General features: G+C 58.7%; 52 protein-coding genes and 1 tRNA gene (2 of these 53 running past the window's edge). 18 read left to right on the forward strand and 35 right to left on the reverse strand.

Annotation, left to right across the window (positions count from 1 at the left end; all coding sequences use genetic code 11):
* The 3 genes in view from gpmA to WC683_00575 are tightly spaced (at most 40 nt apart) and all read right to left on the reverse strand, a layout consistent with a single transcriptional unit that may run on beyond the window.
* Positions 1-131, reverse strand: the 5' portion of a protein-coding gene (gene gpmA / locus WC683_00565; protein MFA4971072.1) for a 2,3-diphosphoglycerate-dependent phosphoglycerate mutase. Its footprint begins 616 nt before the window's first position; the window shows 131 of its 747 coding nt (coding positions 1-131); the start codon lies at positions 129-131; its stop codon lies off the left edge, out of view.
* 1 nt (position 132) lies between these two features.
* A complete protein-coding gene (locus WC683_00570; protein MFA4971073.1) occupies positions 133-561 on the reverse strand; it encodes a hypothetical protein in 429 nt (142 codons plus the stop codon).
* 40 nt (positions 562-601) lie between these two features.
* Complete coding sequence (locus WC683_00575) at positions 602-1,102, reverse strand: hypothetical protein (GenBank protein MFA4971074.1); 501 nt, start codon at positions 1,100-1,102, stop codon at positions 602-604.
* A 124-nt stretch (positions 1,103-1,226) separates the two neighbouring features.
* On the opposite strand from WC683_00575, the gene tatA reads away from it, so the two are divergent.
* The 3 genes from tatA to tatC are packed head-to-tail and all read left to right on the forward strand — an operon-like array spanning position 1,227 to position 2,415.
* Positions 1,227-1,400 carry a twin-arginine translocase TatA/TatE family subunit gene (gene tatA, locus WC683_00580; protein ID MFA4971075.1) on the forward strand — a complete coding sequence of 58 codons (174 nt, stop codon included), beginning with the start codon at positions 1,227-1,229 and terminating at the stop codon, positions 1,398-1,400.
* Entirely contained in the window at positions 1,394-1,585 is a 192-nt protein-coding gene (locus tag WC683_00585; GenBank protein ID MFA4971076.1) for a twin-arginine translocase TatA/TatE family subunit, read from the forward strand. Before tatA ends, WC683_00585 begins: the two co-directional genes overlap by 7 nt.
* A complete protein-coding gene (gene tatC, locus WC683_00590) occupies positions 1,582-2,415 on the forward strand; it encodes a twin-arginine translocase subunit TatC (GenBank protein MFA4971077.1) in 834 nt (277 codons plus the stop codon). The genes WC683_00585 and tatC overlap by 4 nt, the downstream gene beginning before the upstream one ends.
* 433 nt (positions 2,416-2,848) lie before the next feature.
* On the opposite strand, the gene WC683_00595 is transcribed toward tatC, so the two are convergent.
* Together WC683_00595 and WC683_00600 are read right to left on the reverse strand one after the other, a co-directional pair.
* Positions 2,849-3,349, reverse strand: coding sequence for a ferritin-like domain-containing protein (locus WC683_00595; protein ID MFA4971078.1), 501 nt, complete (start codon positions 3,347-3,349; stop codon positions 2,849-2,851).
* Between the two features lie 60 nt (positions 3,350-3,409).
* Entirely contained in the window at positions 3,410-4,165 is a 756-nt protein-coding gene (locus WC683_00600) for a Nif3-like dinuclear metal center hexameric protein (protein MFA4971079.1), read from the reverse strand.
* Positions 4,166-4,322: 157 nt separating this feature from the next.
* Between WC683_00600 and WC683_00605 the strand changes: the two genes are divergently transcribed.
* Positions 4,323-5,273 (forward strand): hypothetical protein, encoded by a 951-nt coding sequence (locus WC683_00605; protein ID MFA4971080.1) that lies wholly within the window; start codon positions 4,323-4,325, stop codon positions 5,271-5,273.
* 8 nt (positions 5,274-5,281) lie between these two features.
* Here the strand turns inward: WC683_00605 and WC683_00610 are convergent, their stop codons facing one another.
* A complete protein-coding gene (locus WC683_00610; GenBank protein ID MFA4971081.1) occupies positions 5,282-6,556 on the reverse strand; it encodes a DEAD/DEAH box helicase in 1,275 nt (424 codons plus the stop codon).
* 392 nt (positions 6,557-6,948) lie between these two features.
* Here WC683_00610 and WC683_00615 point away from each other — a divergent pair, with 392 nt between their 5' ends.
* Positions 6,949-8,181: a DEAD/DEAH box helicase gene (locus WC683_00615; protein MFA4971082.1), complete on the forward strand. Its 1,233-nt coding sequence runs from the start codon at positions 6,949-6,951 to the stop codon at positions 8,179-8,181.
* A 10-nt stretch (positions 8,182-8,191) separates the two neighbouring features.
* A complete protein-coding gene (locus tag WC683_00620) occupies positions 8,192-8,464 on the forward strand; it encodes a GIY-YIG nuclease family protein (GenBank protein ID MFA4971083.1) in 273 nt (90 codons plus the stop codon).
* Here the strand turns inward: WC683_00620 and WC683_00625 are convergent.
* The 5 genes from WC683_00625 to WC683_00645 all read right to left on the reverse strand — a co-directional run bounded on the left by WC683_00625 (position 8,442) and on the right by WC683_00645 (position 13,046).
* Positions 8,442-9,314: a putative manganese transporter gene (locus tag WC683_00625; GenBank protein MFA4971084.1), complete on the reverse strand. Its 873-nt coding sequence runs from the start codon at positions 9,312-9,314 to the stop codon at positions 8,442-8,444. The genes WC683_00620 and WC683_00625 overlap by 23 nt on opposite strands.
* Positions 9,315-9,326: 12 nt before the next feature.
* Positions 9,327-9,752, reverse strand: coding sequence for a hypothetical protein (locus tag WC683_00630; protein MFA4971085.1), 426 nt, complete (start codon positions 9,750-9,752; stop codon positions 9,327-9,329).
* Positions 9,753-9,870: 118 nt separating this feature from the next.
* Entirely contained in the window at positions 9,871-11,004 is a 1,134-nt protein-coding gene (locus WC683_00635) for a type III PLP-dependent enzyme (GenBank protein ID MFA4971086.1), read from the reverse strand.
* A gap of 12 nt (positions 11,005-11,016) precedes the next feature.
* Positions 11,017-12,201, reverse strand: coding sequence for a deoxyhypusine synthase (gene speY, locus WC683_00640; protein ID MFA4971087.1), 1,185 nt, complete (start codon positions 12,199-12,201; stop codon positions 11,017-11,019).
* Positions 12,202-12,353: 152 nt separating this feature from the next.
* The gene (locus WC683_00645; protein MFA4971088.1) at positions 12,354-13,046 is read right to left on the reverse strand and encodes a hypothetical protein; all 693 of its coding nucleotides are present in this window, start codon (positions 13,044-13,046) and stop codon (positions 12,354-12,356) included.
* 243 nt (positions 13,047-13,289) lie between these two features.
* Between WC683_00645 and WC683_00650 the strand changes: the two genes are divergently transcribed.
* Positions 13,290-13,484, forward strand: a complete 195-nt coding sequence (locus tag WC683_00650) for a DUF2934 domain-containing protein (protein MFA4971089.1) — start codon at positions 13,290-13,292, stop codon at positions 13,482-13,484.
* Positions 13,485-13,491: 7 nt separating this feature from the next.
* Here the strand turns inward: WC683_00650 and WC683_00655 are convergent, their stop codons facing one another.
* Genes WC683_00655 through WC683_00680 form a run of 6 tightly spaced genes read right to left on the reverse strand, consistent with a single transcriptional unit; the run spans position 13,492 to position 19,533 of the window.
* Positions 13,492-14,646: an ABC transporter permease gene (locus WC683_00655; protein ID MFA4971090.1), complete on the reverse strand. Its 1,155-nt coding sequence runs from the start codon at positions 14,644-14,646 to the stop codon at positions 13,492-13,494.
* A 1-nt stretch (position 14,647) separates the two neighbouring features.
* Positions 14,648-15,784, reverse strand: a complete 1,137-nt coding sequence (locus WC683_00660; protein MFA4971091.1) for an ABC transporter permease — start codon at positions 15,782-15,784, stop codon at positions 14,648-14,650.
* Positions 15,781-16,704, reverse strand: a complete 924-nt coding sequence (locus WC683_00665) for an ABC transporter ATP-binding protein (protein ID MFA4971092.1) — start codon at positions 16,702-16,704, stop codon at positions 15,781-15,783. Before WC683_00665 ends, WC683_00660 begins: the two co-directional genes overlap by 4 nt.
* Complete coding sequence (locus WC683_00670) at positions 16,701-17,423, reverse strand: ABC transporter ATP-binding protein (GenBank protein ID MFA4971093.1); 723 nt, start codon at positions 17,421-17,423, stop codon at positions 16,701-16,703. Before WC683_00670 ends, WC683_00665 begins: the two co-directional genes overlap by 4 nt.
* 11 nt (positions 17,424-17,434) lie before the next feature.
* Positions 17,435-18,208, reverse strand: a complete 774-nt coding sequence (locus tag WC683_00675) for an efflux RND transporter periplasmic adaptor subunit (GenBank protein ID MFA4971094.1) — start codon at positions 18,206-18,208, stop codon at positions 17,435-17,437.
* Positions 18,205-19,533, reverse strand: coding sequence for a TolC family protein (locus tag WC683_00680; protein ID MFA4971095.1), 1,329 nt, complete (start codon positions 19,531-19,533; stop codon positions 18,205-18,207). The genes WC683_00675 and WC683_00680 overlap by 4 nt, the downstream gene beginning before the upstream one ends.
* A 219-nt stretch (positions 19,534-19,752) precedes the next feature.
* Here WC683_00680 and WC683_00685 point away from each other — a divergent pair, with 219 nt between their 5' ends.
* The 7 genes from WC683_00685 (at position 19,753) to WC683_00715 (ending at position 28,369) form a co-directional block, all read left to right on the forward strand.
* Positions 19,753-21,066, forward strand: coding sequence for a radical SAM protein (locus WC683_00685; protein ID MFA4971096.1), 1,314 nt, complete (start codon positions 19,753-19,755; stop codon positions 21,064-21,066).
* A 95-nt stretch (positions 21,067-21,161) separates the two neighbouring features.
* On the forward strand, positions 21,162-22,970 hold the full coding sequence (typA, locus tag WC683_00690; protein ID MFA4971097.1) for a translational GTPase TypA: 1,809 nt from the start codon (positions 21,162-21,164) through the stop codon (positions 22,968-22,970).
* 267 nt (positions 22,971-23,237) lie between these two features.
* On the forward strand, positions 23,238-23,432 hold the full coding sequence (locus WC683_00695; GenBank protein ID MFA4971098.1) for a cold-shock protein: 195 nt from the start codon (positions 23,238-23,240) through the stop codon (positions 23,430-23,432).
* A gap of 156 nt (positions 23,433-23,588) precedes the next feature.
* Positions 23,589-25,712: a fused MFS/spermidine synthase gene (locus WC683_00700; protein MFA4971099.1), complete on the forward strand. Its 2,124-nt coding sequence runs from the start codon at positions 23,589-23,591 to the stop codon at positions 25,710-25,712.
* 84 nt (positions 25,713-25,796) lie between these two features.
* Positions 25,797-26,777: an alpha/beta hydrolase gene (locus tag WC683_00705; protein MFA4971100.1), complete on the forward strand. Its 981-nt coding sequence runs from the start codon at positions 25,797-25,799 to the stop codon at positions 26,775-26,777.
* Between the two features lie 111 nt (positions 26,778-26,888).
* Complete coding sequence (locus tag WC683_00710; protein MFA4971101.1) at positions 26,889-27,431, forward strand: flavin reductase family protein; 543 nt, start codon at positions 26,889-26,891, stop codon at positions 27,429-27,431.
* Between the two features lie 176 nt (positions 27,432-27,607).
* Positions 27,608-28,369, forward strand: a complete 762-nt coding sequence (locus WC683_00715) for a hypothetical protein (protein ID MFA4971102.1) — start codon at positions 27,608-27,610, stop codon at positions 28,367-28,369.
* 102 nt (positions 28,370-28,471) lie between these two features.
* Here the strand turns inward: WC683_00715 and WC683_00720 are convergent, their stop codons facing one another.
* From WC683_00720 to WC683_00730, 3 genes are all read right to left on the reverse strand, one after another.
* On the reverse strand, positions 28,472-29,956 hold the full coding sequence (locus tag WC683_00720) for a hypothetical protein (protein ID MFA4971103.1): 1,485 nt from the start codon (positions 29,954-29,956) through the stop codon (positions 28,472-28,474).
* Positions 29,957-30,301: 345 nt separating this feature from the next.
* On the reverse strand, positions 30,302-31,456 hold the full coding sequence (locus WC683_00725; GenBank protein MFA4971104.1) for a hypothetical protein: 1,155 nt from the start codon (positions 31,454-31,456) through the stop codon (positions 30,302-30,304).
* A 746-nt stretch (positions 31,457-32,202) separates the two neighbouring features.
* Positions 32,203-32,277 (reverse strand) — tRNA-His (locus tag WC683_00730).
* Positions 32,278-32,637: 360 nt separating this feature from the next.
* Here WC683_00730 and WC683_00735 point away from each other — a divergent pair.
* The gene (locus tag WC683_00735) at positions 32,638-33,327 is read left to right on the forward strand and encodes an outer membrane beta-barrel protein (GenBank protein ID MFA4971105.1); all 690 of its coding nucleotides are present in this window, start codon (positions 32,638-32,640) and stop codon (positions 33,325-33,327) included.
* Positions 33,328-33,389: 62 nt separating this feature from the next.
* On the opposite strand, the gene WC683_00740 is transcribed toward WC683_00735, so the two are convergent.
* The 11 genes from WC683_00740 to rplU all read right to left on the reverse strand — a co-directional run bounded on the left by WC683_00740 (position 33,390) and on the right by rplU (position 43,509).
* Positions 33,390-34,250 carry a hypothetical protein gene (locus WC683_00740; protein MFA4971106.1) on the reverse strand — a complete coding sequence of 287 codons (861 nt, stop codon included), beginning with the start codon at positions 34,248-34,250 and terminating at the stop codon, positions 33,390-33,392.
* A 101-nt stretch (positions 34,251-34,351) separates the two neighbouring features.
* Complete coding sequence (locus tag WC683_00745) at positions 34,352-35,740, reverse strand: TatD family hydrolase (protein MFA4971107.1); 1,389 nt, start codon at positions 35,738-35,740, stop codon at positions 34,352-34,354.
* Positions 35,737-36,450 (reverse strand): hypothetical protein, encoded by a 714-nt coding sequence (locus tag WC683_00750; protein MFA4971108.1) that lies wholly within the window; start codon positions 36,448-36,450, stop codon positions 35,737-35,739. The genes WC683_00745 and WC683_00750 overlap by 4 nt, the downstream gene beginning before the upstream one ends.
* On the reverse strand, positions 36,447-37,235 hold the full coding sequence (locus WC683_00755) for an inositol monophosphatase family protein (protein MFA4971109.1): 789 nt from the start codon (positions 37,233-37,235) through the stop codon (positions 36,447-36,449). The genes WC683_00750 and WC683_00755 overlap by 4 nt, the downstream gene beginning before the upstream one ends.
* Before the next feature lie 75 nt (positions 37,236-37,310).
* Positions 37,311-37,985 carry a phosphoribosyltransferase family protein gene (locus WC683_00760; protein MFA4971110.1) on the reverse strand — a complete coding sequence of 225 codons (675 nt, stop codon included), beginning with the start codon at positions 37,983-37,985 and terminating at the stop codon, positions 37,311-37,313.
* A gap of 121 nt (positions 37,986-38,106) precedes the next feature.
* Positions 38,107-39,180: a hypothetical protein gene (locus tag WC683_00765; protein MFA4971111.1), complete on the reverse strand. Its 1,074-nt coding sequence runs from the start codon at positions 39,178-39,180 to the stop codon at positions 38,107-38,109.
* A 21-nt stretch (positions 39,181-39,201) separates the two neighbouring features.
* Positions 39,202-41,412 carry a hypothetical protein gene (locus WC683_00770; protein ID MFA4971112.1) on the reverse strand — a complete coding sequence of 737 codons (2,211 nt, stop codon included), beginning with the start codon at positions 41,410-41,412 and terminating at the stop codon, positions 39,202-39,204.
* 76 nt (positions 41,413-41,488) lie between these two features.
* Entirely contained in the window at positions 41,489-41,842 is a 354-nt protein-coding gene (gene rsfS, locus WC683_00775) for a ribosome silencing factor (GenBank protein MFA4971113.1), read from the reverse strand.
* Entirely contained in the window at positions 41,843-42,862 is a 1,020-nt protein-coding gene (obgE, locus tag WC683_00780) for a GTPase ObgE (protein MFA4971114.1), read from the reverse strand.
* A gap of 62 nt (positions 42,863-42,924) precedes the next feature.
* Positions 42,925-43,185 (reverse strand): 50S ribosomal protein L27, encoded by a 261-nt coding sequence (gene rpmA / locus WC683_00785; protein ID MFA4971115.1) that lies wholly within the window; start codon positions 43,183-43,185, stop codon positions 42,925-42,927.
* Positions 43,186-43,197: 12 nt separating this feature from the next.
* Positions 43,198-43,509, reverse strand: a complete 312-nt coding sequence (rplU, locus tag WC683_00790; GenBank protein ID MFA4971116.1) for a 50S ribosomal protein L21 — start codon at positions 43,507-43,509, stop codon at positions 43,198-43,200.
* Between the two features lie 139 nt (positions 43,510-43,648).
* On the opposite strand from rplU, the gene WC683_00795 reads away from it, so the two are divergent.
* Positions 43,649-43,858, forward strand: coding sequence for a hypothetical protein (locus tag WC683_00795; protein ID MFA4971117.1), 210 nt, complete (start codon positions 43,649-43,651; stop codon positions 43,856-43,858).
* Positions 43,859-43,878: 20 nt separating this feature from the next.
* On the opposite strand, the gene WC683_00800 is transcribed toward WC683_00795, so the two are convergent.
* Complete coding sequence (locus tag WC683_00800) at positions 43,879-46,221, reverse strand: hypothetical protein (GenBank protein ID MFA4971118.1); 2,343 nt, start codon at positions 46,219-46,221, stop codon at positions 43,879-43,881.
* A 149-nt stretch (positions 46,222-46,370) separates the two neighbouring features.
* Positions 46,371-46,706, reverse strand: a complete 336-nt coding sequence (locus WC683_00805) for a four helix bundle protein (protein ID MFA4971119.1) — start codon at positions 46,704-46,706, stop codon at positions 46,371-46,373.
* An 85-nt stretch (positions 46,707-46,791) separates the two neighbouring features.
* On the opposite strand from WC683_00805, the gene WC683_00810 reads away from it, so the two are divergent.
* Positions 46,792-47,127, forward strand: coding sequence for a four helix bundle protein (locus tag WC683_00810; GenBank protein MFA4971120.1), 336 nt, complete (start codon positions 46,792-46,794; stop codon positions 47,125-47,127).
* 138 nt (positions 47,128-47,265) lie between these two features.
* Here WC683_00810 and WC683_00815 read toward each other — a convergent pair whose 3' ends face one another.
* Complete coding sequence (locus WC683_00815; GenBank protein MFA4971121.1) at positions 47,266-48,780, reverse strand: Rne/Rng family ribonuclease; 1,515 nt, start codon at positions 48,778-48,780, stop codon at positions 47,266-47,268.
* Positions 48,770-51,424 (reverse strand): TIGR03960 family B12-binding radical SAM protein, encoded by a 2,655-nt coding sequence (locus WC683_00820; protein ID MFA4971122.1) that lies wholly within the window; start codon positions 51,422-51,424, stop codon positions 48,770-48,772. The genes WC683_00815 and WC683_00820 overlap by 11 nt, the downstream gene beginning before the upstream one ends.
* A gap of 25 nt (positions 51,425-51,449) precedes the next feature.
* On the opposite strand from WC683_00820, the gene WC683_00825 reads away from it, so the two are divergent.
* On the forward strand, positions 51,450-57,671 hold the 5' portion of the coding sequence (locus WC683_00825; protein ID MFA4971123.1) for a hypothetical protein. It continues 1,722 nt past the right edge of the window; 6,222 of the gene's 7,944 nt are visible here — the first part of the coding sequence; the start codon lies at positions 51,450-51,452; its stop codon lies off the right edge, out of view.

Consider the following 57,671-nt stretch of genomic DNA (forward strand, 5'->3'; position numbering starts at 1 on the left):
TTGAGCTCCTTCCCAGCATCGTGCGCCTCTGAAACGCCCTTCTCGGACAGATCCACGTCCGTCCAGCCTGTGAAGCGGTTTTCCTTGTTCCAGACGCTCTCCCCGTGCCTCAAAAGAACCACCTTGTACATCTCACACCTCCTTGAAAAATTTTTTTACCGCCATGGCCGCTATGAACAGGACCGCCATCGCAATGAAGAGATTTAGCGGCGTGACGTAATCCCTGAGGTAGATGTGACAAAGTCCGAGGGCAACGCCGACCGCAGTGCCCATGACGAAGCCGTTCAGGAGCCCGACGCCTAGCGACTCCCCCACGTTCATGACCACCTCTTCCTTGACCATCATCCCGGCGAGGAAACTGCCGATCACCCCTCCTATTATGCCGCCGATCATGCCAAGCGCCACGGCGAGCGCCATGCCCATCGGAAGGCCGAAGCTCAAGCCCCCTGCATGCGGCAGCGCCTCATTGAAGTGGATGGCCAGCGCGCCTATCGCCCCGCCCGAGCAGGAGCCGTAGACGAGCCAGCGCTTCTCCCTCATGAATCTTATGATTGCTTTCATAGCCGGAGATTATGCATAAAGCGACGAGCCTTGTCATCACCTACCGAAGCCTCACCAGCTCGTCCCACTTCTTCACCGGTTTCGATCTGGAGAGATACCAGATCTCCCTGTAATCCGAGCGCGGAACCTTGAGACCCAGTTTGTACCCGAAGAGCGTCTTGAGGTCGAACGTCTGCGAGTAATCCCTGATGACCAGGAACATGGGTCCCTTGTAATCGTACCCCCTCACCTTCTCCGCCTTCTTCTTGAGGATCTCCACCAGCACGCCCACGTGATCCTCTGCGGTTATAATGCCGTGGACCGAGGAGGGGTCGCGGCCCATGAACATCATCGCTTCCTTTTTGTCGTGGAATATGTGCGATATCTCCACGCCGACCGTCTTTCCGGAGATACGGTCTATGACCTCGAAGTCGGGCCGCTCGCGCTTCCTCAGAAACCTGAATTTGGTGCCCTTCCTGCGGTTGTAGAGCCGAAGAAAAAAGGTGAGCGCCTCACGCTCTATCCTCTCCTTCTCGTCGATGGTTGTCTTGAGCTCGATCATATGGCCGGATCTACATATTAAAAAACCCGCCGGATTTCAATGCCGGGATTTAAATGCAATAACCCTTGAGATGCTCCCTCCAAATGATAGTGTCGCTTTGCCGCATGCGGCAGGGAGGTGTGACATGACAGGAATCTTAGCATTCATCAGGCCGGGGCTCTGGGAGATCATCGTGATCCTCCTCGTAGTGCTCATCGTTTTCGGCGCAGGCAGGCTCCCGGCGATAGGCAAAGCCCTGGGCCAAGCTATCAGGGGATTCAAGAAGTCGATCAAGGACGAGGAAAAACCTTCATGCTAGGCATCGGATTCTGGGAAATCGTCGTCATCCTCGCAGTAGCGGCGATCGTGCTCGGCCCCGAGAGGATGGTCTCTGCCGCCAAAAAGTCGGGCAGCCTCTACGCAAGGGCGAGGAAGGGCATCGACGAGTTCAAGTCAGGGCTCGTCGATGCGGACGAGGGGGGCGACGGCAAGGGAACGCCATGAACTCCGAAAAGCTCAAGGACCCGCCGAGGCCCATCAAGGACCATCTTCGCGAGCTGAGGAGGAGGATCATCATCTCCGTCTCCGCCCTCCTGCTCGCCGGCGCGGCCTCCCTCTTCTTCTCCGACCGGATACTCGAGCTGCTCATGGCCCCGCTGGCGCGCGCGCTGCCCGCGGGATCGAGCTTCATAGCGCTCGGCCCAATGGACGCGTGGTTCGCGCAGATGAAGGCGGCGCTCGCTGCAGGCGCATTCGCCTCGTCGCCCGTCATCTTCTACCAGGCCTGGGCGTTCGCAGCGCCCGCGATAGGGAAGAAAGGCCGAAAGAAGATCGCGTTCGTCGCCGCTCTCTCGGCCGCGCTCTTCGCCGCAGGGGCGCTCGCCTGCTACGGTTTACTGCTTCCCTATGCTTTTGAATACTTCGTCGCCGTGGGCGCGGCAAGCAACGTCGCGATGATGCCCGGGATCAACGGCTACCTCGGCTTCATCCTGACCGCCCTCGTGGCCTTCGGGCTCGTCTTTCAGGTGCCGCTCGTCACTGCGCTGCTGGCGACGTGGGAGATCGTGCCGATCGAAAAACTGCGAAAAATGCGCAAGTACGTGATCGTGGCCGCGTTCATCCTGGCCGCAATCGCCACGCCGCCGGACGCGATCTCCCAGATCGCGGTGGCGATACCGCTCCTGGTGCTGTACGAATTGTCCATCCTGTCGGTGAGGATATTTCGTAGAAGCGCGTCCGATGATCAGGCAAAATCGGTGGGTTCGCCGCCCTCGTCGTCACCGCCGCTCTTGGAATCGTCGGTGCAGATCAAGAGGGAGATCGAGGGGGTATAATTATAGGAACGGACATATAATGATACAATGGCGAGCATCGCTGCGATAAACGCCACGATCAACCAGGGTGATTTATGTACGTTCCTGAACATCTTCCCTCCTTTTTTAAATCCCCCTTTCTGCAACTTTTTATATCTAACTCTCCAGCTTATATTTATAGCAATACTTGTGCCAAAAACCGCCGCCTGAGACACTGTTGTAACATTTCATAAAATATGGATATTTTATGAACGACCAAAGTTAAAAACCCTCCAGATGGGTATATTATTGAATGTGGCGTCAAAGATGCCGACAGATGCCCGTAAACAGAGAGCAAGGCGACGGACCTCTCAGGAAAACCTTTCATCATGCATGTCTGCCGTAAAAGAAGTCGGCAAACCAATAAAAATGGCGCCCAACCAGAGGCGCCATTTTTTGATAATCGTGGATCGAACTATTTGTAATGCTTCTTCATGACCTCGATGTCCTCCATGATCGCCTGCAGGTCCTCTTCGTGCTCCACTTCATCCGAGAGGATCGTGGTGACCATGTTGAAGGTCACGATGTCCTTGTCGCGCGTGAGGTCGAGCAGTTTCTGGTAAACGCCGATGGCGCACTGCTCGCCCTTGATGTTCTGAGCCAAGATCGCCTCCACGTACGGATCGGAAGGCGCATCGTAGCCGCAGTTGGTCCACTTGTACCACTCCTCGGGTTTGAGCAACGGAGTGCCGCCCAGCTGGATGATGCGGTCGGCGACGAGCCCCGCGTGCCGAAGTTCGTCCGCCGCGTGCTGCGTCAGCTCTGCCGCCGTGGCCTCGCGCATCGGACCTTTGACGACCTTGGCCCCGATGAAATACTGGTAGTAGGCAAGCCACTCGTCCGCATACGCTTTGTTGAGCAGATCCACGAGCTTTCCAACGTCCAGCCCCACTATCTCACGTCCCTTTGTCCCCATGGCTCCCTCCCCTTTCAAGTTTGTGTAAAATTACGATCCTGCTTAAGTCCTTGTCCCCAATCAAATAGAGGTAGGCGCGTCAATGAACACGGTCTTCACGCCGAACTTCTCCCTGAGGAGAGGCATGAGGGCGCGCACGCCCACGGTCTCGGTGGAGTAATGGCCGCCGAGGACTACGCTCACGTCAAGATCTCTGGCCTCGACCACGGATTCGTGCGGCATCTCACCGGTCAAAAAACAGTCGATCCGTTCCTTGACCGCATCCGCGAAGAGGCTCGATCCGCGACCGCTGACTATCCCCACGCTTCTGATCGACTTCTTTCCATACGGCAGGACGACACACCCATTGCGGATTCCTCTCTTGAGAACAGAGGCGATCCTGCGAAGCCGCACCGGGCGCTTAAACCTTCCCTTGTATCCTATGGTGATGCCGTGATAGCGACCGAATCTTTCTATACGGGTGAGCCCGAGCATACGCGCGAGCACTATGTTGTTGCCGTATTCAGGATGCATATCCAGCGGAAGGTGACAGGCGTAAAGCCCCATCCCGGCCCTCCTCAGAAACGCGACTCTCTTCGCAGTCACACCCGAGATATCCCTCTTTCCCCTCCAGAACAGGCCGTGATGCACCACGACGAGGTCGCAGCCCTGGCGAGCAGCCTTCTCAAAAACCGCGACGGAGGCATCGACCGCAAAGCCGATTTTTCTAACCTCCTTCGAGGTGCTTATCTGAAGCCCGTTGCGGGAGCTGTCAGGGATTTTTCTGATCCTGAGCTCGCTGCTTAGAAACCTCACTATGGATCCCAGCCTCGCCATCCGCTCACCTCCTCATGCCGCGCATATCAGCACATGAGACGAGCCTCGGTCAACAACCACAAAAGGAGCTCCCGGAGATTGTCCGTTTGACACATCTATTCAAATAAATTACTGACTTCACTGGTAAATTTCGTTCCCAGCTTCCAAGGAGGCAGAGATGAAAAAATCGATGATGTTCAAAGCGATCGTCGCGGCGTTGTCCGTCGCGATTGTATGCACAGCCTGCGGCGGCAGCGGAGGCGGAGGCGGAGGCGACAACACGCAGACCGCGCGGCTGAGGATCACGAACAGCTGCTCCTATGCGATCTGGATACAGCAGCAGAACATGCCCGCATCTACGCCCTCGGTCGTGAAAATCGAGCCCGGCTTATACTATGACTATGAAATACCTGAGGCGGGCCTGGCATCGACCAGGCTCTGGCCCAAGAAGGGCTGCGACGTCAACGGCGGGAATTGCGATATCGGCCAGAGCTCCGACCCCTGTCCTGCCGGGGGCTGTCCGCCGCCGGTCGACTCCAAGATAGAGGCCACGTGGGGATGCACCCTCTCCGATCAGACACAGTGCGGGTTCACGCCGCAGGGCGATCAGATGGTCGACACATACTGGAACGCCAGCGCGGTGGACGGATACACATTCCCGTTCACCATCACCGTAGCCGACAACACTCTCGATGATGAGAACGAGCCATGCAACAATGTCTCATGCAGCGGCCTCACCCTCGGGAGCTGCCCCACGGGCGACAACCTGAGCGCGGGGCAGAGCGGATCCAGCTATCCCGAGTATGCGAGCGAGGACCTCCGCGTGATGAACTCGTCGAGCGAGGTGATCGGCTGCTATTCTCCGTGCAAGAAATTCAACTACCCGACGTTCGACGGACTGGGCCTGAGCGAAACGAGCGACCCGACTGTCATGTACTGCTGCCCCACCCCCCCGATCACCTCGGAGGAGTGCAAGGCAGGCCCTGTGGTGAACACGGATTATGTAGCGGCAGTGCACTCGATGTGCGGGAGCAGCGTCTACGGCTATGCGTACGACGACACCCTGGGGCTGAGGCACTGCTCGGCAGCGACGAAGATCAGCATGACCATCGGTCCAAACTGTCCGTAAAAATGATTTCAGCGGCCGCGACGCCTGGCCTTCCCGCCGGAAAACTTATTCGCGCCATTGCTGCGGTGCGAATAGCGCTGATTTCGCTGCGAGGCGCCCCTCGCAGGACCGGATGAGCTGGTGGAACTGGCGGCGCTGGCAGAATGATACGCGTGATCCTCGCGCACCGGGACGTGTCGTTTCAGCAGACGCTCGATATCGCGAAGATAACCCTTCTCTGAAGCTGCGCAGAACGAGATGGCAAGCCCGGTTGCGCCGGCCCTGGCCGTGCGACCGATGCGGTGCACGTAGCTCTCCGGCTCGTTCGGCAGATCGTAGTTGACCACGTGGGAGATCCCGTCCACATCGATGCCGCGCGCCGCGATGTCCGTGGCCACGAGCACCCTGCAGCGCCCCCTGCGGAAGTCGTCCAGCGCCGCGGTCCGAGCGGTCTGCGACTTGTTGCCGTGGATGGCGCAGGCGTTTACCGAGGCCTGCCCCAGCTGTTTCACGAGCCTGTTCGCGCCGTGTTTGGTGCGCGTGAAGACGAGCGCGCGCTCCATGCCCGGCTCCCGGAGCAGATCCGAGAGCAGCGCACGCTTGTTGCCCTCGTCGACGAAAAGCACCCGTTCCTCGACCTTCTCCACCGTGGTCGCGGACGGGGCCACGGCGACCTTCACCGGGTCCTTGAGTATCCCCTCCGCGAGCTTCATTATATCCGGAGCCATGGTCGCCGAGAACAGGAGCGTCTGGCGCTGGACGGGGAGCTTTGCGATCACCTTCTTCATGTCGGGGAGAAAACCCATGTCGAGCATCCTGTCCGCCTCGTCGAGCACGAAGATCTCGACAGAGGACAGAGACACATGCCCCTGGCTCATGAGGTCCAGGAGCCTCCCGGGCGTGGCGACGAGCACGTCGACCCCGCGCGAGAGCGCCTTCACCTGCGGCGTCTGGCCCACCCCGCCGAACACGAGCGCGTGAGAGACGCTGAGGTGCCGTCCGTACGTCCTGAAGCTCTCACCCACCTGTGCGGCCAACTCGCGCGTGGGCGTGAGCACGAGAACACGCGCGCTGCGCGCGGGCGCCCTCTTCACCTTTTCCGCGAGCAGATGCAGGATCGGCAGCGCAAATGCCGCCGTCTTTCCTGTCCCGGTCTGCGCGCATCCTATCAGATCGCGGCCCATGAGCAGGTGCGGTATCGCCTGCGACTGGATCGGCGTGGGGTGCCGATAACCCTCTGCCTCCACGGCACGGAATATCGGCGCCGCGAGGTTCAACTCTTGAAACGTCTGGTTCTGCATCATCTTACATCCTTTTCTTCTGCGCCAAGGCGAGGCCTCGGCGCTGATTGTTCCGCGACCCTCGCGTCAGCGTATGTTGACGCGGACGCGCGCGTGTCGCAGATGGCCTACGCTAGGCGTCAATATGACGCCGATTTTGCAGGCTGTTTTTTTGGCGTGATTCGCAACAGGAGAAGAGACTTGAAGGGAAAAACTCTCTGCTGACTATTCCAAACCACCTTACAGGTGACGGCTTCTAGACGATCCTTCGACGGAAGGCAAGGACTTCCTTCGATTTATCAAGATTGTCTCGAACGACGACCTCTGACACACACTTATCGGCGTGCCCCTCTGGAAGTTGCTCGATATTTAAAGAGGCTTGTTCTTTATAGGTTATTCGACTAGGAATCGCCCCCATGCAAAAAGAAAAAAACATGCAGGAAGAGCTCACCCTCGTCGGCCAACACCCGGTGGAGACCACGCCTCAATCGTTCAAGACCTTGGGCCTCGACGGAGAGATCCTGAAATCAATCGGCCGCGTGGGATTCGAACATCCCACCCCGATCCAGTCGGCCGTGATCCCGCCTGCACTCCAGGGCAAGGACATCATTGGACTCGCGCAGACAGGCTCCGGCAAGACCGCTGCGTTCGTGATCCCGATCGCCTCCAAACTGCGGCACGGCAAGGGATTGCGCGGGCTCATCGTCTGCCCCACGCGCGAGATCGCGCTGCAGACAAAAGCGTTCCTGGACCTCTTCGGGAAACCGCACGGCCTCTCCACCTGCTGCGTGATCGGCGGGGTGAAGATGGGCCCCCAGATACGCGATCTCAAGGCCGGCGCAGACATAGTGGTCGCAACGCCCGGCAGGCTCGTTGACCACATGCAGCGCAAGAACGTCCGCCTGGATAAGGTCGAAGAGCTGGTGCTCGACGAGGCGGATCACATGCTGGACATGGGGTTCATGCCGCAGATCAGGAAGATACTGGAAAAACTCCCGTCCAGGCGGCACACCATGATGTTCTCCGCGACCATGCCCGAGGCCATCGAGCGCCTCGCGCGGCAGCACCTCTCCGATCCGCTGCGCATCGACATACTTCCCGAGGGACGCGCGGCCGAGGGGATAGAACACCGCCTCTACATGGTGGACGAGGCGGACAAAAAGAGATGTCTGCTCGCGCTGCTCCACCAGGAGCTGGGCGCCACACTGGTCTTCACTCGGCGCAAGCTCGACGCCGACTGGCTCTTCAGGGCGCTCGAGAAAGAGGGGCACCCCGTCACCAACATCCACTCCGACCGCACTCAGCGCGAGCGCACCGAGGCGTTGGACGGCTTCCGCCGCGGGCAGCACCGCATACTGGTCGCGACCGACATCGCCTCGCGGGGCCTGGACATCGCAGGCATCGAGCACATAGTGAACTTCGACATACCCCAGACCGTGGAGGAGTACATCCATCGCGCAGGCCGCACAGCGCGCATGGCGGCCAAGGGCATGGTCTCCACGATCGCAACGTGGCTGGACAAAGAGATGCTCAAGGAGATCGAGAAGACCATTCACCAGGAGCTTCCGCGCTGCTCCGTCGCCGGGGTCGAGCCATACGTTGAAATGAAGGTCAGGCCGTTCGGCAGGCGCGCGAGGCGGAGGAGATAGGCCGATCGAGATGAAGAGATCCTGGCACGTCTACATAATATCGTGCAGCGACGACACTCTGTACACAGGCATCACTAATGATCTCGCGCGCCGCATCAAAGAACACAACGACGGCATCGGATCCAAATACACAAGGCCCAGGCGCCCGGTTCAGCTCGTCTACATGGAGGGAAGGGACAGCCGCTCGGCGGCCGCAAGGCGCGAGGCGGCGATCAAGGGCCTCACGAGGCAGGAGAAGATTAAACTATGTGCGAAAGCCGTCACCACCATATCGTCTGAATGATCATTCCCGCAGCCACGCCCACGGCATAGAGGACGACGAACACGCGCAGGATATCCGCAATGCTCTTGTTTTCCCGGATGAGGACGAGCAGGCCTAAGCCCGCGCCGGTCGACAGCCCGGCCATGGCGGCGCCGAAACCGATCGCGCCCTTGAGAAACGCCTGCGTTATGACCACGGAAGCCGCGCAATTCGGGATCAGGCCGACCAACGCGACCAGCGCCGGCTGCGCCGGAGAGCCCTTGAGAAAGAGCCGGCCTATATTATCCTCGCCGACGTGATGCAGCACGAGGCCCAAAGCGAAAGTGGTGGCGAATACGAAGATGAACACGGTCAAGGTGTGCCTGAGCGGATGCAGTATAAGGTCTCGCCTGCGCCGGCCTCCTGCAACATCGTGGCTGCAGCAGCCCGGCTGCTCCCCGCAGGTGTGGTCGTGGCCGCAGGACTCATGCGCGTAGCGATGCCCGCGGAAAACCAAATCGACTCCGTATCCGCCGGCGAGCGCGATGACGATCTTGCCTAGGACCAGAGGAAGAACGATCGGCATGCTGGCGGGCTGCGACATGATGACCGGAATCGCCTCATCGGAAGTGGCGAGGAATATGGCGATCAGGGTGCCCAAAGTCACAAGCCGTTGCGAATAGAGCGCCGCCCCCACCACTGAGAATCCGCACTGCGGCAGGAGTCCGAAGGCCGTGCCGAAGAGGGGCCCGAATCGATGGGCGGCCACGATCTTTTTGCGGACCGCGCCGCCGTAACGGTACTCCAGAAGCTCTATCGCGAAGTAGATAGCGAACAACAGCGGCAACATCCTGAGGGTTTCCATCAAGGCGTGTTCGAGCACCTCTCCCATATCCTATCCACCTTATTGATTCTGGCGATTGAATACCAGGATCTTCTCAGCCGTCTCGAAGATGATCTTCATCTTGTTGTTGCCGATGAGCGACTGCACGACGCCCCGCCCGAACACGGGATGATCGATCACGTCCCCTTGAGCGAACTCCGCACTCATCTCATACGGCTTCGCTTCGCCCTTCGCCCCGGTGACCGCTTCATTCCACATCACCCCAACGGCGACGCCGGCCTTCTTGGACGCGCGCTTCGCCCCGGGTTTCTTTGCGGGCCCTTCCGGATCCCGATACTTGTGAGTGGAGGAGCAGGTGCTGCACTTGCACTTATCGACCTTCCCCGCCTTGTTCATGGAGACGATGATGTGCCCCATGGCCATCTTGCACTTTCCGCAATAGGAAAGGATCTCCTTGCCCAATCCGATCTCGTTGTCATTGCTCATAGATTATCATCTCCTTATCCGCTTTCGATTCAGGCGTTTGACGTGATTCAATGCTTCAGGAAAAAAGCCAAAAGTGTATAACTTACAACCCTTCGGAAAGCAAGCGCTTTTCAAGCACTCAATTGTTGATGTGTAATATCTTCGCGCCGTCGAAACCGTTGAATTTGGTGGAGGAGGCCACGCTGTACGCGCCTATGTTTTCCGTGTAGAGGAAATCGCCGATCATCAAATCGGCAGGCAGCTGTTCCGACAGAGATATTTTGTCGAAGCTGTCGCACGTCGGACCCACGACCGCGCAGACTTCGGTCTTCCCCCCCTTGAAGGCGTGGAAGTTCGGTATCCAGTGGTCGTAGACCACGCCGGAATAGGTGTGATACACGCCGTCGTTGATGTGGTAGAAGATCTTGCCGTCGCGCCGCGCCTTGCCGATGATCTCAGAGACCAGCGTGGCCGCGGTCGCGACCATGAATCTCCCGGGCTCCGCTATGATCTCTGCGTCCTTGGGGAAAAGCCTGTCGCATTCCGAGTTCAAAATATCCGCGAGCTTTGCGAACTGAGGCACCTGTGCATCGTATGGCGCCGGGAATCCGCCGCCGAGGTCCACGATGTTCACTTTGTGGCCCTTCTTGCGCGCGTCTGTGAAAAGTTCGGCGGCGAGCGACAATGCCGATACGTAGTTGTCGAAATTCGTGCACTGGCTCCCGACGTGGAACGACAACCCCTCCACAGTGAGGCCTAGGTCAAACGCCTCCCCGATCAGGGCAGCCGCCTCTGCCGGGTCCGCGCCGAACTTGGAGCCCATCTCCACCTGCGATCCGGTGTCAGGGACCTTCAGCCGCAGGACCAGCCCCGCGGTGTCGCAGTGCTCCTTTATCTTCTTGAGCTCGTCGCGGTTGTCGTAGGTCATCAGCGGCTTGTACTTCCTTATCTTCCGGAGCGTCTCGCGGTCCTTGATGGTGTTGGAGAAGATGATCTTGTCCCAGATGTAGAAGTCCTTCTCCTTCTCCTCAAAGAGCAGGAGGTACTCGTAGATCTGCATGAATTCGTTGTAGGAGGCCACGTCGAAACTCGCCCCTTCCTTGAAGAGGGTCTTGATTATCTCCTGGTTCGAGTTTGCCTTGACCGCGTAGTAGCACTGAACGCGCGGAAGATGCTTCTTGAAGGCGCGGTAGTTCTCGCGGATCTTCTCATGGTCGACGATAAAGAGGGGGGTGCCGTGGTGTTTCACCAGATCCATAAGTCTGTCCTTCATGTTTCCCTCCTGCTAGGCACCAAGTTTTCTGATGAGCCCCCTGAGGTGCTCGACCTCTTTGTTGTTCTCGAGATACGACTCGATCAGCTTTTTGCGAAGTTCGCCGCCGCGATCATAGAGCCTCTTCTGCTTCTTGGGTTTCGCCGTCTGGATGGCGTAGGCGGCCAGGATGGGCAACGCCACCGTCACGTCGAGATATGCGGTGACCGTTTCCTCGAGTTTGGTGGGGTCTATCTTGCCCCAGCTCGCCGCCTCAGAAGGGGGAGCGCCCGAGAGCCCGCCGGTGTCGGGTCTCGCGTCCGTTATGTTTATGTCGTAGTCCTGACCCACCTCCGGGATCATGAGCACTTCCTGAATCTGCGGCTCGGTCTGGAGCATGAAGTTCTTCGGGCTCCCGCCGCCGATGAGGATCACGCCGGTCTTGCCCTTCTCATATCTCTTGGCGTTGAGGATGATGGCCGTGGAGTCGTTGACGTCGATGCTCGGGTTGATCTTGAGCTTGAACTTGCCCAGGAGACCCGATGCCTCTGCGAGCAGCTCCACACCCGCCACGTTCATGCCGATGGTCGAGTCGCCGGGCGAGGAGGTGAAGACCGGGATGCCGTTGCGGTACGCAGCCGCCACGATGCTCACCTGGCCTGTATTGTTCTTCCTCTCGTACTCATCGAGGAGCTTGCCGAGGTGGTGATAGAACTCGCGCGTGCCCATCTCCTTCTGGAACTCGGGGCGAACGAGCATCTCGCGAAGCCTGCGGTCGGTCTCCATCAGCACGTCCTCGTAATCGAAGAGGATGTCGTAGATGCGCGTGACGCCCTTGTCCCGAAGGTCCGCATCGTTCACGTTGTGGCTGCCGCGAAACATCGGCAGATTGAACGCGAAATGGATGTCGTGGTACATGTTCGCGCCGGTCGCCACGAGCCAGTCCACGAAACCGTGGTTCATGAGCGGGATGACGGCGGACGGCCCGAGCCCGGCCGGTGTAAGCGCGCCTGCGAGGCTCATCCCCACGGTCACGTCCTCCTTGGAGTAACGGTCCTTCAGGAGGTGGCAGGCGGCCCTGAGCCTGCCGCCGTTGTATGCATCCATGTTGTCGACGAGCTTCACGATGTCCGTGGCGCTCGAAATCGGCTCAGGCAGAATCCTTTTCCCGGACAGGTACTTGGCCTTGCCCGGACAACCTTGCTTCTTATGTTCCATTTTTCTCCCCCGCTTTGCCTAAATCGTTGAAATGAGGGACGCGTATAACGTGACAACACATTGAAAACAAGAGAAAATACGAAAAAACAGAGACGAACGAAAAAGGCCCGGCGCAGGGCCGGGCCTTATCGATCATATCATTAATATGCGACCTATTCCGTGCAGGTAGAGCAGTCCGAAGAGACTGCGCAGACCTGCTCGGTGGCATCGATAGTGATGGTCGTGGTGCCACTGCAGGTGGTCTCAGGATCTGCGCCTGAAGTGCCAACTCCTATGAACCCCAGATTATCCAGAAGCGCCGTCCCGGTCACTCCGCCCGTGAGCGCAAGCGAACCAACAAATGCCCCCGTGAACTCCACGCTGGAGAAGCTCGCTCCCACGCCGCTTGCCGAACCCGTCACAGTGGAGGTCGCCGTGCCGTTCATCGTGACAGAGTAAGGCGTGGAGCCCACCGTCACCGTGCGCTGGCAATCGCTGAAGGTAAGCGTCATGGTTCCGACAAACTGACTGCAGGTCCAGCTTGTCAAAGGGTCGCCGGTGCACTCGGCAGTCGTATTGCCGACGACGGCGATCGTGCCCGCATCACAAGCATGGGTGACGTTGATCGCCCCCTCGTAGGAATCCTTTGCCGCAGAATCCTTCACCACCATCGCAGCAGGAGCCATATTCGCAAACCCGTTCTGAGCGCCTTCGCCTGCCGCAGACATCGCCTCGTTTGCTGCTGCGGACGAAGCCGCCTTGGTAGCATCCGACGTGGGTGTGGGCGTAGGACCGCTGCTGCCGCTGCCTCCGCAGCCAGCGAAGACAAATGCCGCCATAAGGCCAAACAATATCGACTTTTTCATAGTTACCCCCCCTTGTTGGGGTTATGGATAACACTTTTCAAAATGAACGGCAACCATTGATAGCACCTTGATAAATAAGAAAAACCCAACCGATCCGTCATAAAAATTCACATAATACGACCCATGCCGACGAACATCGCCATAATGGCAATATTAATTATTCCTTGAAAAACCATATTTTCGTAATAGCATGCCTTTCGCAAATCACAGCCGCCCCTAAAATGAGGTGGGCAGGGAGGACATATGGCGAACAAAGAGAATCGGAACACCGGGAAGACAAACACTTTTATGAACATCTCGGACCAAAAGGTATATGAGGCGATCAGGAAACGCGCCTATGAGTTATATTGCAAGCGAGGTCGGACTCACGGCAACGACACGAAGGACTGGCTCGAGGCCGAGAAACAGGTCAAGAAAGAGCTGGGAGCCGGACGCTAATTTTGCATCATCCCAGATGCAGTTTGAATCGCTTGAAAGCCATCGTGACCGAAACGACCGCTATCAGAAACAACGCCCCCGTGTGAGTGAACAGGACCCAGTAGTCCCCTCCCTTGAGCATGATGTTTCTGAGCAAAGTCGAGTAATACATCAGGGGGTTGAACGCAGCCACGATCTTGAGCGGAATCGGCATGTTCTCGATCGGAAAGACGATCCCGGCGAGCATGATCGCAGGCAAAAGAAAGATGAAGCTCGCCATCATGGCCTGCTGCTGGCTGCGCGCCGCCACTGAGAGCAGCGTCCCTATGCTCACCGTCGTAATCAAAAAAAATGCCGTGGCGACCGCGAGCCACAGGTAAGAACCCCGCATCGGCACGTCGAATCCGGCCACCGCAACAAAGAAGATGAACGGCAGATTGACGCAGCCCAAGATGATATAAGGAATGGTTTTTCCGAGCAGTATCTCGGTGACGGACACGGGCGCCGATATAAGCGTCTCGAAGGTGCCTATCTCCTTCTCCTTTGCTATGGACATGCTCGTCAGCATGATCGTTATGATGCATATGAGCATGCACAACACCCCTGGGACCAGATTGTATGACGTCATCATCTCGGGGTTGTAAAGTATCCTCGTCGCAAATTCTATCGGCTTCGATCTTGTGCTCGAAGGCTTGGTCTGCGCCTGCCGCGCGAAGTCGATCGATTCCGGTTTGCCCACTCGGGCATTGACCTCTTTCCCCAATATCCCGACAAGATAGCTGTTGATCGCCCTGGCGCGCACCAGGTCCGAACCGTCGATAACCGCCTCCAATGATCCCTCGCCGCGCTCGAACGCCTTGGTGAGCCCGCCCTCGGGCGCGTACAGCTCGGCATCCACTCTCCCGCTCTTGAACTTTGCGATGTCCTCGCCGACCATCTCCTCATTGCCCGCAGCCGGTGTGAACCAGCCGCTGGCCAAAGCATCCCGTTTCACGTCCCTGAGAAGGGGATCGTTGGCCATGGGCCTCGCGTAGAGTTTTATGTTCTTCACGTCGCTGTTGAGCGCCAACCCGAATATCGTCAGCTGAATCACAGGCATCACGAACAGGAGAAATTTCATCCGCGGATCACGCAGCGCCTGCCTGAGCTCCTTCTTCACGAATGCGCGCAAAAGTTCGAACATGTCAGCTCTCCAGAGTCCTCTTGAACCTCTTCGTCGCTGCTAAAAACAAGGCCGTCCCCAGCACGATCATGGCTATGAACGGTCCGATGAGATCGGAAAACGACGCGCCCTTCAGATAACAGGCGCGGCAGATCGTCATGGTCCAGCGCGCCGGGAACAAGCCGGTGAACAGCTGCCACCCTCTGTCCATGTTCTGGATGGAGAAAATGAAGCCCGACAGGAGGATCGACGGCATATACCCGGAGATGATGCTCATCTGCATCGCTATCTGCTGATTCTTGGCGACCACCGAAATAAGCAGCCCCATAGAGAGATACGCGCCTATGAAGAGGAGGCATCCCAGGACGTAGGCTGAATAGCTTCCGGTGAATGGAACGCCGAAGACCATGCGAGCCGCAACGTAGATGAAGACCAGGGCCACGAGCCCCAGAGCCACGTAAGGCAGGAGTTTCCCCAGAATGATCTCCGAAGGCTGCGTGGGGGTAGAGAGCAGAAGCTCCATCGAGCCGGTCTCCCATTCGCGCGCGACGGTGAGGGACGTTAGCAATATCGACAATATGGCAAGGATCACGACTGAGAGCCCGGGGACTATGAACCAGGAGCTCTTTTGCTCGGGATTGAACAGAAATCGCGGCATCAGCTCCGCCGTCTTGAGCGGTCTCCGAGGCGTGATCGATTCGGCGAGCTGTTTGTTCAGCGCCGATTCTATCCCGGCCACGTATCCCGAGACGAGGCCCACGGTGGTGACGTCCGCGCCGTCCAACAGGATCTGCGCCTCGGCGCCGCGGCCGTTGAACAAGTTTTCCTCAAACTTGTGCGGTATGATCAGCGCAATCTTGGATTGGTCGCGCGACAACGGACGGTCTGGGAAAGCTATCAGAGGATTGATCTTGTTGATCAGAAAATATTTGGAATCCATGAATTTCTGGTAAACGACCCTCGACGTCTGGCTCATGTCCGCATCAAAGACCGCCATTCGCACGTCGTGCATGTCGAAGTCGATGGCGAATCCGAACATGATCGTGAGGAAGACGGGTATGGCCAACGCCACGATTAGGGTGAACGGGTCGCGGAGGATGTGTCTGACCTCCTTGCGCGCGACCGCCCTCGCCCTCCTGAATTGAAACGATCCCTTCATCTCTCTCTGCTCCCTACGATCCGTATGAAGACGTCCTCCAGCGACGGTTTGATCTCACTGTGGAGGAAACCGGGCAAAAGCCCATTCATGTATGTCTCAAAGGCCTTGGGATCCTTGGTCATCGCGTGATACCGCATGCCGAAGGTCTGGAGCTCATCCATGAATTCCTGCGCCCGCAGGGAGTCCTGCCAGCCGTCCGGCGCATCCGGCGACGGCGTGATCTCGAAGATCGGCGACGTAAAGGTCCGCGCCTTGAGCTCCGCGGGAGATCCCAGTGCAACCAGTTCGCCCGCGCTCATGAGGGCCACGCGGCCGCACTGCTCCGCCTCATCCATGTAATGGGTCGTCACGAAGACAGTTTTGCCGGAGGACTTCATCCTGCCGATCAGATCCCAGAAACGCGACCGGGCGTGCGGCGTCACCCCTGCGGTCGGTTCGTCGAGGAATACTATCTCCGGATCGTGGATGGTCGCTGCGACCAGCGCGACCTGCTGCATGACGCCCGCCGGGAGATCCTTGACCATGGTGTAGAGCGGCCTATCAAGCCCTATGAATCCGATCAGCTCTTTTATCCTGGATTCTATGACGTCGTCGGCAAGCCTGCGTAGTTTGCCTGTGAAGCGCAGGTTCTCTTCGATCGTCATGTCGCGATAAAGCGTGAACTTTTGCGACATGTAGCCCACTCGAGACTTCACGGCCATCGGATCCATGATGGGATCCGCGCCGGCCACCGTGACGGAGCCGGCGGTGGGAGGAAGCAGGCCGCACAGCACCCTGATCGTGGTGGTCTTGCCGGCCCCGTTGGCCCCCAGAAAACCGAAAATCTCTCCGCGCACAACCTCGAACGAGACCCCTTTCACGGCCTTGAAGTCGCCGAACGCGACGATGAGATCCCTGACGGAGACCGCATTCTCGTTCATCTTCCGCTCCGCGCGAGATAGAACTCGTCAAAGCTCGCAACACCGGCGTCCGCCAGGAGTTTCCTGGGCTCGCCGCTGGCGAGGTGTTTTCCCGCATCGAGGAGGTGGGCTTCATGGCAGCGCTCGGCCTCGTCCATGTACGCCGTCGAAATGATGATGAGTATCCTCTTGAGGGAAAGCTCGTAGAGCAGATCCCAAAATTCGCGTCTGCTGATGGGGTCGACGCCGTTGGTCGGCTCGTCCAGCAAGAGCACCTTCGGCTGCTGCAGCAGAGCGCACATGAGACCCAGCTTCTTGTACATCCCGCCCGACAGCTCCCGCGCCCGCCGCTGCTGGAATTTCTCCAGCCTCGTCAACTCCAGCAGGCGTTTTCTCTGCTCCGCGTAGTCTTCCTTTGAAAGACAGTAGAGCTCCCTGAAAAATTCGAGATGCTCCTCGACGGAGAGATCGGGATACAGGCTCTGGCTCCCGGGCATATATGAGACTTCGTTGCGCAGCGCCCAGTAATCCTTCGACTCGCCGTCGTCTTTCCATACGATCGTGCCTTCATCGCGCGAGAGCAGCTCCATCAGGACGCGCAGGAGCGTGGTCTTGCCCGCGCCCTCGGCGCCTATCAGACCGTGCAGCTTACCCTCGGTGAAGTCGATCGTCACCCTGTCCAGGGCGCGATGCCCCCCCAGCGTCTTGGATACGCCCTTGAGCTCGATTGCAACAGGCATAGGATGTCCCGTCACCGCTTCAGAGGAGTGAATCTGACTTCGATCGGCATCCCCGGCTTCAGAAGGTTCTCGCTGTTGTCAAAGCGGATCTTGACGCCGTACACCAGGCGGGTTCTCTCTTTCCTCGTCTGGACGTTTTTCGGCGTGAACTCCGCCTCATCCTTGATGTGGATTATCTTGCCTGCGATGCGCTTGTCGTTGAGTTCCGGCAGAAAGCCGGTCACGTCCTGGCCGATGGAGAGGCTGACCAACAGGGGCTGATCGACGTACACATAAGCCCACACGTCGGTGAGGTCCCCCATGGCCATGAGTTTCGTCCCGGTGTAGACATAGTCGCCGCCCTCGTGGAACTTGGTGAGTATCGTGCCGTCTATGGGGGCGCGGACGGTGCACCAATCTATATTCCACATCCAGTTTTTATAGTTCCTCTCGTAGACATCATATTGCTCCGGCGACATGTTGCCGGTGGCCAAAAGTTTCTTCGCGCGCTCATAGTCCTTGGTGCTCTTGTCCGCGTCCACTTGGATGTCCTCGCACGTAAGACGATAAAGCACGTCTCCCTGTTTCACGATGTCGCCCTCGTCGCGCACCCTCTCTGCGATCTGCGAGGTGACGCGCGGCGCCACGTCCACCTCAGTGACCTCGATCGTGCCCACATAGATGGACTCCCCGGTGGGGATCAGAAAGAACACCGCCGCGGCGATAGCGATGACGGCCACCGCAACGTAGCGCTTATGCTCCTTGATCTTCCTCTTGAGGTCGCCTGATTTCAGTTTGTTCATCATCGGGACGCTCCATCGCTTTCAGCCAGGGAGAGCAGTCTTGATATCTGCAACGCAAGCTCCGCATCCGTCTGGGCCGAAGCCACCTTGGCGGAGAGGGCCTTCACATTCGCCCTCTGAACATCCAGGAATATCACCCTGCCCGCCTGGAAAGAATCGTAAGTCAACCTCGCCACCTCCACCGCATCTCTCACCGCCTTCACATTGGCCCCGCGCAATTCCTTCAGGGTCATGATCCGTTCCTTTATCCGCGAAGTATCGCGCGAGAGATCTATCGCAGTCTGCTTTTTTTGTTCCTCGGCCGAATACGCCTGATACCTTCTGCTCCGGGTTTCCTTGCTTATCATGCCCCAGTCCAGGATCGGCAGATTGAGGCCGAGGGTCGCCTTGTTCTGCTGGATCGTCGTGTTGTCGCCGAGGTTGGGATATTGGTACGTTGCGGAGCCCTGCATCACGACCTTGGGCCAATGCCTGGCGCTGGAGCTCTTGGCCGCGAGCATAGCGGCCTCTCGCTGGTCCGCAAGCGCCTTCACTTGAGGATGAGACTCCACATCCACGCTGGCATCGGATCGCGGAAGCAGCACATTGAGCACCGCCTTGATGGGCTCGACATTCAGAGAATCGGGGTTCTCTTTCTCCGGATCGAAACCCAGCGCGGCGACCAGCGTCCGCTGCGCCAGACCTAGCGCCCCCTCGGCCTCGTCGAGGTCGCGTTCACGGTCGACCACCTCCTGGTGAGCCACCGTGAGATCGAGCAGATCCGCGGTCCCCACCTTCTTCTTCTCAGAGACATCGGCATATTGCGCCCGAGCGAGGGAGAGCGCCTCTTTCACCAGCCTCACCTCCTCGCTCGCCAGCTGCACGTCTATGTAAGCCGAGCGAACGCCCAAGAGGACCTGCCGGGTGCTGTAGTCCAGATTGTTGTCTTCGGAATCCGCTATCTTTTCGAGACTCTTGGCCTGGTTCGTGATCTGCCCCGTATCCCATACGACCCAGTCGACCACGGGTCCCGTGGACCAGCTGACATGATCCCCTACTTTTTGAGTCAACCCCAACTGAGGTACGGAGATCTCTCCGATTTTGGAGACGAACGTGCTGTCCGCCCCGAACCTGAGGCTTGGGTATCGCTTCACCTTTTGCGCAAAGGCATCGTCCTTGGCCGAGTCCACGACGTACTTCTGCGACCCGATCTGATGCGAATTCCTGATAGCGGTCTCTTCGGCATCTTTGAACGAGATGAACGATTTTTGCAGCGCCTCGTCCGCAGCAAAGCAAACGCCGCAAAAGAAGAGTTGCACAACAACGATGAGGAACGCTTTTCGCATCATTAGGGACCACGGTTAAAATTGGACAATATTTCCAATAGTTTAGGTGAAGAGTCAAGCATATAACCTCACCCATCAGATCCGGACGAGATGAAAAAATCAAACGACCTCTTCGGGAGATAATGGACGAATCCACTTCATCAGATGACAGCTTGGCCCTCCCTGACGTTGCTGAGCTTTTTCCTTTCTCCCTTGTTGCAACTGTGATAGCTGCAGGCACCAATGCCGCGCCCCAAAAAACTCTTACTCATCGCCCCTGCAAGCCTGGAAGTCCAAAAAGCGAAAGGAAAATACGCGCATCACCTCGGCCTCGCAATGGTGGCGGGCCTCGCCACGCCCTTTTTCGACGAGATCCGGATCGTGGAGGAGACCTTCGAACCGCTGGACCTGAACGAGACCGCGGACCTCGTCGGCATCACGATGATGACCTGCCAGGCGACGCGCGGGTATGAACTCGCGGATCACTTCCGCAAGAGGGGCATCCCGACCATCTGCGGGGGAAGCCACGCCTCGTTCATGGTCGCGGAATGCACGCAGCACTTCGATGCACTGGTCGTCAATGAGGCCGAGCTGGTGTGGCCCCAGATCATGGCGGATTTTCAAGCAGGGGCGCTCAAACCGGTCTATCGCACGGACTCCTTCATCGATCTGAAAGATTTGCCGATGCCCCGCAAGGACCTTTTCTTAAAGGGGCACACCACGCTCAACACGCAGGTGCTGCAGACCAGCCGCGGCTGCCCGCTGGGCTGCAATTTCTGCACGGTGACGAAGATGTACGGCAGCACGCATCGGACCCGTCCCGTGGAGCACGTCGTGGAGGAAATCAAGCGCTTCCCCTCGCGCATCTTCTTCTTCGTGGATGACAACATCTTCTTCACGAAAGAATACGCCTACAAGCTTTTCGAAGCGCTGATCCCGCTGAAGATCAAGTGGGGGTCGCAGGGCTCGCTGGAGATGATCGCGCGCGACGAAAAGTTGCTGAAACTCGCCGCCGATTCCGGCTGCATCAGCCTCTTCGTGGGCATCGAATCGATCGAACAGGAGATCCTGAACCTCGCGAATAAGTCGTTCAACAAGGTCAAGAATTATGAGGCCCACATCCGCAAGATCACGCGGGCGGGGATCAACCTGATCGGCGCCTTCATGTTCGGCTTTGACCAGGACACGAAAGAGACTCTCAATAAGGTATACGATTTTGCCATGCACAACCGATTGGCGCTGGTGAACACCGGGATCATGACCCCCTTCCCCGGCACCGCTTTTTACGACAAGGCGCTGCGCGATAAGAGGATCTTCGATTTCAACTGGGAGCACTACACGGGCGCCAATCTCGTATGCCACCATCCGACGATGAACCAGGAAGAGATAGAGGCAATACACCTTCGCTTTCCAAAGCGGTTTTATTCGTGGCGCTCGATCCTCACGCGTTTCTGGGCCAACAGGGCCCAGCCCCTCTACTACCTCATCATGAACCTCTCCCACTGGTGGCGGGCCCACAATCGCAAACCCGATGCGGCCTGCGAATACGCCTCATAAAACTTCAAAATTCCGGAGACATTGAAAAAAGCCTCCTTTTGGAGGGCTTTTTTATTGCATGGCTTTCCGCCCCGAGTTGGTATAGGAGGGCGGTCATGCACAAGACCGCCAAAACGGAAAAACTTAGGAATATCGCCATTATAGCCCACGTCGATCACGGCAAGACGACGCTCGTGGATTTCATGCTCCGGCAGAGCGGCACCTTCCGCGATAACCAGTCTGTGGAAGAACGCGTCATGGACAGCATGGACCTGGAACGCGAGCGCGGGATCACGATCGCCTCTAAGAATTGCTCCGTTTCCTGGAAGGGAATCAAGATCAACATCATCGATACCCCGGGACATGCGGATTTCGGCGGCGAGGTGGAGCGCGGCCTCAAGATGGTGGACGGCGCCATCCTGCTCGTGGACGCCTCCGAAGGCCCTCTGCCTCAGACGCGCTTCGTGCTCAAGAAAGCGCTCGAGGCAAACCTCAAGATCATCGTGGTCATCAACAAGATCGACCGCAAGGACGCGCGGCCGCAGGAGGTCCTGAACGAGGTCTATAGCCTATTCATCGACCTCGACGCGAACGACGACCAGATCGACTTCCCGGTCCTCTATGCGATCGGCCGCGACGGCATCGTGCAGGAGAAGCTCTCGGAGGCGGGAACGGACTTGGCGCCGCTCTTCGACGCGATCCTCTCCGAGGTGCCGCCGCCGCGCTACGATCCTGCCGAGCCGTTCCAGATGCTCGTGACGAATCTCTCCTATTCCGACTACATGGGGCGACTCGCGATCGGCCGCATCTTCAACGGCACCGCATTGAAGAACGACGCGCTGGTGTGCATAGGAGAGGACGGAAGTCCAAGGCCGCTCAAGGTGACGGGCCTGCAGGGGTTCTCGGGAATCCAGGTGCATGAGGTCGAGGCGGTCGTGCCGGGCGACATCGTCATCCTATCCGGCATCGATCATGTCGACATCGGCGACACGATCTGCACCGAGGATTCTCCCAAGCCGCTGCCCCGCATCACGGTCGACGAGCCCACGGTCGCAATGAGGTTCATGTGCAACACCTCGCCCTTCTCCGGCCGCGACGGCCAGTACGTCCAGTCGCGCATGATCCTGGAGCGGCTGGAAAAGGAATGCCGGCTCAACGTGGCGCTGCGCGTGGAACCGGGCGAGAACGCCCAGACCTTCATCGTCAAGGGGCGCGGCGAATTCCAGATGGCCATCCTCGTGGAGACGATGCGGCGGGAGGGCTTCGAGCTCGCCGTCGGCCGCCCTCAGGTGCTCATGAAGGAGGCGGGTGGAGTGCTCTGCGAGCCGATCGAGCACCTCTATATCGACATCCAGGAAGAATTCACAGGGACCGTGACCGAGAAGCTCTCGCGGAGGCTCGGCCGCATGATCAACATGGTGAACCACGGGACCGGCCGCGTTCGCCTCGAGTTCTCCATCCCGTCGCGAGGCCTCATCGGCTACCGCAACGAGTTCCTGACGGACACCAAGGGGACGGGCCTCATGAATTCGTACGTGCAGGGCTACGAACCCTTTCGCGGGGAGCTGACTGGCAGGGTCGCCGGGACGCTGGTGGCGGATCGCACAGGCAAGACCGTGCCGTACGCGCTCTTTCACCTGGAGCCGCGCGGCGCTCTCTTCGTGGAGCCGGGGGTCGAGGTCTACGAGGGGATGATCGTCGGCGAGCACAATCGTTCAAACGACCTGAACGTGAACCCGTGCAAGGAGAAGAAACTCACCAATCTGCGCTCGGCCGGCCACGACGAGAACATCATCCTCTCGCCGATCCTGCCGATGACGCTGGAGCTGGCGATCGAATTCATCCGCGACGACGAGCAGGTGGAGGTGACGCCCAAGAACATCCGCCTGCGCAAGAACATCCTCCCCGCCAACCAACGAAAGTGAAATCAAGAAATAAGTGCCGTGTCCCGGGAAGCACCCCATCATCAGCAAATACACGTCCCGCCGGAGCCCGCAGGGACCACTGCCATAAAGTGACCGTGTGGCAAGGGCCTGCTGATACCATAAACCGAAAACACCGTCCTGCCGGTTTCAACCAGCCCGGCTTCCGAGGGGATGGAATGATCATTGCCAATATCCATCAAGACGCGTACATATCTGTCTCACCTCGTCAGAAGTTGCTCTTTAACCGAAACATCAGGAGGAGATCGTATGGAAACCGGCACCGTCAAGTTTTACAATGAAGCGAAGGGTTTTGGATTCATCACGCCCGACAACGGCGGAAAAGATCTCTACGTGCACTCCACCGCCGTACAGAACGGACCGATCAAAGAGGGCGACAAAGTCGAGTTTGAGATCGGCCAGGGTGAAAAAGGTCCTCGCGCTGAAAAAGTCAGCCGTAAATAACGAGGGCGTCAAACCTGACCGTCTCAGATATCCCCGGAAAACACGTTGGGCGGGAGCCGCAAAGCCCCGCCCAAGTGGTTTCATATGAAAATCTCAACCCGTAAAATTCTTTTCACTGTTTTCTTTTTCTCCGGGTTCTGCGCCCTTTTATATCAGGTGATCTGGGTAAGGCTGGCCTATGCCTCCTTCGGCATAATAACCCCCGTGCTGTCCGTCGTCATCTCCGTCTTCATGCTCGGCCTGGCAATCGGCAGCTGGGGCGTAGGCAGGTGGATCAAAGGATGGACGTCGCGCGCCAGGATATCCGCAATATATTTCTACGCCCTGGCCGAGTTCCTCATCGGAGTGAGCGCATTCGCCGTCCCGTGGATGTTCGCGCTCGGAGAACGCCTCCTACTGCCGATGGGCGAAACCGACTCAGGCTACTATCTCCTCGTGTCCGCGCTCGTGATCGCCGCGTCCCTTCTCGGGTGGTGCATACTCATGGGCGCCTCATTCCCGCTGGCGCTCGCCTTTGAGAAGGAGCAGACGAGATCCAGCGAATCGAACTTCAGCTTCCTCTACCTCGCAAATGTCATAGGCGCCATGTGCGGCACCATTCTGACCACCGTCGTTCTGATCGAATGGCTTGGATTCAAAAGCACCCTGATGGTCGCGGCGACGGCGAATTTCCTGATCGCCCTCGTCGCGGTCTGGCTGGGGATCAGGCATCCCTTGCGTTCGCCTGCCGAAATCCCCGACCAACGCAAGTCCACTGCCGCTGCTGCGCAGCCCTCCGCCGGCGGGAGCACGCTCCTGTACGCGGTCCTCTTCACCACAGGCTTCTGCTCCATGGCGCTGGAGGTTGTATGGATCCGCGCCTTCATCCCAATACTGAGGACATCTGTTTATGCATTTGGAGCCATATTGTTCATCTATCTTCTCTCAACCTGGATAGGCTCCTATTTCTATCGAAGGAATCTTGCCGGATCCAAGCTGGCGTCCAACGTTGCGCTCTTGGCCGCGCTGTCCGTGGCGGTCCTCTTGCCCGTGGTCGTGAACGACCCCCGGATCCACAAGGGCGTTCCGTGGATACTGCTCAGCATCGCGCCGTTCTGCACGCTGCTCGGCTATCTCACCCCGCGGATCATCGACGACATGTCCCATGGCGCCCCGGATCTTGTGGGGCGGGCCTATGCAGTCAACCTGTCAGGCTGCATACTCGGCCCCCTCTTCGCCGCATACCTCCTGCTGCCTGCGACGGGCGCCCGGATCTCCATGGTCATCCTCGCCCTGCCGTTCCTCTTCCTGTGGGTCCTGTTCCTGAGGTCATGGTCGGGCAGAAAAACCCTGGCTGCGACGACCGGCATCCTTCTCTGCTGCACGCTGCTGGTTTCAATCCGTTATTCCAAAAGCTACGAGGAGGGGGCAGGCCTTCTGGATCAGAAGGTGCGCCGGGATCACACGGCAACGGTCATCACCGGGACAGAAATAATCGATGAGAACAACTATGCCAAGGCACTCCTCGTGAACGGTGTGAGCATCACAATGGTGACACCCATAACGAAGGTGATGGCGCATCTGCCACTCGGACTCCTGACGAAAAAACCGGAATCCGCACTGGTGATCTGCTTCGGCATGGGGACGACCTTCCGCTCAGCCATGTCGTGGGGGATCGACACCACCGCCATAGAACTCGTGCCCAGCGTGAGGGACGCATTCGGGGATTTCTTCGCCGATGCCGCGGAACTCATGCAGGATCCCCGCGGCCACATCATAGTGGACGACGGCAGGCGCTATCTCATGAGGACGGAAAAGACATTCGACGTGATAACCATAGACCCGCCTCCCCCTGTGGAGACCGCCGGATCGAGCCTTCTGTACTCGACTGAATTCTACGACCTGATGAAGAAACACCTCAAACCGGGCGGAATGGTCCAGCAATGGCACCCCGGCGACCGGGAGGAGTCCTTCCAAGCAGTGGCAAGATCGCTGGTCGAATCCTTCCCCTACGTCGCGGCGTTTTACTCCATGGAGAACTGGGGCACACACTTCATAGCTTCGATGTCACCGATCGTCATCCCGCCGGTCGATGTGTTCATCAGCCGCCTTCCGGAGGGTGCAAGGAAGGACCTCCTCGAGTGGAAGTGGGGGCAAGAGCCGATCGAGACGTACGTGGCGAACATCCTTTTCAGGAGGTTGGACCTCGATGAACTGCTGAATCCTGACAGGGAAATCCTGATAAGCGACGACAGACCGTTCAACGAATATTTCGTGCTGAGGAGATATTTTCCCCGTTAATGCAGCCGGTGGGCAATAAAAAACTCGTCTGTCGCGCCCGCCATTTCGCTCAATATATAAAACTATTCACATTGTACTCGATGAATGATAAAAGTTAATGCGTTGTCGAAGAAAGAGAATAAAATGGAGGTTCCTATGACATCGGCACCCCCCATCATATCTCAAGAGAAAATCGAAGAGCTTAACCGGCGCGTGAACATCCTTAAACTCCGTGATGAAAAAAATTTTTCATACTACGAATACGGAGACGGGCGCGGAAAACCAATATTGTTTTTTCATGGGACAGGCTCCCACATCCACGCAATGCTTCTCCACGCAGCCGCTCTCGAAATGGGATACAGGATCATCGTGCCAGATCGGCCTGGCGTAGGCTTATCCGACTTTCAGAAAGGATGGACGCTTTTGGGAAGCGTAGGCAACTACGTGGAACTTCTCGACACTCTGAAGGTGGAAAAGTGCATAGCCATGGGCATTTCCGGCGGCGGCCCATCTCTTATGGCGTGCGCATATGCCATTCCGGAGAGAATCGAGATGGTTGTAGATCTGGCGTGCGCAATGCCGCTTTATCGCGACAGGGAATCCCTCAGGAGCCTGGGAACAATGGACAGATTCTATGCAAAGATCGGCAGCAAATTACCCCTCGCGTTATTTAAGATTCCATTCTCCCTGCTTGGATTGCTGCAAACGGTGATGAAAAGCCCAAAATCTTTCGTAAAGATGATGTCTTCCAGCATGTGCGCGTCGGACGCCCGGTTGTTTGCGAATCCGAATCTGCAATATCTTTTCATGCGCGATTTTCAGGAACTCTTCAGACACGGTTCAAAAGGGCCCGCGTATGATGCGCAGCTTGTGTACAAGGATTGGGGATTCGATCTTGCGGACATAAAGACCAGGATCGAGATATTTCACGGGACCGAAGACAAGTGGGTGCCGATAAAATTCAGCGAGCATCTGGAGAAAAAAGCTCCGCTTGCAACTCTGCACCCTGTTCAAAACCAAGGACATTTCTATCATCTCGTTTACGCGCACGAATTATTGCAAAAAATATCACGCCTGAGCGCCTGATTGAATCAGAACAGAGGGTGTCACTTCATTCCAACCCTCGAAGCGGCGACGTAATTGTTTTTAATTATTTATTCGATTATCGTATAAACACGACACGAGGAGGTTGCGATGATGAAGAGGATGAAGATCGATAAGGCGTTCACGCTGATCGAACCAGGCCCGGTCGTCCTCATTACGACGCATGATGGAAAGAAAGATAACATCATGACCATCTCCTGGACCATGGTCGTGGACTTCACGCCGGTGTTCGCCATGACCACAGGTCCCTGGAATCACTCGTACGCCGCCCTGAAAAAATATCGGGAATGCGTGATCGCGATTCCCACGGCGGACCTCATCGATAAGGTCGTAGGCGTGGGGATATGCTCCGGTTCCGATACAAATAAATTTGAAAAATTTGGATTTACTCCAATCAGAGGAAATCATGTAAACGCGCCTCTGATCAAGGAGTGTCTGGCGAATATTGAATGTAGAGTCGTCGACATCGTCAAAAAACACAATATCGTCGTTCTCGATGGCGTCGCTGCTCACTTCGATAGTTCTCGAAAAGAGAAGCGAACGATCCACGCGACAGGCGACGGCACCTTCATGGTGGATGGACGCAGATTGAATCGAAGGAAGATGATGAAGGCGAAGTTCCCGGATCTTATTTGAAAACAAAAGCCCCTGTTTTCAAATGATAACTCGTACACAGGGGAGGGAAGACGCATGGACGGCAGGCAAACACCCGTCAAGCGGCAACCGTCAACGATTCAAAGGGATAGTCAACGACAGGTAAAAGAGCTATGGTGGGTTCGGCAGCATGCGTTTCACCTCCCCGGGAGGGCGTCATGACCAGAACATATACGATCGCCGCTGTTATCCTTTGCACAGTCTTTCTGGCCGCCGGTCTTGCACAGGCGGAAGAACCGGCCAAAAACGTCGAACCATACGTGGCGACCTTTCCGTACACGCCGCCGCCGGAGAAGGCGCCTAACTCCCAGGGCATCACCGTCGCCGTGGCGAAGACAGCCTTCTTCCCATGCGAAGTGTCTGATGAACTATGGTTGAATGAGCTGAAGATAACCGGCAAGATCGATGGTTCGACAGACAAGATGTTTTGGTTCGCCTTTCCGCAATTCTACAATCTCGCGGGCAAGCTAAGAAAGGACATCGCCGAACTCCTTTTCGCCAAGGGATTCAGAGTTCGCGGCCCCTACGCTTCCTATGAAGAGATCCCCCCCACCGATAGGAATGCCGTCAACTTCTACTTTATACCAAAAATGGCATTGACGTTTACGTTACATGACAAGACGAAACGAGGGTATAGCAACACGGATATCGAGGTGAACGGGACAATCACGTTGGAAGTGCAGGACATGGCAACACGCGAGCCGCTGTGGACGATAAACGTCCCTCTGGAGAGGATTGTATTCACCTCTCGAATTCAAATGCCGTATCACGTCGATGACAAGTTTAACTCCATAATGAACGAAGTGGTGAAAGGCATCGATCAACAGTACCCGACCCTCATGAACAGCGTCTCGGGCCACCTTGATCCGCAGGAGATAAGAGCGCTCAAGAAGAGCGGCAAGGGGAAGACCGGGTATTGAACGAGACCGTACTCCGCCGTTCAGAACCGTATTGCAACGATTATATCGGGTTTGCTCCGTTACGGGTGGTTCGGATTCCGGGTTCTGCCCCGCACAACGCCCTCATGGAGAAGGGATCGGGTTGGACTCGGCAACCATGGCGGCCTTCGAGTAGTAACCCTCCGGCACCGTCTCCGTGGTCGCACCAAGATAGGATTGGCACAGCGTATCCTCGGCGGAACTTCCAGACACAGCCTTGACGATCATCATGGAATTAAAGCTCATGGTAGTCGCCGTGCCGGGATCGGGTATGCTGCCATCAGGATCCCCGCCCGGGGTGACAATCTTAGAGACCGGCACGTTGATATCGGGGGATCCCGGGTCTCCGCCGGGCGTGATGATAGCAATGAGCGTTTCATTTTTCACATTACAGCTGACCGAGGAATCGCCGTCCATGACGGTCTCCAGCCGGCTTGAAATGCCGTGCATGTAGGTCTCGTTCCCCGCCTTGAACGATTCCATAAATTGGTGCCGCCCGAGCGGACGCGTCGTGCTCCCCGTGTCCAAGGAGGCGGATGCCGTGGCCTGGTCTCCCGCGGCAAACGAAAAAGCGATTTGAGGCCAGCAGACGCTCGATGCGTTTGCGACGCCATAGGCCCGGACGACCTGAGCGTAATATCTCGCCGCACAGATATCGTCACCGTGGGAACAGAATTCGTCGTTGGCGGGATCCGCCTTGAAAACGGCGAAGGTCTGCAATCCGGACACGCTCGTGCCCTGTATCATTGTTATGATCTGGGCCGAGGCGCTAGCCGAGCTGAAATTCTCGAACGGCGCGCTCCAGGTGAACGCCGCCCCCTGCGTCGGAGAGCCCACGGCATCGAGCGTCCAGCCGGCGGGCATGCTGTCGAACCCTTCCGTGGAGCCGCACGCGGTATAGGCCTCAGCGGACGTCCACACCCCGTATCCCGTCTTCAGGTTCGATCCGCTGTCTTCCGACATCACGAGGTGAAGATAGATGGAGGCGTTCGTGAGTTCAGCAGGGCAGGATTTGCTCGCGTCCACCTCCTTCGTGATGACGTTCCTCACGTCCTGGCAGTTGACCGACCACTTCGTGGAGTAGTTCGTCCTGTCCTCCGCCCCGGTGCCCGAAACGCCCGAGGCGTTCGAGACGACGGCGGTGTTCGTGGACGGATCGTAGGTGATCTTGCCACTGCCGTTCGCGGTCAGGGCAGAGGTGTCCCGCGTGGAGCCGACCACGTTCGCGTCCTCATATTGCAGCGTGACGACGTCGTCGTTCCCCTTGTCGAGATAGCAGACCGTCGCCTGCCCTTCCGGTATTCCCATGACGAAGAAGCTCGCCGTCGAGGAGTCGTAGGCAGCCGTGACCTTCGTGAGATTGCCCGAGGCATCCGTGGAGTCACACGCCACCGTCCAGCTGGAGGGGTCGATCGCCTTGCCCCCTTGAACCTTCGCGATCTGCGCCGAAGCGGATTCCTCGATCGTCAAGGTCATGGTGTACGTGGCCCCCGAACCGGAGCTGCACGAAACGGCGCACGCCATCGCAAAGACCAAGGTCACCAATAACCATCGTGTCATGCTCGGCATAGGCCCCCCTTGAAGAATGGTATTGTATCATTTTGAACATATGGGGCAAAAAAGCAAGGCCGACCAGCCGGCGCCCCTCCGTCAACCGATTGTATCCGCACGCAAAGGCGGGTAATCGGAAGGCATCGAACCTATCTGTCGCAGATACCTTTGAACTGACGATGCCGTTCCGACCGGGGTTTCCCAGGTGGGCCAATAAAAAATTTAAGCGGGACGCGATCTCGCGGTGTCCGAAAACTGGAAACCCCCGCCAGAATTGAATTCTAGCAGGGGTTCTACCAGTTGTCCGTTGGGGTGCTTTAGCGGATAATTTGCGAATCTGCTCGATGCCAACCGAGCGTTCGGTCACTCCCAATAGTAGTCGCTCCACGTTCCGCTCATTCCGCTGCACACCGTTTCTGCAGTGCTCTGAGTGAAGATTGGACTGTAAAGAACGACGACCGTTTCGTTGTCCGTGCCTGGTAACAAGGTGCACGTACCAACCGAGCTGCCAAACGGGCATATCAACCCACTATAGGTTCCCGAAGCGCCGTCGCACATGTTTCGAACATCAGCTTCGGTATTTGCTGAACCATTGTAATTTTGGCAAGTGCCCTGCGCGGATCTCGTATCGCAGCTTCCAGCAAAATCAATACTGCCGCCATCTTCCTCGACATCTCCATTTTCATCGACGTATTCCGTATTGGTGGCAGCTGCGGCTTCGCTTGCGCCGACACATGAGGCCTGTTGTGCAACGGTACCACCCGTGGCTTGACAGGCCGTGCAATCACCCTCGTCCGTAAACGCAGTATAAACTGTCGTGACCATATCCCAGCTAGTATTTGCGTCGATTCCATTAAGCGATAGGGCGATTCCCTCGGCTATGGCCCCCGTGCAGCCCGCAGCAGCCAGCACCAACATGGCACCGCCCGTCGCCACCGCGGAGCCGATGGATGCTCCGCACACGCCCATACGCACCACGGTCCAGCTCACCTTGGCAACGCTGCCCCAATTGACGCTGCTAAACCCCGGAAAAGCTTTATTGCTCATTCCTAGAGAAATGCTCAAGTCCTGTGCATAGTCGCCAATCTCGCTGATATCGACACCGGTGAGGGTTTCCGTGCTTCCATCTGAGTAGACTATTGCCATGTCGACGGTGGTCGCCGTCCAGTTCGTGAATGTAATCGTATTGTTGCCGAACAGGACCATGGAAGGATAGCCCGCCAGTTGACCTGCGACGCTGCCATCCCCTACCACGACCACGAACATCGTACCATCCGCAAGCTTCTGGATTACAAACTCCTGATCAGTTGTATTGTCGTTCTTAAAAAAAGCTGTGATTGAGTTGCCTGACCCATCGGTTATGACCGACCCTATTGAAGTGGACCCGTCCGTCGTGATGCCGGAGCCGAAGAGTTTATACTGGGATGTCGGCGTCCCTCCTCCCCCTCCCCCGCAACCGACAAACAAGGGAGATGCGACGAGCAGGAACGAGAGCGAGAATGCCAGGGTCTTTTTCATCATTGCCTCCATGGGAGAATCCACACAGGGTTACTCATTGATGTCGAGCATGGCCAACGTAATCACGCAAGCTCATTGATATCGCACACTACCGCGCGACCGCCAAAAAGGCAACCCCATCCCCCCGTCGACCCCACCGTCCTCCGATAATACTCTCCGCCGCTACAAAGGATTCGCTACCTCTCGGGCAGCGTCCTGAGCGATGGTGAGTGACCCCGAGCATGTCGAGGGGGAGTCGAACCAGAGTCGAAGGATTTGGGCTTCAGAAGGGTCTGGACCACCTCTTTTAAGACACGACTTTACGAGAGAATTCCCGTCAGAGCGTAATTTCCAAGGTCGCAGACGAACCCGTCAGACGGAGCAAACAATTGATACTGCAAGATATTGAAATAGTTTCGCTTTGCCTGCAAGTCTTCTCGATACGTCCGCAATATTTTCGGGTCTTTCCTGCTTACTGCTTCGGGTGGCGTCGTTATGCAGGGTTTCTGGACCCTTCCCGAAAGTCGCATTAAGGCGCGTTTACGAGACGAGCGTATGAGGAGATCAAAAGGCCGATTGGCGTCGCGGCTTGAAGGCTGACGCGAGGAAGACATTCAAGCTGCATGACGCTAACGGCCTTTTGACGACGAGTAGCGAGCGACGTGCGCCAGCGACCGAGGGAAGGGGCCGGAAACCCTGCTACAGGACCCGAAGCCCCCACTCGAAGCATTTCACATGGCAGGCAATTTTGCCGCAGCGGAAAAACTTGGGGTGGCTAGTGGGATTTGAACCCACGACCCCCTGAGCCACAGTCAGGTGTGCTGCCGCTGCACCATAGCCACCATCTGCTGCTGCGGCAAAATTGCCTGTCATATTCAATTTTCAAGTTTTCAACCGTACTTACAATGACTAGTGGGATTTGCTCCCTTCGTAACCGTTCCGCAAACAACAGCTTAACGACGTTTGCGGAACACTCAGGGAAGCCGCCGCTGTAATCGCTCCGTTTACATAAAACGTAACCGGAGCTCAACATCGGCGTCACCCACGACCCTCCCAGGCCACAGGGAAGGGCCGCACTAATTAGCCAATCCCCCTGTCTTTGTCCATGTTTTCTTTGGAACGAATCACACACAAAATCAAGTGCTTGACACACACACCAAATCCAAATAAAGGGCGAACATAAACTTTCCAAAGGGGGAAAAATGAAGAAAATCCTTATCCTGGCAATAACCGCTGCGATCGTGTGCATCTCCAGCCTAGCACAGGCCGGCGGGCCGGACTTCCCGGAGAAGGGCTGGCACAAGGGCCCGTACATCGCCGTCCACGGCGGGTTCATGCAGGCCACAAACGACACCAACCTCGTCACCAACCTCAAGTTCGACGGGAGCATCATCCCGGCGGTCGGACTCACCTTCGGCTGGGACGTCGCCGACTGGATAGGACCCATGCTCCAGATGACCTACGGTTTTGCGACAGATACGGTCGGAGACAACAACACGCCCGACACCCCGGTGGAGAGCGCCCGCGAGCACGCCCTCAATTTCTCGCTGTTCTGCAGGGCCACCCTCCCCTACTTCACCAAGGCAAGCTGGCAGCCTGACTCGGTCAAGTTCATCCCATACGTGAAGCTGGGCGGCACGGGTCACGCGACCTACGTCAACGCGCCCAGCAACGGCAACAAGGTCGGCGCATGGGGTGGCGGCCTCGGCGTGGGCGCCGGCATGGAGTTCTTCGTATGGAAGGGGTTATTCTTCGCCATCGACTTCACCGAGAACATCATCTTCCAGCAGGCCTATACCAGGACCGTCAACGGCGTGCCCAACACCGAGGTCACCAGCGGCGGAACGAAGTTCCAGGCCAACGTGCTCGGCCTCGTCGGCTGGCACTTCTAGGTTGATCCGTAACGAAAAAAAAGCCCCGGCTCGATGCCGGGGCTTTTTTTGATCGTTCAGTTCTAGGCAATCTCTGCGATATCCTTGATCAGCGTAAAATTCTGCAGCTCGAACTCATCATCCGAAAGACACTCAGGTCCGTCGCACTCAACCTCCCTGTAGTTCATCAAGAACCCGGCCGCGCTGTTGTACCAGCCTATCGCCTCTTTGAGTTTACCCCTGATGATCTTCGGCGCCAGATCGCTGTTGATCTCATAGAAATAAGAAGGTTCGCTCCACCGATCCTTGTTTTTGACATTCGTGATCCCGCACAGGTCCTCCAGCACCATCCTGAGCTCTTCGATGAGTTGGTACCCAAGCCCCCTGCCGGTGACCTTCTCGCGGGTGTGCATGAAGACCCGGTAGCTGTAGTCCGCGCTCATGCCGTAATCGTAGTAGTTGGTGAGGATGCCCCTCCTCGTGACGTGCGGCTTAACGTAGTCCATCCAGTAACCGGCGTCGGAGAACTCCAGCTCCCGGCCCCACGTGTCGGAGTGGGCCTGGCTCCAGCCGGGCACGCTCGTTTCAGTCACGGCGTCCTCGTAGCCGGTGACGACTATGTCGTTGATCGTGCCCAGCCTGTTGTAGAGTTTGAAGAAGTGTTTCACAACCTCCTCTTGTCTCTCCGCAATGAGGCCGGATTCGACGAACGCCTTGGCGGCGAGCGCTTCGATCACACAGCTGAAAGGCCCCTTCGGCAGGAATGCGGACTTGCTGGTGAGGTCTCCCACGTCGAGCACTCCGTCGCCGTTTGAATCGAGATCAATGAGGTCCTTCTGGCAGCCGACCTCCATGGAGATATCGCCCGACTGATAGACAACCCCCTTGAGATCGATCTCAAGTTTCTGATCGACTATCTTGTTTACGCAAACCGATTCGTCCACAAGGCCTCCGGGCGCAGATGCGCCCTCTTTTGTTCTCCTAACCGGTTTTCGGTGAATGGAAAAATAAGTTGCGCGAAAAATGTTCCTTCGGGGCCAGGATCTCAGCCGACGTTCATATATTCCCTGACTCTAAATAACACCCCGAGATCATTAGCTTTTTTGCGGCAGGCCTCGACGTCGAGGCCGGGCAGAGCGACCACGGTGACCGCGACCTCGGGTATGTGCTTCTTGGCTTCCTTCACGAACTCGATCATCGCTTCGTAGGCAGCGGCGCCGAACCTCGACGGACAGATTGATTCGTGCGTTGTTCCGTTCGGCGCGTTCATGGAGATCGATACGGAGTCTATCAAGCCCGCGAGCTCCGGCAGGACGTTGCGGCCGTACACGAGGTTCGCCAACCCGTCGGTGTTGAGCCTGACCTTCTTCGCGCCGCGCTCCTTCATCCTGCGCGCGATGACCTTCAGCATCTCGATCCTGAGGGTCGGCTCGCCGTACCCGCAGAAAACGACCTCGTCGAACCGCTCGGGCTGGCCCACGGCCTGAAATATCTGCTCCACGTCCGGCTCGTTATCGAGCTTGAGGTAATAGCCTTTGACCTCGAAATCGGTGAACTTGGGGCAGAAGCTGCAGGCCATGTTGCAGCGGTTCGTTATGTTGAGATACAGCGAGTTGCGTATCCTGTAGGCGATCCTCGGCTCCATCTCCGCGCCGGGCAGCCCGAACAGCCGCCTGGCGTTGAGCGTGGTCACCCTGGCCACGTCCTCCGGAGCCACACCCTTGATGCGCGCGATCTCGTCGGCAACCTCCACGACGTACGCCGGTTCGTTGCGCTTTCCCCTGTGCGGAACCGGAGCGAGATACGGGCAATCGGTCTCGATCAGGATCTTCTCCAGCGGGATGCCCGCGACCACCTCTTTGAGCACCTTCGCCTTCGGGAACGTGACCACGCCCGGCACGGAGATGAGAAATCCCTTCTCCACCGCGCGTCTTGCGAAAGGAAGATCGCCCGAGAAACAGTGGAATACGCCCCCACTCGCGGGGACGCCCGTCTTCTCTATCACCTTCCACGTCTCCTCGTGCGCTTCGCGATCGTGAATCATCGCCGGCTTGTCGAGCCGGACCGCCAGCTCCATGAGCTGGCCGAAGCGATGCGCCTGCATCGCGGGATCGGAGTGCAATCGGAACATATCGAGGCCGATCTCGCCTATGCCCACGCACTTCTCGTCGGCCGCCAGCTCCTCCAGATCGCCGAGCCACGAATCCTGCATGCTATCTGCGTCGTGCGGATGCACGCCCACCGTGAAAAACAGTCTGGGGTCGGTGCGCGCGAGCGAGAGCGCGGCGCGGTTGCCGTCGAGGCCTGCGCCCGAGCCGATGAGCACTATGTGCGCGAGCCCCGCGTCCCATGCCCTGGAGAGCACCTCGTCCCTGTCTTCGTTGAATTCCGGGAATGTGAGGTGGGCGTGTGTGTCTACGTACTCCCTCTTCATCTCGAGACCTCTGTGACCTCTTCGGGCTGCGCCATGCCGGCGGCCCCTTCCGCTATGACCGGATTCTCCCTGTCAAAGGCATCGAGCATCTTCGCGAAGGTCTTGACGTAGAGATCCTCGCCGCAGGCCTGTGCGAAGGACAGCGCCTCGGCCAGGAAGCCGCGGCACTCCTCAAGGCCGGCGTTGCGGCGTATGAGCATCTCCACGAGCGCGAGATCGACGTTCTTGGCCGAGACGAACCCCTTGAACTTATCGCCCATGGATTGCACGAGGAACGAAATGGCCTTCTTCCTGTCGCCCTTCTTCAGGTGCGCGAGCCCCATGGTCGTGTACGCCTGATGGGCGAAGACGGGATTCTCGGGGATGAGGTCCAGCACCTTCTTCGACTTCCTGATCGCCTGATCGTACTCGGCGAACTGCTCGATGAGCAACCTCGCGGAGATGATCTTGAGCGCCGGATCCCTGGGCAGGAGCTTCTCGGCGCGCTCGTAGTGCTTCCACGCGGTCTTGTACTCTCCCTGCACCTTGAAGAGCACCCCCATGACGGAGTGATAGAGGGCGATCGCCGCATCGTCGTCCGTGCGGCCCATCGACGCGGCGAGCAGCTTCTCCGCGTCCGAGTACTGCTTCGCCGCGATCAGCTCGAAGGCGCGGTAGCAGATGTCGGAGGGATTGATCTGCGACGGCTCTTTCTTGTTGGGATCTATCATTGAGCACCTCTCTTGAGTTTCAGCACCTCTATCATCTCCCCGTGTATCTTCCCGTTGGAGGCCAGTATCTCTTTGCCGTACAGATCGAACGGAGAGCCGTCGAAGGATGTGACCGCGCCGCCCGCCTCCCTTATGATGCAGGCGCCGGCCGCCATGTCCCACGGTTTCAGAAACATCTCCCAGAAGCCGTCCGCGCGACCGCACGCCGTCCACGCCTGATCGATGGACGCGGAGCCGGGCCTGCGGACCGCGCGCGCCCTCCTAGCGAATTTCGCGAAGTTCTCCAGGTTGGTGAGACCGTCGTCCCTGTGCACGCTGTACGCAAAGCCCGTGGCCACCAGAGACTTCTCCAACGCGGGGGTCTTGGAGACCGAGATGCGCTTGTTGTTGAGGAAAGCGCCCATCCCCTTCTCGGCCGAAAAAAGCTCATCGCGGTTCGGATCGTATATCACTCCCAGCGCCAGCTCGCCCTCGATCTCGGCCGCGATCGCGACGCAGAAAAAAGGAAAACCGTGGGAGTAATTGACCGTGCCGTCGAGCGGGTCCACTATCCAGCGGCGCGACGCGCCTCCCTTCGGGCGCTGGCTCTCCTCGGCGAGTATGTCGTCGCCGGGGAAACTCTTCCTTAGCTCTGCGACGATGTGCTCCTCGCACTTTTTGTCCACGTCGGTCACGATGTCCCAGGCGTCTTTGTATTCGATCACGCGCTCGCCGCCAAAGTGATCGAGCTGCATGCGGCCTGCGGCGCGGGCGATCTCCGAGATTCTGTCGAGCGTTGAAAGCATAGGATTCCTTAGAATTTACAAGAGGATAGCACGCCGCACGCTGGAAGGTCAATGGTTCTTGTGGCTGCCGGGGCGTCAGAGGGCGCGTGCGACGGTGAGCGCGTCCACGCTCCGGGCGCCGGCCGCAGCAAGCGCCCGCGCGCATTCGTTGAGCGTGGCGCCGGTGGTCATCACGTCGTCAAGTATGAGCACCGAGCGATCATGCACTATCTCCCTCGCGCGGCCCGTCGCAGCGAAAACTCCCCGCACGTTTTCCATCCTCTGCATGCGCGAAAGCCCGACCTGCCTCCTCACGGCCCTAACGCGCCCGATGAGGCATGAGCTGAACTCAACATCAGATTCCCCGGCGAGGGAGCGCGCGAGCAGCGCCGCGGCGTTGACGCCCCTCCTTATCACCCTCATCCCCTGCATCGGGACCGCGGTGATGACATCGTATCCCGCCATCCCGCCAAGCTCGCGGGCGAGCGCATCGACAAAAAAGCGAAGCGCGTGGATGTTCCCTTCGTATTTGAACGACCAGAGCGCGCGGCGCACAGGGTCCTCGTGCGCAAAGCAGGAGCGCGCGCGGCCGAGCCACACACGCCACGGGAGATCGAGAAAAGCATCGCCCGGGATGCGGGCAATCCTCGGCTCGCAGTCGCCGCACGGCTCATCGCTCTTCTCTGCGAGCGCGCCGCACAGCGGACATCGCGGCGGGAAGACTAGATCGACCAGCGCGCATGTTAGGCCCTTCACGCATTCGAGGAGCATGTGCGATTGCTCTCACAAGTCTGATGAGATTTACGAGAGAAAAATCTGCGGATGCGCACGATTCCCGCATTCGGAACAGGCATGCGAAATCCGGAACACTAAAGACGCTGAAGCATCTCTTCTAGATCATCAGCCGCGGCATGTTTGCCATCGAGGCCGCCCTCATCGTCGGCATGAGCGGCGGGGCTCCAGAGACCCTGGCGATCTCGGATGTGATAAACGTCGTTGCGCCCTGTATCACGCCCTGGGCACAGGGATTGTTTGTCCTCACGCCTCCGACCGCCGCGAGCTGACCTTTGAGCATTTCGATCGCAGCCGCACGATCGCCCCTCTGCTCAAAGTAGGCGGCGCTCAACGCGTAGCTATCAAACGCCTTGTCGTTCCTCCCATCCTCTAGGAAAGAGGCGGCCTCCTCACTTTCCTCCTCCACGGTCAAATTCGGTTTCTCATGGAGAGCGAACTCAGCCAGAGTCCTTCGGACCAGTGACGGCGAAAATCCTGCGTAGATCGCAAACCTCTGCAGGTCATCGATCAACTCAGGTGAGCCAAAGACCAAGCTGGAGGAAAGGAAAAGCGCACTTGCCTTTTTCATCGCGTGAGAATGCATTTCACTTTCGATACTCCAGTCGCTTATGCTCCTGAGAACGTCCGACAGATAAGTCAGGCCCAAAAGATACGGAGAGACGTCAAGCGCCATGCCATATTGCGCAACCTGCCTCCATGTGTCCGGGAGGACCTCTCCCATCTCGTAGGCCTTGATCATATCGGGATGCAGGTTGATCCTCGCCGCCATCGCTTCCTTGTCGCCCCCGAACTCGCGCCGCTCAACCCAGCTCAGGGCCTTGGCGAACGCATAAGGCCTGAAACTCCATTGTATTAAGTCCCTCTGGCTCACGTCCGGCGCCAGACCATGATGAGAATAAAGACGCTGAACTTTACGCGCCTGATAAGAGGTATGTGCAAAGCGGAAGGCCGCCTGCGGAGGCATCTTCCTTAAATTCAATGTCAGAAACTTGCCGAGGTCGGCCACCTCGTGAAGCCTTGCGCCGTTATTTTCGACAATCTCAAACAGCGGCTCAATCGCCTCTTCCGTCAAAGGAACATCGCCTTTGAGACCCTCGGATATCTCAGGCCGTGTCTCGATCAAGTCTTCCACCGCGTTCCCGGTATAATTCAATGCAAAATCCGATCCCATAGCCCCTCCGTTTCACTCGTGTTAGTAGCGCCTCATTGCAATCCCGGCCATCAAAGCGCCGGAAGAGAAGACCATAGGCTCCCAGTGCGGCACGGCCCTGATAGGCCTGTGTTCCACCGCAACCACTCGTCTGTGCGCCAGCGCCGCGTCCGCAAAAGAGAACCAGGAGTTATCGCCCGTACGGGGATTTGCTCCCGAGACGTTGTCGAAGTGAGGCTCCCTGGCAAGCCCTTTCCTGCCTTCGCTGATCCTGTTTCTGAACTCGCCTCTGACATCCCTGAGACTGTGCGGTATGTGCCCCTTCGACGCCTCATGAGCCTTGTCGAAGAAATCGGATCGCATCCACCTCATGAGCTCATGGACCGGGAGGCTCTCCTTCCCCAACCTCTTGTGGGCCGTCGTCATAGCTTCACCGCCGGCGCAGTACAGTTGCATAGCGCCGCACCAGTCTTTGTCCATCGCAAGGCGACGCGCCCCGACCGCCAGCGTGATCGCCGCCCTGTAGGGGTGGCCCTTTTTTATCGTCGCGTTGGCTCCCTCCAGGGCTGTCATATATATGTCGGCGCCCGACGGAATCTTTGAAGCCGCGGTCGCAATCGCGGTCTCCAGCTCGATCCCCGCAAGGATGCCCAGGTAAGCGAATGTTACCGCATTTCCCAAGTCCAGCCTCTCCTTCGGTTGATATTCCCCGCCCAACCTGTCGGCGATCTGCCCAGCCATCTCCTCAGCGGCAAGGGGCGCGCCGTCGAGATCGAGCTCCGCCCTCCTTCGTTCTATCAACCCCTTCATCGAAGGCGCGTACCGGTTGAGCAACTCCTCCGCAGGGGCGCCGCCGCGCCGAAGACGCGCGATCATGTGCTGCATATGGTAGAAGGAGAGCCTGGATTCGAGCGGGATCTGTTTGCCGAGCATGAGCACCATCCTGCCCATCTCCGCCAGATTCTGCAGCTGCGCATCATCGATGAATAGAGGATCGTCGGCCGCCATCGCATCGGAAAAGACCCTGCCGAATATCCGCTCGATCGCCTCGGGCTTGTATCTGCCGTCGGCGTCCTTGAACGCAGGATCTGAGAGGATATCGTCGACCCAGTACGGTTTTTCCTCTCCGTTCAGCTCACGGCGCAGCGAATCCACCGTTCCATCCAGGCCGACCTCGATAAGCCTCTCCACTCCTCCCGGGATCGACTCCGCCTCCTTCATCGCATTCTCATAGAACTCTAGTTTCCTCAAGTCGATGCGTCTATTGAACTCCGGGTCGCCGTTCTTGTAGTTGTCGAGCAGCATGCCGGCGTTTATCTCCATCGTCACCGCGTCCTCGATCATCCCGCTGTTCCGCTGGAGGGTGGCGATCATCGTCATCACCGCGGCATCCTTCTCCGGGTCCCCGCCGAACCAGCGAAGCGCCTTCTCCGAGTCCTCGAGCATATGAGCGACCACTGCCGGATAATAGGATGCGCAGTCCGAAAAGATCTCATAGACCACGTCCTCCTCGAAACCGGCCTTGAGCGACATCATCATGAAGTCCACGAGCCCGGAGAAATTCACGTCCGGCGCGCCTCTTCCAACCGGCTTCTCGAACCGGGGCGCGTCTTCGCCGAGCAGAAAAGCGGCCGATTGAACCATGATCCTCATCCGGAAGAACTCGGGGATCAGGGCCGCCTCGAAGCGCCGCGCATCCTCAAAACCTCGAAGCGACGAATAAATCCAGGCGTAGGAAAACCTCTCGGGGTCAAGAGAGACCCCCGAGGCTATCGCATAGACTTCGTCGCGCCCTTTGGGCAGCGCCGACCCCTCTGCATAGCGAATGAGGAGTCCCGGCTCGACCCCCGTATCCTCCGCCATGGCGCCGACGTTGCCGCCGAACCTCATCTCCAGGATCTCGGAGATGATTTTCGCGAATTCGTCGGGCTGCATGCGCATGTCCAACAGATCGCGAAGATCCGGCAGGTGCGGCTGGAACAATGACGATTCTCGGAACATGGAAGCGATACCCACGGGCGACACGGATCTGATCTGCTTCCGCACATCCTGGAGGTAATCCATTCCGGGCTCGCCGAGGATGAAGGGGTCCCATGCGCCGTCCTCAAAGACCGGCTCCTGAGACTGCCCTACGGGCGAACCGTCCGAGTCCAGGATCCCTACCTCGACTGCAGGGCCTTCGCGCCCTTCAACGCGCAATGGGATCTCGTCAAAAACCTGGGCGGGGTTGTGCACGCGATAGATGTCGTACATAGGGCCTCCAAGTCTCGGTCGTAAGTCCGGTCGGGTATTTCGGCCGGGCCGCAAAAATGTTGTCTGAAAAATTCGTTCAGTCGTTGATGCCTTTAAAGACCACCCTGGGCGCGTCAAACCAGAGTTTCTCCAGCTGGTAGTGCTCCCTGTCGGCTTGATAGAAGATGTGGGTGACCACGTCGCCGTAGTCGATGAGCGCCCAGTGGCCGGAGCGGATCCCCTCCTCGCCGATCGGCTTGCGGCCAGCGTCCCGGAGCTCCCCCTCGATGGCCTCAGCGATCGCCTGGACCTGACGGTCCGACTTCCCGCTGCAGACCACAAAAAAATCGGTGAAGCTCGTGAGTTTCCTGAGGTCCAGGACCGCGATGTCCACCGCTTTGTGATCGCTTGCGATCTTCGCGATCCTGCGCGCCAGAGTGCGCGTGATCATCTATTCCTCCTTTGACGCCCTCTTTCTCAACTCATCGCTCACCGCGAGCAAAAGTTCGCGGAGCCCCTCATGGGTCGGCGCGGAGATCGCAACGACCCTGGATGCGCCCAGCCGACGCACGTCTCTCTCGGCCGCGGCCATCTTCTCGCGCGCCTCGGGGATATCCATCTTGGTGAGCACCACTATCTCCGGCCTGTCGAGGAGGGCCTTGTCATACGAGCCCAGCTCATCCCTGATCGTCGAGTAGCTCTCAGCCGCATCCTCATGCGAAGGGTCTATCGGGTCTATGAGGTGGAGGATGATCCTGGTCCTCTCGATGTGCTTCAAGAACTGTATGCCCATGCCCGCGCCGTCGTGCGCGCCCTCGATGAGACCGGGTATGTCCGCGATCACGAAACTCGCCCCGTCCTTCGCCTTGGCCATACCAAGGCACGGAGTCTTCGTGGTGAAGGGGTACGCCGCGATCTTGGGACGCGCGTTGGAGACCGCGGATATCAGCGTGGACTTGCCCGCGTTCGGGAGCCCGACGAGCCCCACATCCGCGAGGAGTTTGAGCTCGAGCCTCAGCTTGCGTTTCACACCCTCTTTTCCGGGCGTGCACTCCCTCGGCGCCTGGTGGGTGGAGGTGGTGAAGTGCATATTGCCGAGCCCTCCCTTGCCGCCCGCCGCAGCTATCCACTCGACGCCCGGTTTGTCCAGGTCGGCCAGAAAATCGCCCGTGTCCGCATCGTAGACCTCGGTGCCGGCAGGAAGGCGGACGAGACAGGATTCCCCCGCAGCGCCGTACATCTGTTTTCCTTTTCCGTGCCCTCCGCGGCGGGCCTTGAAATGCCTCTTGTACCTCACGTCCATGAGCGTGGTGAGGCCGCCGTCCGCGCGAAACACGACGCTGCCGCCGTCGCCGCCGTCGCCGCCGTCGGGCCCGCCCCTCGGGACGTACTTTTCCCTCCGGAAGCTGGCGCATCCGTCGCCGCCGTCCCCCGCGGTGACCTCTATGATTGCCTCATCGATAAATTTCATAAGATCGAAAAAAAACCCTCCGCATGGCAGAGGGTCTTTATCAAGAGAAAGGCCCGCAGCAACTACCTGGCTGCAGGGACGACGTTCGCGAACTTTCTGTCGTCGCGGCCGTTGGTGAAGTTGAGGATGCCGTCCGCCGTAGCGAAAAGCGTGTAGTCCTTGCCGATGCCCACGTTCTTGCCGGGATGGATCCTGGTGCCGCACTGCCTGATGATGATGTTGCCGGACTTGACGAACTCGCCGCCGAAACGCTTCACCCCGCGCCGCTGCGCATTGCTGTCGCGCCCGTTCTTCGCCGATCCGGCTGATTTTTTGTGTGCCATGACAGACTCCGGCTATGCGTTTATCTTCGTGACCTTGAGCTCAGTGTACTGCTGGCGATGGCCTAACTTCTTCTCGTAGCCCTTGCGCCGCTTCTTCTTGTAGACGAGGATCTTGCGATCCTTGGCCTGGCGCACGACCTCCGCCTCGACCGTGGCGCCGTCGAGCGTGGGCTTCCCTATCTTCGGCTGGCCGTTGCCGCCGATGAAGAGGACCTGGTCGAGAATGATCGCGGCACCGGCATCGCCCGCGAGTTTCTCCACCTTGAAGCTCTCGCCCTCGGTTATCTTGTATTGCTTGCCGCCTGTTTTGATGACTGCGTACACGGGAAACTCCCTTATTAATCAATCGATTCGCCCAAGAAAGCGGGACTGTCTAGCCCGGAATCCCCTTTCAAGTCAAGGTTTTTTAATGAAAGTGAGCAACATCCTCGCCCTTATGCCGAGAATAAGGATAGGAGACACATTGAAAACCCTGATATTTCTAGCCTGTATATGCCTCATCCTGTGCTGCCGCGCTGCGTGGGCAAAGGAAAAGGCCCCTGAGGAGCCAAAGCCTGTCCTGGTGACCAGCGTGGAGCAGATCGTGCGGGGCACGACCTTTCAGGATCAGCATGTGAAGAACATCAGCTTCACGATCAAACCTACCAGCGCAAAACTTTCGATATCATTTTAATCCCAACGGAAGGCGGACGTTCACGTCCCGGTGCGGAGCATCATTCCAGCCGACATCATGGGCATGGAAGCGGTCGCGGGTATCATAGGCCTGAAGGGATTTGTGAACGCTGGATTGACCTCAGCCAGGCCCGAGTCCCTGTACATCTGCGCGCCGGTGGCCAGTGGAGCTGGAACCGGGCGCTCCTCGTGCCTGTCGAGGAAGTGTACTCGATCGCGTTCGATGCCGATCCCGCGGGCATGTTCCACTATGTCCTCGTCGAACTCAGCGAGCCCTGCAAAGCCGCCCGCGGTGTAGGCCCTCTCCACCAGCAGATGCTCCCTGCCCTCTTCGTCGCGCGTCACCTCCAGCATACGCCTGGCCATTATCTCGCCGTCCATTATGTGGTTCGCCAGCTTGAACTGGCCCCAGAGGAGCTTGTTGAGCGGCTGGCCGCTGCCATTCGTCGACTCTGCGTAGAGACTCGAGAGCCGCTGGCAGGTCTCGGTGGGGATCATGCCGTGAAACGCGAGCCGATCGACCCTCCCGGAGATCTCGGTCGCCTCCGAGCGTTTGGCCAACCTCACACCTTTCATGAGACCTGTGCGTAGGTTCTTGAGGTCTATGCGCGAATTGGCGAAGAGATCGCCGTACGCCTCGCGGACTGCCTGATACTTGAGCTCCAGCGTCTCGTGCAGTCTGCCGATCTCCTCGACATCCGCCTCCCCGTGCCTGAGTTTCCCTGTCAGCACACGCAGCCTGTCCGGGAGTTCCTTGAATTCGCCATCCTTACCCGGCGTGGAGTTCACGTGTACTGCGAGCTGCTCCGCGGCCTGCTTCATCACGAGGGCCCTCGCCTCGCCGGCGTCGATTGCCCCGCTTCTTAACTCGCGGACGTTCTTCCACTCCCTGCTCCACAGGTCCACAAATTCAGCCGAGAACCCCAGCCGCTCGACCATCCGGTCGTACCTTTTCTGGTATCGAAGTTCGCCGTCCACTATTGGACTTGTCGCAAGCTCCCCCAACAGGTTTTTCAGAATTCTCCTCCCGTCGCCATTCATGAACGACGCTGACTGGGCAAAGAGGGACAGAAGACCCTTGCTTGACAGGAAGTTACGAACGGCCTGAACATGGCGCCACAGCTTCAGGGAATCTCCGCTCTTCCGCGCCTCGTCCATGAAGAGCAGCTCCAAAGCTCCTTTGCCCCCGATCACTGCGTACAAGAAATCTATGAGCGTCTTCTCTACACCCGCCCTCAAAAGCGCGCGCGGATCGCCGGCAACGTCTCGGCGGAAACGATAGAATCCATTGCAGAGACGCGCAGGCAGCGAATCCAGCGCAGCCATGGCACGCAGCGTGCTCAATGTGTTGCGCACGGACTTCCATTTGCCCGGGTCGGTCGCCTCGAACACCCTGTTCAGCACCATCATCTTGTCCGGAGTCAATTCGCGAAATGAGTCCAGGACGGTCATAATAGATTCGCGAAATCCGATGAAACCCGGTTGATTCGCAAAGCCGCGCAGGTTGCGCACAGCCTTTTCCGAGAACCCCATGATCCCATACTGGGCGATCCATGCGCCGGACTCAAAAGCGGCCTTGAAGAAACCGATGGAGGAGAGGTGATGAAAGGTTTCTTTGAAGACCTGGCCGAAGGCTTCCCTCAAAAAAGGTTCCGCCGGATACCTCGACAAGAAGCTATTGGCCTGAGAGGCGATGGGACCGTCTGCCCTGAATTTTCTGGCCAGCAATCCATATACTTCCGCCGCGGATTGAACCACCCTTAGCGTCCTTACATTCCGGCTTCCTACGCCAACCAGGATCTCAATAACTGTTTCCGCGCCCTTATAGACCTCGGGTGAGCTGTCTGCGAATTTAGGAACGAGATGCGCATACGCACTCAGCGCATTCGCCAACACCTCTTCTCCCTCAGTCCACCTCATAATTTCGCGCAAGGCCGCTGCTTCGGCATAGACTTCGGCTGAGCCCTCTTTGAAATTGCGTACAAGATCTCCATAGCCAGCGACAATCAAGCGCTCATCGAAGATGTTATTCAACTGCCCGGAATGTAATATCGATGCGCGCAAGCGCTCTGCACCCGCACGGAGTTCAGGCAGATTGTCTTTGAGATTCGGCAACAGATCCCTGTAGTCAGAGGTCGCCAGGAAACGAATTTTGTTATCAGCGCTCTTCATGAGTTCGCGCAGCCGCGCGGCATGTATCGCACTGGCCGGCCCTGGAGGCGGACTGATCTCCTGCGCGAGAAGCGAATACCCGTCGATCGGTGCCTCATCGGTCGCAGGCGCATCGCGGTCGCGCGACTCGATCGCACCCTGATCCGGATGCACGACCGGCTGCACTCCCACCTTTTTCACATCATCGGACATCCCCACCCCTCGAGCGCCCGAACGGGCGCCGGAAATGGAATACAGAAATATTATCGGCAGGATTCAGAGAAAGTTTCGGGGTATATCGAAGATATCTTTGAGGCTATATGTCTAATGATATCAGTTGCTTATAAGGTGACAGGGTCAAATCATCGCATCAAGCCCCATAGCATCTTGCTGATGGCCTCAAGGCGCGATTTGAGGGCGCATGACTCAACAGGGCTTATGAGCCTGAACGCGCGCATGAGATCAATGCAGGCTCCGACTTCGGCCGTGCTGGCGCGAGCAATCTTGAAGAAGCGGCGGCGTTCGGGCTGGGAGAACTTGGCGTTGCCCTCGGCGATATTCAGGGTGATTGACGACACCGCGCGCCTGAGCTGATCGGCGAGATAGCCATAGCCTCGCGGCCACTTGGCAACCTCTTTGCTGAAGTCCTCTGCCACTTCAACCGACTGCGTGTAGCAATTCAGCTTTTCGTGAAACATTTTTACCTCCCTTGAGTTGGTTTTTTGCGTTGCCCTCCACCCTTTTGAGAGGGCAACGAAAAAACCAACTTTCCAAGGAGGACTTATGAATCACGAAAAGCTGGATTGCTTCAGGCAGTTGATGAGCTTGGCAGAGGACCTTGCAAAGAGGGTCGCCAAGTGGCCGCGAGGAAACGGGTTCCTGGCTGATCAGCTCAATCGGGCGATGACATCGGCCGTCTTAAACCTCGCCGAGGGCAACGGCAAACGTGCATACAACCGCGAACGCCGTCGATTCTTTCAAATCGCGCTGGGCTCGCTTGCCGAAACCAGCGCAGCGCTCGATCTGGCACGCGCCTTCGGGCTCATGCCCGCAGCCCAGCAGGCCGCCCTCAAATCGCGCCTCAAGCTAGCCTACGTCAAGATCGGAGCTCTACCATGAGCCCTGATCTCTCAGCTCAGATATCTCAATCTCTTCTCTCAATCTGGATCTGTAATCTGGGTTCGCAGTATTACTGCGATGATGAGGCGATGATACGGCGATGGGAATGCGATGATACTGCGATAATGAAGCGATTAATTACTTCTCCATCACATCGAATTGCTCCGCATGATACTCCGCCACGCTCTTGATGTGGATGCGGCGGCCGAAACGCTCCTCCAACTGCTCGAGTTGCGCGCGCTCCTCGTCGTAGAGAACGTCGGCAACGGAAGGATGGCAGCAGACCATGATCTGTTTTGATTTCATCTCCGGCGCCTCGCGCGCGAGTTCGCGGAAGATGTCGTAGCAGACGGTGGTCGGGCTCTTCAAGCACCCCTTGCCCTCACAGTAAGGGCAGGTGTTGGTGAGTTGGCGGCGCAAATCCTCGCGCGTGCGCTTGCGCGTCATCTCCACGAGGCCCAAGTCGGATATCTTGCTGATCGTGGTGCGCGCGCGGTCCCCCTTGAGCGCCTCCTTCAGCGTGTTGTAGACCTTCTGGCGGTCCACCATGCGCTCCATGTCGATGAAGTCGATGATGATGATCCCGCCGATGCCGCGGAGCCTCAGCTGATACACGATCTCGCGCACGGCCTCGAGGTTGGTCTTGAGTATGGTGTCGTCCACGTTGCGGCGGCCCACGAAGCGGCCGGTGTTGACGTCGATGGCGGTGAGCGCCTCGGTCTGCTCGATTATGATGTATCCGCCGCTCTTGAGCCAGACCTTGTGGCCGAGCGCGCGCGTGATCTCGATCTCGATGCCGAAGGCGTCGAATATCGGCTCATGCCCCTCGTAGAGTTCGACCGCGTTCTTCCCTTTGGGCATGAAGCTGGTCACGAAATCGCAGATGCTCTTATAGGCCTCGGGCGAATCGACGACCACTCGGTCGATGTCGGGCGTGAACAGGTCGCGCACAACCCGGGAGATCACGTCCAGCTCCGCGTGCACGAGCGACGGCGCCCTTACCTTCGAGGCCTTCTCCTCGATCTCCTCCCAGGAGTTGGTGAGATATCCGATGTCGTCCGCGAACTCGCGGTCAGCCACCCCTGAAGAGACGGTGCGCACGATGAAGCCGCCGGTGCCCTTGCGCAGCTTATGGATCATGGACCGGAGGCGCACGCGCTCCTCGTGGTCGCCGATCCGGCGCGAGACTCCTATGTGGTTGATCGTGGGCATGAAGACCAGGAAGCGTCCGGGAAGCGAGACGTGGGAGGTGACACGCGCGCCCTTGGTGCCGAGCGGCTCCTTCTCGACCTGGACCAGGATCTCCTGGCCGTCCTTGATGAGGTCCTCTATCTGCCTGTGGCGGCCGCGCGCAGCCTTTGCGGGCAGCTCCACGTCCTCGAGCGAAGAGGGCAGCTGCGCGCCGTCCTCGTCGTATCCGGCCAGGTCCTTGACCACGTCGGAGGCGTGCAGGAAGGCGGTGCGATCCAGGCCGATATCCACGAACGCGGCCTGCATGCCGGGCATCACGCGCGCGACCTTGCCCTTGTAGATGTTGCCGACGATCCCCTCCTCGCGCTTGCGCTCGATGGTGAGCTCGGTGACCACGCCGTTCTCGAGGCGCGCCACTCGCGTCTCGCCGAGGGTCACGTTTATGATGAGTTCATTGGGCATCTTTAGATTCCTGTTGTTTCCACTCGACAGCCGTCTTTCTCACCGCAATCCGCCGCGCATCATCCTCCGATATCGCAAAGAGGCCCTGGAGGATCTCGGATATTTTGAGCGCCGGCCTGCGGTCGGAGACGTGGATGCCTAGCACGGATCTGTCGGACATCGCAAGCTCGTCCACGTATTCGGATAGATCGACCTCGATCGACTTATCCTTGCGCACCCTGGAGAAGGGAAAGGGTTTATGCGACGCGATCGCCTCCACGGCCCTCTCCCAGCCGGCCGGAAGCCCCGCAAAATCGATCTCGTAGCGCATGCGCGCCACGGAATCGTCGATGGCCGGATGATCCCGCGGCATCAAGGCCGCATCGAGCACGACCATGCCGAGGGGCAATCTCCCCTGCATCAGATTCACGACCGCAAGCGGATCGATCTCTTCAAAGAGCTCCACGTCGGCGAACTCGACTGCGCTCTCCACGCCGACAGGGATCGCTGGCCCTGCCGCAATGCGAACCCTGGGGTGAAAGCCCTGCGAGTAGGCCAGGGGGAGGCCGGAGGCGCGAAAGCCGCGCCGGAGTGCATCGAGCGCCTCGAGGTGCCCCAGAAACGCCGCGCGGCCGGTCTTGGAAAAACGAATGCGGTAGCGGAAAACCGTGGCTGGTGATTGGCCTTCCTGCCGGTCAGGCAGTTGACTGGTGACCGGCGTGTCAGAATGACATGCCGGGGCAAGCCGATTTACAAGGCCAATCTTCGGATCACATATGCCGCATGCAGAACATTTCCCAACTGCGCAGTCCTCAGTGGGAGCAAGGTCTTTCGCGCGTTGCCGCTCCCTCCACAGGAAATCGAGCGAAGGGCCCGCGCCCAGGCAGTCCCACGGAAACACGAAACCGTCCGGCCGCGCCGCGAGATACGTCTCCGGGTCTATGCCGCATTCTGCGAACGCCTCGCGCCAGATGGAGATGTCAAAACACTCGTCCCACCCGTCGAAGCGGGCGCCTTTTTTGTACGCGAGCTCGATCACTCCTGCCAGCTCCGATCCCCCGCGGGAGAACACTCCCTCCAGAAAACTCATGTTCGCATTGTGCCATCTGTATTCGAGGCCGGGCCCGCGGAGCGTCCTCTTCAGTCTGTTCTGGAGTTGCAGCGTCTCCTCTATCGATATCTGCCCCTCCCACTGAAACGGCGTGTGCGCCTTAGGCACGAACGTGGAGGTCGAGACGGTGACCGTGGGCCTCTTGTGCAACCTCCTGCCGATCGCGAGGCAGCGCCTGGCGATCTTCTCGATGCCCGCGACCTCGGCCTCGCCCTCGCCCGGGAGCCCCAGCATGAAGTAGAGCTTCACAGTGGAAAATCCGCCTGCGAAGACCTTCTCCACCGAGGCGAACAGGTCGTCGTCCGTGTTGCCCTTGTTGATGAACGCGCGCATCCGCTCGGTCGCCGCCTCGGGCGCCAGTGTGAAGCTCCCGGAGCGCGCCTCGCCCATGGCCGCGATCACGGGGGCGGTGAGTGACTCGACCCTCAGGCTCGGCAGCGTCGCGTTCACCCTGAGAGTGGAGGATCGCTGCACAGATTCGAGAGCCGGACCCAGCGCGAGCCAGTCGCCGACCGAGAGCGCGAGGAAGGAGAACTCCTCCTTGCCTGTGGAGGATATCGAGTCGCACGCGACGGAGGCGGCAAGAGCGGCGGAGCGCTGCCTCAGCGGCCTGTAGACGTAGCCTGCCTGGCAGAACCTGCAGCCGCGCGTGCAGCCGCGCGCGACCTCCACGGCCGCCCTCTCCTGCGTGGCGGCGAATGCCGCGATCGGATGCGCGGGAAACGGGCTCGTCTCGATGTCGTTGATCCTCGCCATGCCGACGCGCGCGCCCTCGCGATGGATCGAAGGGACATAGACCCCGGGCAGCTCCGAAAGCCTCTGCAAGAGATCCTTTCTCGCAACACCCTTCCGCTTCGCATCGCGGACGATGAATCCCATCTCGACCGATCGCTCCTCGCCGTCCCCGATAACGATCGCGTCGAAGAAAGGGGCCACCGGCATGGGATTGAAGGCGCAGGGCCCGCCCGCGATCACGATTGGATCTCCCTCTGATCTCTGTTCCGATCTGAGCGGTATTCGCGCCAAGTCGAGAATAGCGAGGACATTCGAATAAGTGAGCTCGTACCCAAGGCTCACCCCCACTATGTCGAACTCGTGGATGGGCCTTCGGCTTTCGAGCGAAAAGAGCGGGGCGTCCAGCTCCTTGAGCCCCCTTTCCATGTCGAGCCAGGGGGAAAAGGCGCGCTCGGCCAGCAACCCCTCCTGCACGTTCATCGCATGATAGAGGATGGCAAGCCCCAGGTGGCTCATGCCTATTTCGTAAGTATCCGGAAATACTAGGCAAATTCTGACTTCAGCATCCTCCCATCCCTTTGCGCACGAGCCCACCTCGCCTCCGACGTACCGGAAGGGCTTGGCCACAGATACAAGCAGATTGCGTATTTCCGAGCGCACGAGCGGGCTTCTAGCAGAAAGGACTCTGAAATGGCAACCTGCATTCAGGGGAAAACGCACGCCAGAGGCCGATTCGGCTTGATGACCACGCTCAAAAAAAGTTAGCAACTGCAGCCCGCTGCCTCCGATAACAATGGCCCCGGGGCAAATGCCCCTCACAGGGAACTGCTCAAAGGACTGCCGAATGGTAAAGATCAACGAGAGAGATGTCGGTATCAGTTCAAATCCGCCCCATTCTCAGGGCGACATTGGAACTCCGGTCAAGACAGGCCGCGACAGCCGCCCGCCGCAAGACAGCTATGCCCCCGCGCCGCACAAGCCGAGGATCATAGGCTCCGGCCGTCTGCGCGGAAACGAAAGCATATTCGCGGCAGGAACGAAGAGCGATTACGGTCTGGAGGCGGTGTTCTATCTTGCCCGCCAATTAGGCGCCGACGATCCGCTCAACATGAGGGAAAGCGAGTCGAGGCAGATCATGACGACGGCCCTCAAGATCCTCCGCCAGGAAGCGCAGAAACACATGGAGGGATGGACCCCCGGCGACAAACTCATCGAAGAGGCACTGAAGCGCGGCTTCCGCGATTACCACGATCATTCTCCTTTCTCGGGGGAACTTTTTTTCCTCTTCGATCAATTCAGGGACATGGTGAATGACGAGGCCGAAGAGCTCGGCGTCATGGGCAAGAAAAAACCCAAGAAGACCGAAACCAGGGAACGGCAGGCAAGCCCGCAGATGACCGCAAGACGCCTGCTCAGGGCGATAGAGCTGGCCAAGGAGGCGCAGGAGCTGGCGTCGGAGATCCCATCAAAGAGGGCGTACGATCTCGGCGTCGCAGCCTTCTCTGCAACAAAGGAACTGGGCAGCCTGGGCGCGGACGAGGAGTCCGTGGCAAAAGGGCTGAAGGGAAGGACAAAACTCGACGGCGCGCTCTCGGCTGCGCGGCGCATCGAAGAGGCGCACGAAGAGATATTCCAGATTTACCTGAAGTCGGTGCTCGACGGCAAAGATGATCGCGCCGGTTCGATCATCTCCGAGCGATCCGCAGAGATAGAACAATGGTTCAGCGACAACCAGGGGCTCATCAGGGCCGGACGCGCACAGGTCGAACAGGCGCTCGCGACCTACGTCTCATTCTGGCTCGCGGAACAGCGCGGAGAGTCGTTCGTGCGCTTCGGCTTTTCGAGCCGCGCGCTGAGAGCGGCGATTGCAGAGTTGCGCTCCTCCGCCAAAAACACAGAGGAGGCGAAGGAGACTGAGACGGCGCTCAAACGCCTCGTCTACGAGCTCGCCTGGAGCTCGCCCAGGGAGACGGGCGATTCAAGCGGCGCCCGGCAGACGGACTACGAATGGTTCAAGGGGTCGATGGGCAAGGCGATCCGCGAGTCGGCGCAGCGCTTCCGCGACTCAATCATAGACGGGACAGCCGAGGGCGCCCCTGCCTCCGACGAAGAGCGCAGGACCGCAGCCGACGCTTTCTACGGCCTCTTCGTGCAATACGCGATGTACGCAGCCGCGGCGCACCCGGGCAGGGAGCTCAGGGAGACGCTGACCGAGGAGGGGCTGGAGACTCAGATCACGAGGTCCATCTACCAGAACCCGGGGCTCGCCTCAGCGTTCGGGATGGGCGCGATCGAGATGCTGAGAAGCTTCTTCGCCAAAGACGTAAGCCCGAGACCTGTGCCGGAGATCGGGGAGCTGGTCCCCGCGACATTCGCGGCCGCAGCGAAGCCCGCGCAGGTGAGCAGCGCAGCGCCATTCGTCGAATATCGGGACAACGATTCGATGCGCGAGCTCATCCACCGAATGCCCTTCCCGATCACAAAGGAGCTGGCGACCAGGTTCGCCAACGCCACCGGCTACCCGATCGAGAGGTTCATGGCGTGGGGATCCAGGAGAGCGCACTCCGGCGAGATGAGCGATGCGATGTGGACATTTCTCATCAACGCATCCTCGGACGAATCGAGGCTCAAGGACCTCCTGCGCTCCTATCCGCCAAACCGCGAGGAGACAGACAATTGGAAGGATAAGATCTCAGCCCTGGTCACGTTCGAGGAGCTGGCCGCATTCGCGGCCAACAACAAACCCGCATACTCACACAAGTCGGATTGGGAGAAATATGCGGCCGACTGCGAACAGAGGGGCGCTATCGAGGAGATAACAGTCGAGCCCAGGACCAGGGTGGCGCTCAGGGCGGTGATCCCCGCGCTCGCCTTTTTCAAGGACGAAGCCGCGAAATACGGAATGGCGGTGGACGTATGGGACTATCTCGCAGCCATCTACCCTGCCGCAAGGAGGATGAGAGGGTCCGCGCAGAACGGCGAGATAACCATAAAGGTCCCGTCTTTCATGGCTAGGACCGCGTTCCACAACTGGAGTCTGGAGAGCTGGGCGCGCAGGATCAGCACCGAAAAGCTGGAGACCAACGTGCTCAAATCCACGCTCCAGAGGCACAGGGGCGGGCAGGTTGAGCAGGCCGAGCGCTGGAACATGCGCAAGTACATCGAACCCATGGCCGGCGGGGATCCGGAGCAGATGAGGATGCTCACCGACTTCGGCGAGTTCCTCCGCTTCGTGCGGGTGCTCGACAGCGCAGGCCAGCTGATGGACCAGACCGGCGGCAGGCTGAGTTACGCGCCGGAACCTACGCAGAGCAGGTTCACCGCGCGCATAGAGGAGGACCTCTCCACCTACAGGACGACGGACGAGCCCTACTTCCCGGACGACGAAAAGCTCTTCACCGAGGTGAAGAAGGAGCACTACAGGGCGGCGCTCGACGTCGTGGAAGAGTTCATACAGAACCTCTCCCTCCTTCCGCGCAACACCACCATATTGAGGAGCGACGGGATCGAGGTCATGGTCGAGGACCTGAAGAGGGAGCTCAACTTCTACACGAAGAGGGAGAGCTACTATCGCTGGATACTTAGGGACAACTCCTCGTCGGCCTACAGGTCCGGAGAAGACAGGACCGAGATCCGAAGATTTTTCGGCGAGTTGAAGAGATGGTCTCGCAGCGTCGTCTACAACGCGAAAATCCAGGGCACCATCTTCACCGGACACGGGCCGACCCGCTTCGTCGCAGCCAGCAGGCTGGAGGGCCACAGGGCAAGCTACGAAAGGAGCTCTCTGCCGGTGCTCTTCTTCGACGATCTGCTCGCCGCCAAAAAGACATACGGCTGGGACAAACAACGCATCGAGGAATTGATCGTCATGCGCATCCTCGCGCATACGGCCGCATCATGGGGAGACATCTCCAAAGAGGAGATCGGAAATCGCCTCGCAATCGAGAGGGCGACGCAGGATGTATGGCCCGGCGACATCGCTTCCCTGCCGAGGGCGATAGCCGACTACCTCCTCCTCGAAAGGCAGCCGCTGGGATACAAATTCGACGGGGCGGAGGCCGGGCTCAGGATCTTGAGGAGGGCCGGAGGCGAGCAGAGCATCCGCAGGCCGATCATCGCTGGGGCCTCCCCCTCCGCCTCCTGGAAGGACCAATGGAGTCAACAGGCGCTCGAGAGGGGGCTGTGCGCCAAGGCTTCGGAGATGGCCGCAGAAGCAATGTCCGGATACCTCGCAAAAGCGAGAAACCTCCACGAGTATTCGGGCGAAGCGCTCGAGGCCGAGGTGCGGAGCCGGCTCGCCGATTCCGGCTGGACGATGCCGGGCATGAGCTCCGAGGAGACCGCCGGCTATCTCATGATCCACATCGGTCTGTTCCTGCCTTCCATCGGCGTAGCCAGCGAGATCGACAGGACAGACGGGGTAAACGGCGAAGACAGGCCGGAGATGGCCGCAGCCAGGGGCGTAGTGCATGAGTACATGGCGCCGTTCCCGCAGGTTGTGAGCCGGGGTCTCAAGGTCAGGACCAAGGTGCCGATCCTGGAGGAACGCCTGATGCAGCTGGCTAGCATCCGGTGCGCGGAGAGAGGGGAGTTGAAGCTGTCGCCTCAGAGGGTATTCATCGCAGCTAAGGCGATCATCGAGGAGTACAATTCGCACACAGCCGAGCCTTCTCCGCTCGCCGCAATCAGCGACGCGAAGATCGAAAGTTCGGGGCTCGCCTCGCAGAGACTCGCCTCCCTCGCGAGCCGGCGCACGACAAAAACCGAGGTCAATCTAACGGCCGTGAGGCACGCATACTTCCGCCTGTACGACGATTTCATGAAGGGCCGGGCGATCGACGAACCGAGGATGATCGAAGCGCTCTCCGCATCGGCGCACGGAGCTGCGCCGACCGAGGATGAAGTCTCCCTCCTGTCGGACTTCCTGATACACCAGCAATCCACTATGATGGCGTGGCGCTCCCTGGTGAGGAACCCTCGGATCGGGCTGATGGCCTGGCTCAGGAGGAACTACTCCTTCGAGGACGCGCGGATCGACGTGGCCACATTCGAGGCGTTCGCGCTCAGATTCGCGGATTCGAGAATATCCACCTCCGCAGGCGCGAACCCTGCGGAGATCTCATCCGAGCTCGCCGCGCGGGCGCTGGCCTCGGACAACACCGCGAAAAACCGGATGGCCGCTTTCATAAGATCGGCCTTCTCATCATGGATGGACGAGACCGCAGCACACATCGGGGAAGATCTGCGCCTGGTGGAAATGGAGATCGAGAAGATAGCCAAGACCACGGCGGAGGTCCCGCAATCAGGCAGATCGCTGCTGGAGAAGGCGACGGCAAGTCTGGGCATGCCCGACACGGAATCCGCCTTGGTGAACGAGGACAGGCTCTCTCTCCTGGATGAAGTCAGGGGAACCGCCGCCCGCAAAGAGACGCTGGCCAAGGTCTCGCAACGCCACAGGGCCTCGGCCGAAGAGAGGATAGAGGCGGAACGAAAGGCCAGGCACGAGAAGGAGCTGGCCGTTGCCGAGGAGTCGCTCGCCCATGCGACCGGCGCCGCGGCCGGCCTTGCCTGGCGCACTGCGGAGGTGATGTCGCGTTGGCGCTCCACGCCGCCCCTCGAGGATCAGAGCTACGAAGAACTCAATGCAATGGCGGACCGGATAGAAAAGGAAGTGTCGAGACTGAGACCGATAGACGACGCATTCCTTCCCCTGGAGACGGCGATCAGGTCGGCAAGCGCGGTAATCGGAGGTTACGGCGCGGAGGAAGAGCACTCTGCAGCCGCGTTGTCGCTCCTCGAGACCGGCCGCGATCTGCTCGGCAGATCGACCTCTCTGCTGGCCGAGACGTTCGAAGGGGCTATAACGATCATGGACGGCATGGAAAGGGCGAGTAAGCTGGCCGAGGCAAGAAAAGCGAAGATCGAATCCGAACGGAATCTGGCCGAAGCGCTTTCGCAAGTTCAAGGAATCAACATCAAGATCGATTCATTGCTTACAGCGGCCGAAGGACTCGCCGAGCAGGCCGCCAAAGCGGAGGACGCGGCGAAGACGACCGCATCCCGTCTGCAGGACGGAAGCGCCTCCGTCTTCTTCGAAGCAGCCCGTGAGTTTCCGGGCTTCAGGACATCATTAGAAAAGATGACCGCTGCGGCCAGCGAGATCGAGAAGGCGATCGTGGACGTGCTCGGCGGCGCCAAGGCCAATCCGCCGCGGATAATCGAAGCTCTCGACGCGCTTGAAGAGGCTGCCCTCTCGTATGACGGAGTCGACGATCCCGCGATTGAGGCGGCCACAAACTCGCTCTCCGAGTCGGCGGAGCAGGCGCTGCGTTCGCTGGAGTCCATACGGCCGCTCGCCGCGCGCATGGAGAAGACGGGCGCAAGCCTCGAAGCGAAGCTCATCGAAGCTGAATCGCGGCTGACCGCGGCAATGCATGCGGTCATGCCCGAGCCGATGGAGCCCGAGAAACAGCCGGAGGACGCCCCCTCCTACACATTCAAGAACAACGAGGCGCTCAAGTCGGACCCGTTCAGGAAGCAGGGAACGCTGATCAGGGAGCTGGCCCACAGCGGCATGGTTCTCTCATGGGGCAATGCTTCATACCTCCTCCATAAGAGGGACGCGGGCAACGTCGGAGGGTGGCTGCACGGAGCGCGCCGCACCTCCCTCGCGGTTCCCGACGCATTCGGCAACGAGATCAAGCTGGAGCGCGGCGCCATAGGCGCCAGGCTCTTCAAGACGAGCGATCTCGCGGACGATCATCCGTTCGCCGTGATGACGGACAATCTGAAGAAGGCGGTCTCGGCTCAGACCAACGAGTCGCTGCTCATCTCCCTGTTCACGAAGCCCAGCGCCCGCGCCCTCCTCTCGGATCTTTTGGCCGCGCTCTCTCGCAAGAGATGCGCAGACGCCGAATCAGCGCTCAACGCCGTCCGCACCTGGGCCGTCTCCAGAAGGCAGACGATATATGACGCGCTGGAGGAGAGGCGGGCGGAGAAGTTCTTTGCCAGGGCGCACAACGGCGTGAGGGACTCCTCGTACACAGAGGCCATCCACGCGGGGATC

The sequence above is a fragment of the bacterium genome (assembly GCA_041648665.1).
Classification (GTDB): Bacteria; UBA10199; UBA10199; order 2-02-FULL-44-16; family JAAZCA01; genus JAFGMW01.

Coding starts and splice junctions, on each gene's coding strand:
- WC683_00570 (MFA4971073.1), bottom strand. CDS start 561: ATGAAAGCAATCATAAGATTCATGAGGGAGAAGCGCTGGCTCGTCTAC.
- WC683_00575 (MFA4971074.1), bottom strand. CDS start 1,102: ATGATCGAGCTCAAGACAACCATCGACGAGAAGGAGAGGATAGAGCGT.
- tatA (MFA4971075.1), top strand. CDS start 1,227: ATGACAGGAATCTTAGCATTCATCAGGCCGGGGCTCTGGGAGATCATC.
- WC683_00585 (MFA4971076.1), top strand. CDS start 1,394: ATGCTAGGCATCGGATTCTGGGAAATCGTCGTCATCCTCGCAGTAGCG.
- tatC (MFA4971077.1), top strand. CDS start 1,582: ATGAACTCCGAAAAGCTCAAGGACCCGCCGAGGCCCATCAAGGACCAT.
- WC683_00595 (MFA4971078.1), bottom strand. CDS start 3,349: ATGGGGACAAAGGGACGTGAGATAGTGGGGCTGGACGTTGGAAAGCTC.
- WC683_00600 (MFA4971079.1), bottom strand. CDS start 4,165: ATGGCGAGGCTGGGATCCATAGTGAGGTTTCTAAGCAGCGAGCTCAGG.
- WC683_00605 (MFA4971080.1), top strand. CDS start 4,323: ATGAAAAAATCGATGATGTTCAAAGCGATCGTCGCGGCGTTGTCCGTC.
- WC683_00610 (MFA4971081.1), bottom strand. CDS start 6,556: ATGATGCAGAACCAGACGTTTCAAGAGTTGAACCTCGCGGCGCCGATA.
- WC683_00615 (MFA4971082.1), top strand. CDS start 6,949: ATGCAAAAAGAAAAAAACATGCAGGAAGAGCTCACCCTCGTCGGCCAA.
- WC683_00620 (MFA4971083.1), top strand. CDS start 8,192: ATGAAGAGATCCTGGCACGTCTACATAATATCGTGCAGCGACGACACT.
- WC683_00625 (MFA4971084.1), bottom strand. CDS start 9,314: ATGGGAGAGGTGCTCGAACACGCCTTGATGGAAACCCTCAGGATGTTG.
- WC683_00630 (MFA4971085.1), bottom strand. CDS start 9,752: ATGAGCAATGACAACGAGATCGGATTGGGCAAGGAGATCCTTTCCTAT.
- WC683_00635 (MFA4971086.1), bottom strand. CDS start 11,004: ATGAAGGACAGACTTATGGATCTGGTGAAACACCACGGCACCCCCCTC.
- speY (MFA4971087.1), bottom strand. CDS start 12,201: ATGGAACATAAGAAGCAAGGTTGTCCGGGCAAGGCCAAGTACCTGTCC.
- WC683_00645 (MFA4971088.1), bottom strand. CDS start 13,046: ATGAAAAAGTCGATATTGTTTGGCCTTATGGCGGCATTTGTCTTCGCT.
- WC683_00650 (MFA4971089.1), top strand. CDS start 13,290: ATGGCGAACAAAGAGAATCGGAACACCGGGAAGACAAACACTTTTATG.
- WC683_00655 (MFA4971090.1), bottom strand. CDS start 14,646: ATGTTCGAACTTTTGCGCGCATTCGTGAAGAAGGAGCTCAGGCAGGCG.
- WC683_00660 (MFA4971091.1), bottom strand. CDS start 15,784: ATGAAGGGATCGTTTCAATTCAGGAGGGCGAGGGCGGTCGCGCGCAAG.
- WC683_00665 (MFA4971092.1), bottom strand. CDS start 16,704: ATGAACGAGAATGCGGTCTCCGTCAGGGATCTCATCGTCGCGTTCGGC.
- WC683_00670 (MFA4971093.1), bottom strand. CDS start 17,423: ATGCCTGTTGCAATCGAGCTCAAGGGCGTATCCAAGACGCTGGGGGGG.
- WC683_00675 (MFA4971094.1), bottom strand. CDS start 18,208: ATGATGAACAAACTGAAATCAGGCGACCTCAAGAGGAAGATCAAGGAG.
- WC683_00680 (MFA4971095.1), bottom strand. CDS start 19,533: ATGATGCGAAAAGCGTTCCTCATCGTTGTTGTGCAACTCTTCTTTTGC.
- WC683_00685 (MFA4971096.1), top strand. CDS start 19,753: ATGCCGCGCCCCAAAAAACTCTTACTCATCGCCCCTGCAAGCCTGGAA.
- typA (MFA4971097.1), top strand. CDS start 21,162: ATGCACAAGACCGCCAAAACGGAAAAACTTAGGAATATCGCCATTATA.
- WC683_00695 (MFA4971098.1), top strand. CDS start 23,238: ATGGAAACCGGCACCGTCAAGTTTTACAATGAAGCGAAGGGTTTTGGA.
- WC683_00705 (MFA4971100.1), top strand. CDS start 25,797: ATGATAAAAGTTAATGCGTTGTCGAAGAAAGAGAATAAAATGGAGGTT.
- WC683_00710 (MFA4971101.1), top strand. CDS start 26,889: ATGAAGAGGATGAAGATCGATAAGGCGTTCACGCTGATCGAACCAGGC.
- WC683_00715 (MFA4971102.1), top strand. CDS start 27,608: ATGACCAGAACATATACGATCGCCGCTGTTATCCTTTGCACAGTCTTT.
- WC683_00720 (MFA4971103.1), bottom strand. CDS start 29,956: ATGCCGAGCATGACACGATGGTTATTGGTGACCTTGGTCTTTGCGATG.
- WC683_00725 (MFA4971104.1), bottom strand. CDS start 31,456: ATGAAAAAGACCCTGGCATTCTCGCTCTCGTTCCTGCTCGTCGCATCT.
- WC683_00735 (MFA4971105.1), top strand. CDS start 32,638: ATGAAGAAAATCCTTATCCTGGCAATAACCGCTGCGATCGTGTGCATC.
- WC683_00745 (MFA4971107.1), bottom strand. CDS start 35,740: ATGAAGAGGGAGTACGTAGACACACACGCCCACCTCACATTCCCGGAA.
- WC683_00750 (MFA4971108.1), bottom strand. CDS start 36,450: ATGATAGATCCCAACAAGAAAGAGCCGTCGCAGATCAATCCCTCCGAC.
- WC683_00755 (MFA4971109.1), bottom strand. CDS start 37,235: ATGCTTTCAACGCTCGACAGAATCTCGGAGATCGCCCGCGCCGCAGGC.
- WC683_00760 (MFA4971110.1), bottom strand. CDS start 37,985: ATGCTCCTCGAATGCGTGAAGGGCCTAACATGCGCGCTGGTCGATCTA.
- WC683_00765 (MFA4971111.1), bottom strand. CDS start 39,180: ATGGGATCGGATTTTGCATTGAATTATACCGGGAACGCGGTGGAAGAC.
- WC683_00770 (MFA4971112.1), bottom strand. CDS start 41,412: ATGTACGACATCTATCGCGTGCACAACCCCGCCCAGGTTTTTGACGAG.
- rsfS (MFA4971113.1), bottom strand. CDS start 41,842: ATGATCACGCGCACTCTGGCGCGCAGGATCGCGAAGATCGCAAGCGAT.
- obgE (MFA4971114.1), bottom strand. CDS start 42,862: ATGAAATTTATCGATGAGGCAATCATAGAGGTCACCGCGGGGGACGGC.
- rpmA (MFA4971115.1), bottom strand. CDS start 43,185: ATGGCACACAAAAAATCAGCCGGATCGGCGAAGAACGGGCGCGACAGC.
- WC683_00800 (MFA4971118.1), bottom strand. CDS start 46,221: ATGTCCGATGATGTGAAAAAGGTGGGAGTGCAGCCGGTCGTGCATCCG.
- WC683_00805 (MFA4971119.1), bottom strand. CDS start 46,706: ATGTTTCACGAAAAGCTGAATTGCTACACGCAGTCGGTTGAAGTGGCA.
- WC683_00810 (MFA4971120.1), top strand. CDS start 46,792: ATGAATCACGAAAAGCTGGATTGCTTCAGGCAGTTGATGAGCTTGGCA.
- WC683_00815 (MFA4971121.1), bottom strand. CDS start 48,780: ATGCCCAATGAACTCATCATAAACGTGACCCTCGGCGAGACGCGAGTG.